Source organism: Bradyrhizobium sp. NBAIM18, from assembly GCF_020193825.1.
In the GTDB taxonomy this organism is placed as follows: domain Bacteria; phylum Pseudomonadota; class Alphaproteobacteria; order Rhizobiales; family Xanthobacteraceae; genus Bradyrhizobium; species Bradyrhizobium yuanmingense.
In genome coordinates this window covers 166334-221712 of the sequence record NZ_JADYVO010000004.1, presented here as the reverse complement: position 1 = coordinate 221712, position 55379 = coordinate 166334, and the positions used below count along the sequence as shown (strand labels likewise).

Annotated in this window: 56 protein-coding genes, 3 tRNA genes and 2 pseudogenes (2 of these 61 running past the window's edge); 28 read left to right on the top strand and 33 right to left on the bottom strand. The window is 64.3% G+C overall.

The genetic code is table 11. The annotated features are described in order from the left end of the window. Window positions 1–461, top strand: partial view of a hypothetical protein gene (locus I6F17_RS11455; RefSeq protein ID WP_225128231.1) — the 3' portion only. 46 nt of this gene lie to the left of the window's left edge; only the last 461 of its 507 coding nucleotides appear in the window; its start codon lies beyond the left edge, outside the window; it ends in the stop codon at window positions 459–461. Between the two features lie 260 nt (window positions 462–721). Here I6F17_RS11455 and rlmB read toward each other — a convergent pair whose 3' ends face one another. Then, window positions 722–1552, bottom strand: coding sequence for a 23S rRNA (guanosine(2251)-2'-O)-methyltransferase RlmB (gene rlmB, locus I6F17_RS11450; RefSeq protein WP_057029595.1), 831 nt, complete (start codon window positions 1550–1552; stop codon window positions 722–724). A 207-nt stretch (window positions 1553–1759) separates the two neighbouring features. Between rlmB and I6F17_RS11445 the strand changes: the two genes are divergently transcribed. Continuing rightward, window positions 1760–1845: transfer RNA gene (locus I6F17_RS11445), tRNA-Tyr, on the top strand. Between the two features lie 108 nt (window positions 1846–1953). On the opposite strand, the gene I6F17_RS11440 is transcribed toward I6F17_RS11445, so the two are convergent. The 3 genes from I6F17_RS11440 to I6F17_RS11430 all read right to left on the bottom strand — a co-directional run bounded on the left by I6F17_RS11440 (window position 1954) and on the right by I6F17_RS11430 (window position 6175). After that, window positions 1954–2985 carry an LLM class flavin-dependent oxidoreductase gene (locus tag I6F17_RS11440; protein ID WP_225128229.1) on the bottom strand — a complete coding sequence of 344 codons (1032 nt, stop codon included), beginning with the start codon at window positions 2983–2985 and terminating at the stop codon, window positions 1954–1956. A gap of 95 nt (window positions 2986–3080) precedes the next feature. Then, a complete protein-coding gene (locus I6F17_RS11435; protein WP_225128227.1) occupies window positions 3081–4061 on the bottom strand; it encodes an NADPH:quinone oxidoreductase family protein in 981 nt (326 codons plus the stop codon). Between the two features lie 56 nt (window positions 4062–4117). Further along, window positions 4118–6175, bottom strand: coding sequence for an ATP-dependent helicase (locus I6F17_RS11430; protein WP_225128225.1), 2058 nt, complete (start codon window positions 6173–6175; stop codon window positions 4118–4120). 122 nt (window positions 6176–6297) lie between these two features. Between I6F17_RS11430 and I6F17_RS11425 the strand changes: the two genes are divergently transcribed. Next, entirely contained in the window at window positions 6298–6891 is a 594-nt protein-coding gene (locus I6F17_RS11425) for a TMEM175 family protein (RefSeq protein WP_036010860.1), read from the top strand. Here the strand turns inward: I6F17_RS11425 and I6F17_RS11420 are convergent. After that, complete coding sequence (locus tag I6F17_RS11420) at window positions 6858–7232, bottom strand: YciI family protein (RefSeq protein ID WP_036010863.1); 375 nt, start codon at window positions 7230–7232, stop codon at window positions 6858–6860. The two genes, I6F17_RS11425 and I6F17_RS11420, sit on opposite strands and share 34 nt — an antisense overlap. A gap of 211 nt (window positions 7233–7443) precedes the next feature. Between I6F17_RS11420 and I6F17_RS11415 the strand changes: the two genes are divergently transcribed. Together I6F17_RS11415 and I6F17_RS11410 are read left to right on the top strand one after the other, a co-directional pair. Further along, complete coding sequence (locus I6F17_RS11415) at window positions 7444–7629, top strand: hypothetical protein (RefSeq protein ID WP_225128223.1); 186 nt, start codon at window positions 7444–7446, stop codon at window positions 7627–7629. A gap of 110 nt (window positions 7630–7739) precedes the next feature. Then, complete coding sequence (locus I6F17_RS11410) at window positions 7740–7901, top strand: hypothetical protein (protein WP_225113254.1); 162 nt, start codon at window positions 7740–7742, stop codon at window positions 7899–7901. Between the two features lie 11 nt (window positions 7902–7912). Here I6F17_RS11410 and I6F17_RS11405 read toward each other — a convergent pair whose 3' ends face one another. Next, a complete protein-coding gene (locus I6F17_RS11405) occupies window positions 7913–8083 on the bottom strand; it encodes a hypothetical protein (RefSeq protein ID WP_225128221.1) in 171 nt (56 codons plus the stop codon). A gap of 411 nt (window positions 8084–8494) precedes the next feature. Here I6F17_RS11405 and I6F17_RS11400 point away from each other — a divergent pair. After that, window positions 8495–10240, top strand: a pseudogene (locus tag I6F17_RS11400) (ATP-binding protein); the annotation flags it as partial. Window positions 10241–10569: 329 nt separating this feature from the next. Continuing rightward, window positions 10570–10643 (top strand) — tRNA-Gly (locus I6F17_RS11395). Window positions 10644–10787: 144 nt separating this feature from the next. Here I6F17_RS11395 and I6F17_RS37740 read toward each other — a convergent pair. Then, entirely contained in the window at window positions 10788–10913 is a 126-nt protein-coding gene (locus tag I6F17_RS37740; protein WP_276573256.1) for a hypothetical protein, read from the bottom strand. Between the two features lie 88 nt (window positions 10914–11001). Continuing rightward, window positions 11002–11865 (bottom strand): formate/nitrite transporter family protein, encoded by an 864-nt coding sequence (locus I6F17_RS11390; RefSeq protein ID WP_036010870.1) that lies wholly within the window; start codon window positions 11863–11865, stop codon window positions 11002–11004. 164 nt (window positions 11866–12029) lie between these two features. Here I6F17_RS11390 and I6F17_RS11385 point away from each other — a divergent pair, with 164 nt between their 5' ends. The 8 genes from I6F17_RS11385 to I6F17_RS11350 all read left to right on the top strand — a co-directional run bounded on the left by I6F17_RS11385 (window position 12030) and on the right by I6F17_RS11350 (window position 18552). Beyond that, window positions 12030–12482 (top strand): DUF2231 domain-containing protein, encoded by a 453-nt coding sequence (locus tag I6F17_RS11385; protein WP_225128219.1) that lies wholly within the window; start codon window positions 12030–12032, stop codon window positions 12480–12482. Further along, entirely contained in the window at window positions 12479–13813 is a 1335-nt protein-coding gene (locus tag I6F17_RS11380; protein WP_225128217.1) for a sorbosone dehydrogenase family protein, read from the top strand. Before I6F17_RS11385 ends, I6F17_RS11380 begins: the two co-directional genes overlap by 4 nt. A gap of 61 nt (window positions 13814–13874) precedes the next feature. Further along, a complete protein-coding gene (locus I6F17_RS11375; RefSeq protein WP_036010879.1) occupies window positions 13875–14090 on the top strand; it encodes a hypothetical protein in 216 nt (71 codons plus the stop codon). Between the two features lie 13 nt (window positions 14091–14103). Continuing rightward, window positions 14104–14274, top strand: coding sequence for a hypothetical protein (locus I6F17_RS11370; RefSeq protein ID WP_167361681.1), 171 nt, complete (start codon window positions 14104–14106; stop codon window positions 14272–14274). A 287-nt stretch (window positions 14275–14561) separates the two neighbouring features. Then, window positions 14562–15389: a 3-keto-5-aminohexanoate cleavage protein gene (locus I6F17_RS11365; protein ID WP_225128215.1), complete on the top strand. Its 828-nt coding sequence runs from the start codon at window positions 14562–14564 to the stop codon at window positions 15387–15389. Between the two features lie 132 nt (window positions 15390–15521). Next, the gene (locus I6F17_RS11360) at window positions 15522–16724 is read left to right on the top strand and encodes an MFS transporter (protein WP_225128203.1); all 1203 of its coding nucleotides are present in this window, start codon (window positions 15522–15524) and stop codon (window positions 16722–16724) included. Window positions 16725–16902: 178 nt separating this feature from the next. Further along, window positions 16903–18132 carry a CaiB/BaiF CoA-transferase family protein gene (locus I6F17_RS11355; RefSeq protein ID WP_225128201.1) on the top strand — a complete coding sequence of 410 codons (1230 nt, stop codon included), beginning with the start codon at window positions 16903–16905 and terminating at the stop codon, window positions 18130–18132. Between the two features lie 204 nt (window positions 18133–18336). After that, window positions 18337–18552, top strand: a complete 216-nt coding sequence (locus tag I6F17_RS11350) for a hypothetical protein (RefSeq protein WP_036010888.1) — start codon at window positions 18337–18339, stop codon at window positions 18550–18552. A 295-nt stretch (window positions 18553–18847) separates the two neighbouring features. Here the strand turns inward: I6F17_RS11350 and I6F17_RS11345 are convergent, their stop codons facing one another. Further along, a complete protein-coding gene (locus I6F17_RS11345; RefSeq protein ID WP_225128199.1) occupies window positions 18848–19510 on the bottom strand; it encodes a TetR/AcrR family transcriptional regulator in 663 nt (220 codons plus the stop codon). A gap of 208 nt (window positions 19511–19718) precedes the next feature. Here I6F17_RS11345 and I6F17_RS11340 point away from each other — a divergent pair, with 208 nt between their 5' ends. The 3 genes from I6F17_RS11340 (at window position 19719) to I6F17_RS11330 (ending at window position 23019) form a co-directional block, all read left to right on the top strand. After that, on the top strand, window positions 19719–20954 hold the full coding sequence (locus tag I6F17_RS11340; protein ID WP_225128197.1) for an acyl-CoA dehydrogenase family protein: 1236 nt from the start codon (window positions 19719–19721) through the stop codon (window positions 20952–20954). 131 nt (window positions 20955–21085) lie between these two features. Then, window positions 21086–22144, top strand: coding sequence for a phosphotransferase family protein (locus I6F17_RS11335; protein ID WP_225128195.1), 1059 nt, complete (start codon window positions 21086–21088; stop codon window positions 22142–22144). Window positions 22145–22392: 248 nt separating this feature from the next. Next, window positions 22393–23019 (top strand): LysE family translocator, encoded by a 627-nt coding sequence (locus I6F17_RS11330; protein ID WP_225128193.1) that lies wholly within the window; start codon window positions 22393–22395, stop codon window positions 23017–23019. A gap of 152 nt (window positions 23020–23171) precedes the next feature. Here I6F17_RS11330 and argE read toward each other — a convergent pair whose 3' ends face one another. Further along, window positions 23172–24344, bottom strand: a complete 1173-nt coding sequence (argE, locus tag I6F17_RS11325; RefSeq protein WP_225128192.1) for an acetylornithine deacetylase — start codon at window positions 24342–24344, stop codon at window positions 23172–23174. A gap of 399 nt (window positions 24345–24743) precedes the next feature. Next, entirely contained in the window at window positions 24744–25529 is a 786-nt protein-coding gene (locus I6F17_RS11320; protein ID WP_109143341.1) for an SDR family oxidoreductase, read from the bottom strand. Between the two features lie 133 nt (window positions 25530–25662). Here I6F17_RS11320 and I6F17_RS11315 point away from each other — a divergent pair, with 133 nt between their 5' ends. Both I6F17_RS11315 and I6F17_RS11310 read left to right on the top strand, forming a co-directional pair. Continuing rightward, on the top strand, window positions 25663–26361 hold the full coding sequence (locus tag I6F17_RS11315; protein WP_057029612.1) for a histidine phosphatase family protein: 699 nt from the start codon (window positions 25663–25665) through the stop codon (window positions 26359–26361). A 34-nt stretch (window positions 26362–26395) separates the two neighbouring features. Beyond that, window positions 26396–27163 carry an SDR family oxidoreductase gene (locus I6F17_RS11310; RefSeq protein WP_036010906.1) on the top strand — a complete coding sequence of 256 codons (768 nt, stop codon included), beginning with the start codon at window positions 26396–26398 and terminating at the stop codon, window positions 27161–27163. A gap of 190 nt (window positions 27164–27353) precedes the next feature. On the opposite strand, the gene I6F17_RS11305 is transcribed toward I6F17_RS11310, so the two are convergent. Next, window positions 27354–28589 carry a serine hydrolase domain-containing protein gene (locus I6F17_RS11305; protein ID WP_225128190.1) on the bottom strand — a complete coding sequence of 412 codons (1236 nt, stop codon included), beginning with the start codon at window positions 28587–28589 and terminating at the stop codon, window positions 27354–27356. Window positions 28590–28737: 148 nt separating this feature from the next. On the opposite strand from I6F17_RS11305, the gene I6F17_RS11300 reads away from it, so the two are divergent. Further along, window positions 28738–28813 (top strand) — tRNA-Trp (locus tag I6F17_RS11300). Between the two features lie 105 nt (window positions 28814–28918). Here the strand turns inward: I6F17_RS11300 and I6F17_RS11295 are convergent. From I6F17_RS11295 to I6F17_RS11195, 21 genes and pseudogenes are all read right to left on the bottom strand, one after another. Then, window positions 28919–29680, bottom strand: coding sequence for a glycosyltransferase family 2 protein (locus tag I6F17_RS11295; RefSeq protein WP_225128188.1), 762 nt, complete (start codon window positions 29678–29680; stop codon window positions 28919–28921). A gap of 139 nt (window positions 29681–29819) precedes the next feature. After that, complete coding sequence (locus I6F17_RS11290; protein WP_225113243.1) at window positions 29820–30326, bottom strand: hypothetical protein; 507 nt, start codon at window positions 30324–30326, stop codon at window positions 29820–29822. 4 nt (window positions 30327–30330) lie between these two features. Then, the gene (locus I6F17_RS11285; RefSeq protein WP_225128186.1) at window positions 30331–30837 is read right to left on the bottom strand and encodes a hypothetical protein; all 507 of its coding nucleotides are present in this window, start codon (window positions 30835–30837) and stop codon (window positions 30331–30333) included. 160 nt (window positions 30838–30997) lie between these two features. Further along, the gene (locus tag I6F17_RS11280) at window positions 30998–32038 is read right to left on the bottom strand and encodes a Gfo/Idh/MocA family oxidoreductase (RefSeq protein WP_036041530.1); all 1041 of its coding nucleotides are present in this window, start codon (window positions 32036–32038) and stop codon (window positions 30998–31000) included. Between the two features lie 3 nt (window positions 32039–32041). Continuing rightward, the gene (locus I6F17_RS11275) at window positions 32042–33247 is read right to left on the bottom strand and encodes a class I SAM-dependent methyltransferase (RefSeq protein WP_036041529.1); all 1206 of its coding nucleotides are present in this window, start codon (window positions 33245–33247) and stop codon (window positions 32042–32044) included. Window positions 33248–33256: 9 nt separating this feature from the next. Further along, window positions 33257–34462, bottom strand: a complete 1206-nt coding sequence (locus I6F17_RS37925; protein WP_036010928.1) for a class I SAM-dependent methyltransferase — start codon at window positions 34460–34462, stop codon at window positions 33257–33259. A gap of 244 nt (window positions 34463–34706) precedes the next feature. Continuing rightward, complete coding sequence (locus tag I6F17_RS11265) at window positions 34707–36680, bottom strand: hypothetical protein (protein ID WP_225128183.1); 1974 nt, start codon at window positions 36678–36680, stop codon at window positions 34707–34709. 240 nt (window positions 36681–36920) lie between these two features. Further along, window positions 36921–38681 (bottom strand): hypothetical protein, encoded by a 1761-nt coding sequence (locus tag I6F17_RS11260; RefSeq protein WP_225128181.1) that lies wholly within the window; start codon window positions 38679–38681, stop codon window positions 36921–36923. 4 nt (window positions 38682–38685) lie between these two features. Next, window positions 38686–39270 carry a WbuC family cupin fold metalloprotein gene (locus tag I6F17_RS11255; RefSeq protein WP_249782463.1) on the bottom strand — a complete coding sequence of 195 codons (585 nt, stop codon included), beginning with the start codon at window positions 39268–39270 and terminating at the stop codon, window positions 38686–38688. Beyond that, a pseudogene (locus I6F17_RS11250) lies at window positions 39248–39911 on the bottom strand (class I SAM-dependent methyltransferase). Before I6F17_RS11250 ends, I6F17_RS11255 begins: the two are co-directional and overlap by 23 nt. A 22-nt stretch (window positions 39912–39933) precedes the next feature. Further along, window positions 39934–40329: an LIC12192 family sporadic carbohydrate cluster protein gene (locus I6F17_RS11245; protein WP_225128171.1), complete on the bottom strand. Its 396-nt coding sequence runs from the start codon at window positions 40327–40329 to the stop codon at window positions 39934–39936. After that, entirely contained in the window at window positions 40322–41128 is an 807-nt protein-coding gene (locus tag I6F17_RS11240) for a sporadic carbohydrate cluster 2OG-Fe(II) oxygenase (protein ID WP_025037016.1), read from the bottom strand. Before I6F17_RS11240 ends, I6F17_RS11245 begins: the two co-directional genes overlap by 8 nt. Then, window positions 41125–42243: a DegT/DnrJ/EryC1/StrS family aminotransferase gene (locus I6F17_RS11235; RefSeq protein WP_225128169.1), complete on the bottom strand. Its 1119-nt coding sequence runs from the start codon at window positions 42241–42243 to the stop codon at window positions 41125–41127. Before I6F17_RS11235 ends, I6F17_RS11240 begins: the two co-directional genes overlap by 4 nt. Continuing rightward, complete coding sequence (locus I6F17_RS11230; RefSeq protein ID WP_036041517.1) at window positions 42233–43339, bottom strand: DegT/DnrJ/EryC1/StrS family aminotransferase; 1107 nt, start codon at window positions 43337–43339, stop codon at window positions 42233–42235. Before I6F17_RS11230 ends, I6F17_RS11235 begins: the two co-directional genes overlap by 11 nt. Before the next feature lie 8 nt (window positions 43340–43347). Beyond that, on the bottom strand, window positions 43348–44307 hold the full coding sequence (locus I6F17_RS11225) for a transketolase C-terminal domain-containing protein (RefSeq protein WP_225128167.1): 960 nt from the start codon (window positions 44305–44307) through the stop codon (window positions 43348–43350). A gap of 10 nt (window positions 44308–44317) precedes the next feature. Continuing rightward, window positions 44318–45166: a transketolase gene (locus I6F17_RS11220; RefSeq protein WP_081493800.1), complete on the bottom strand. Its 849-nt coding sequence runs from the start codon at window positions 45164–45166 to the stop codon at window positions 44318–44320. Then, a complete protein-coding gene (locus tag I6F17_RS11215) occupies window positions 45141–46178 on the bottom strand; it encodes an aminoglycoside phosphotransferase family protein (protein ID WP_225128157.1) in 1038 nt (345 codons plus the stop codon). The genes I6F17_RS11220 and I6F17_RS11215 overlap by 26 nt, the downstream gene beginning before the upstream one ends. After that, window positions 46175–46786 carry a hypothetical protein gene (locus I6F17_RS11210; protein WP_225128155.1) on the bottom strand — a complete coding sequence of 204 codons (612 nt, stop codon included), beginning with the start codon at window positions 46784–46786 and terminating at the stop codon, window positions 46175–46177. The genes I6F17_RS11215 and I6F17_RS11210 overlap by 4 nt, the downstream gene beginning before the upstream one ends. 5 nt (window positions 46787–46791) lie before the next feature. After that, window positions 46792–47793, bottom strand: a complete 1002-nt coding sequence (locus tag I6F17_RS11205; protein ID WP_225128153.1) for an SDR family oxidoreductase — start codon at window positions 47791–47793, stop codon at window positions 46792–46794. Window positions 47794–47820: 27 nt separating this feature from the next. Further along, on the bottom strand, window positions 47821–49386 hold the full coding sequence (locus I6F17_RS11200; protein ID WP_225128152.1) for a PfkB family carbohydrate kinase: 1566 nt from the start codon (window positions 49384–49386) through the stop codon (window positions 47821–47823). 87 nt (window positions 49387–49473) lie between these two features. Continuing rightward, entirely contained in the window at window positions 49474–50490 is a 1017-nt protein-coding gene (locus tag I6F17_RS11195; RefSeq protein WP_225128150.1) for an SDR family oxidoreductase, read from the bottom strand. Between the two features lie 166 nt (window positions 50491–50656). On the opposite strand from I6F17_RS11195, the gene I6F17_RS11190 reads away from it, so the two are divergent. The 7 genes from I6F17_RS11190 to rplA form a co-directional block, all read left to right on the top strand. Continuing rightward, the gene (locus tag I6F17_RS11190) at window positions 50657–51244 is read left to right on the top strand and encodes an SIS domain-containing protein (RefSeq protein ID WP_225113231.1); all 588 of its coding nucleotides are present in this window, start codon (window positions 50657–50659) and stop codon (window positions 51242–51244) included. A gap of 12 nt (window positions 51245–51256) precedes the next feature. Next, window positions 51257–52273 (top strand): lysylphosphatidylglycerol synthase transmembrane domain-containing protein, encoded by a 1017-nt coding sequence (locus tag I6F17_RS11185; protein ID WP_225128148.1) that lies wholly within the window; start codon window positions 51257–51259, stop codon window positions 52271–52273. 82 nt (window positions 52274–52355) lie between these two features. Next, window positions 52356–53624, top strand: coding sequence for a class I SAM-dependent methyltransferase (locus I6F17_RS11180; protein ID WP_036010990.1), 1269 nt, complete (start codon window positions 52356–52358; stop codon window positions 53622–53624). 326 nt (window positions 53625–53950) lie between these two features. Continuing rightward, window positions 53951–54142: a preprotein translocase subunit SecE gene (gene secE / locus I6F17_RS11175; RefSeq protein ID WP_036010992.1), complete on the top strand. Its 192-nt coding sequence runs from the start codon at window positions 53951–53953 to the stop codon at window positions 54140–54142. After that, window positions 54142–54696, top strand: coding sequence for a transcription termination/antitermination protein NusG (nusG, locus tag I6F17_RS11170; protein WP_018647229.1), 555 nt, complete (start codon window positions 54142–54144; stop codon window positions 54694–54696). Before secE ends, nusG begins: the two co-directional genes overlap by 1 nt. A 129-nt stretch (window positions 54697–54825) precedes the next feature. Continuing rightward, window positions 54826–55254 carry a 50S ribosomal protein L11 gene (rplK, locus tag I6F17_RS11165; RefSeq protein ID WP_011088164.1) on the top strand — a complete coding sequence of 143 codons (429 nt, stop codon included), beginning with the start codon at window positions 54826–54828 and terminating at the stop codon, window positions 55252–55254. 6 nt (window positions 55255–55260) lie between these two features. Next, on the top strand, window positions 55261–55379 hold the 5' end (the start) of the coding sequence (gene rplA, locus I6F17_RS11160) for a 50S ribosomal protein L1 (protein WP_025037003.1). 574 nt of this gene lie beyond the right edge of the window; only the first 119 of its 693 coding nucleotides appear in the window; its start codon is at window positions 55261–55263; its stop codon lies off the right edge, out of view.

Genomic DNA, 55379 nt, shown 5'->3' with positions numbered 1-55379 from the left:
TAGCCGCCACCGTGCCGGCCGCGGCCTGCGGCTTCAGCACATGCGCGCCCGTTGCGCCGGTCTATACCGGCTGCAACACCGGATGCGGCGGATATGGTTATGGCTACGGCTACGGCGCCTATGAGCGTCTCGCCGAGCCGACCACGCAGTATTACTACGTCAACCAGGGTCCGACCTATACCGGTCCGGGCGCCTTCGCGCCGTACCCGACCTATCGCGAGGACGCGGTCGTCGCGCCCGCCAATTACGGCTATGGCTATGGCTATCGTGCCGCTGCGGTCGCGCCGCCGGCCGCTTATCCCTATCGCCGCCCGTACTTCCGTCCCTATCGGTTCGGCTACGGCCCCCGCTACGGTTATCTGCCGCGCGTTCACTACGGCCATGCTCACCGCTACGGCTACGCCCACCGCCATGCGCCGCGCTATTATGGCGGTCACCGCGTGCTGCGCCGCTACTACTGATCTCTGATCGGTCGAGTGAAGAGACGCCCGTTCGCGTGATGCGGACGGGCGCTTTGCTTTCTCTTCAAAACAACCCCATGCACAGTAGCCGGCAACAGTGAAATCAAGGACTTGAAGCGCAATGTGCCCGAGATGGGCGAGCATCGCTCATTAGCTCGTTGTTCGCGCCCCAGATTTCGGAAAAACAGAGATCTCGATTGATCCGTCGGGCAAAACAGGCGTAGTCTGGCATCGTCGCGATATGCGCGGTGCCTCAAGCGCTAGCGCTTCATCAGCCCCAGCCGGCTCGCGCCGACATAGAGCGAGAGTACGGCCGCATTCGAGACGTTGAGGCTCTTGATCTCGCCGGGCATGTCGAGCCGCGCCACGACGCTGCAGGTCTCGCGCGTCAATTGCCGCAAGCCTTTGCCTTCGGCGCCGAGCACCAGCGCGAGCGGCTCGCGCAGTGTGACGTTCGAGAGGTCCTCGGTACCTTCGCTGTCGAGACCGACGGTCTGGAAGCCGCGCTCGTTCAACGCCGTTAGGGCGCGGGCGAGGTTTTGCACCGTGACGACAGGCACAAGCTCCAGCGCGCCGGAGGCGGCCTTGGCAAGCACGCCGGTCGCCTCGGGGCTGTGACGCGCGGTGGTCACGATCGCCTTCACCGCGAAGGCCGCTGCAGAGCGCAGAATGGCGCCGACATTGTGCGGATCGGTGATCTGATCCAGCACCAGCACCATGCCTTCCTGCTTGAGCGTCTCGATGTCCGGCGAGGGCAGGGGATCGGCCTCGGCGAGCAGGCCCTGATGCACGGCGTCGGGCGAGAGCAGGCGGTCGATCTCCTGGGGACGTACGATCTCGGGCGCGATGCGGGTCGCGATGTTTTCGTCCGCCAGCCGCCGCGCGGCGTTCTCGGTCAGCGTCAGCTTGCGGATCCGCCGCTGGGGGTTGGCGAGGGCCATGGTGACGGTGTGCCAGCCATAGAGAATGACTGGGCCGTCGCCTTGCGAATCACGGTCGCGCCAAGCCGGCCGGCCGGCCGATTTTCCGGGTCTGTTGAAGGGCTTAGCCCCGCCGCGAGCCCCCTTGGGGCCGAATTTTCGATCCTTCATGGGCTCGCTTCTGTCATGGGTTCCGGAATATGGCAATTTCGGTGCCTGTGAGGTCGATTTTAGCTGCTTGCCTCGGTTGACTTTGCCCCACCGCTTCGCCCATAAACGCGCCCGGTCGCGCCCCGATCCGGGTTGTCGCGGCCTTCACGTTCCATGGCCGTCTTCGGTCCGCCGGCAAGGTCCGGCCCGATTGTGCTGCCGTCGAGCGGGGGAGTGTCCCGAGTGGCAAAGGGAGCTGACTGTAAATCAGCCGCCTCATGGCTTCGCAGGTTCGAGTCCTGCCTCCCCCACCACGCTTCGCCCTTCGGGCTACGCGTGGCGCAGCCGCGTGAGGCCTGAAAGGCGAAGCGTGGGGTCCGGCGAAGCCCGTAGGGCGAAGACGGACTGACGACAGTTCGCAGCTACCCAATCATCTCCCGCACCATCGGCACCACCTTGCGCCCGTAGAGCTCGATGCTTCGCATTAGCTTCTCGTGCGGCAATGGCCCCGCCGAGTACTTCAACTGAAACCGCGAAAGCCCGAGCGCCTTTGCGGTCTTCGCGATCTTGCGCGCCACCGTTTCCGGCGCGCCGACATAGAGCGAGCCGTGCTCGGCCTCATGGGCGAACTCGTCGCGTCCCATCGGCGGCCAGCCGCGCTCCTTGCCGATGCGGTCGCGCATCGCCTTGTAATCGGGCCACAGCTCCTCGCGTGCCTGCGCGTCGGTCTCGGCGACGTAGCCCGGCGAATGCACGCCGATCGGCTGGGCCGGGCGACCGAACTCCCTGAAGGCCCGATGATAGAGCTCGACGTAAGGCGCAAAGCGCGCGGGATCGCCGCCGATGATCGCGAGCATCAGGGGCAGGTCGTAATGCGCGGCGCGCACCACCGATTGCGGACTGCCGCCGACGCCGATCCAGGTTTTCAGCTTGCCGTTCTCGACCGGCGGATAGACCAGTTGATCTTTCAGCGGCGGACGCAGCTTGCCTTGCCAGGTGACCGGCTGCTGCGACAAGAGCGCGGCGAACAGATCGAGCTTCTCCTCGAACAGCTCTTCATATTTGCGCAGGTCGAAGCCGAACAGCGGGAAAGATTCGGTAAACGAGCCGCGACCGAGGATCACCTCGGCGCGTCCGTTCGAGACCGCATCCAGCGTGGCAAAGCGCTGGAACACGCGGATGGGATCGTCCGAAGACAGCACCGTCACGGCCGAGCCGAGATGGATGCGCCTGGTGCGCGACGCGATCGCGGCCAGCACGGTTTCAGGCGAGGAGATCGCGAAATCCGCGCGATGGTGCTCGCCGAGCCCGATGAAATCGAGACCGAGCTCGTCCGCCAGCATCGCTTCGTCGACGACGTTGCGGATCACCTGCGCATGCGGAATCATGTCGCCGGAGGCGTCTCTTGTGACGTCGCCAAAGGTGTCCAGTCCGAATTCGAGCGGTGCGGTCATCGATCAAGTCTCTGTGGGATGATCGGCCAGATCTAAGGGGCAGCGGCCCGATCACAAGCGCACGCGCGGAAATGCTCGGTTTCCGTTTGTGGATTCTATCGCGCGATCCGTACCACCATCTTGCCGAGCGCAGCGCGCGTCTGCATCGTCTTGAATGCCGCGCGGAAATCCTCGAAGGCGAAGACCTGGCCGACCACGGGCTTCAACGGGCCATCGGCAAGCCAGTCCGTCAATTGTGACATCAGGCGCTTCTGCACATCGGGCTCGCGCGTTGGAATCTGCGCAAGATCGACGCCGAGCAGAGCGCCGCCTTTCAGCAGCGGTAGATTGAACGGCAGCGCGGGGATGGTGCCGGCGGCAAACCCGACCACGAGATGACGGCCGCGCCAGGCGATGGAGCGAAAGGCCTGCACCGAGATCTCGCCGCCAACGGGGTCGAAGATCACGTCGGCGCCGTGTCCTCCCGTCAAGTCCTTGAACGTGTCACGCCAGCCGGCCTGCGTATAATCGATCACTGCATCGGCGCCATGCGCCTGCGCGAACTCGCGCTTGTCCGGCGTCGACGCCGCTGCGATCACGCGGGCGCCGAGCAGCTTTCCGATCTGGACGGCTGCGATTCCCGTACCGCCAGCCGCGCCCAAGACCAGCAGCTGTTCGCCTGCGCAGAGCGAGGCGCGTGCACTGAGCGCATAGAGTGCGGTCAGATAATTGGCGCGAAACGAGGCGGCGACCTCGGGCGCGACGCCGCCCGGCAGGGGATGGAGCGCTGCGGGGCTGACGACGATCTCCTCGGCAAGCGCACCCGAGCGCGTCATCCCCATTACGCGCATGCCGGACTGGTAGCCGCCGGGTGCGCCGGGCGCGTCCGTCACCACGCCTGCGAACTCCGTGCCGGGAATGAAGGGCAGGGGGTCCTTGGTCTGGTAGCGTCCCTCGATCTTCAAGCCGTCGACGAAGCCGATCCCGGCAGCTTCCACGCGGATGCGCAACTGGCCCGGCTCGATGGACGGAGCCGGGACGTCCTTCAATTCGATCTGATCGATGGGGGCGTATTGCTCGACGACAACGGCTTTCATGTCGGACCTCTGCTGTTCCAGTCATCCTGACAGGTGCCCCGACCAGCCTCTTGCGTCTACCGCCACATCCCGCGCATTCGCGCCCCGATGTCGATCTTCGGCCCCTGCGCCGCGGTGCGCGCTGCGCCGCTTGCTATCTTCGGCCAGGCGGTGCGCTCGAACAAATGGACCAGCTGCTCCGGGATGAAGCGGGTGCGCGAGGCGTAGACGTGGCGGTCGCCCCTGGCGGCCTGGCCGTGGACGAAGAAGCGCTGCGGCACGACGAGATGCAGATCGTCCTTGGCGCGCGTCATCGCGACATAGAGCAGGCGGCGCTCCTCCTCGATCTCGGCGCTGGTGCCGGCGCCGAGATCGGACGGCATGCAGCCGTCGACGACGTTGAGCACGAACACCGATTTCCACTCCTGGCCCTTGGCGGAGTGGATGGTGGAGAGGATCAGGTAGTCCTCGTCGCGCAGGGGTGGCCCTGATTTGTCGCTGGTTGCATCCGGCGGATCGAGCGTGAGCTCGGTCAGGAATTTCTCGCGAGAGGCATAGCCGCTCGCGATCTGCTCGAGCTGCATCAGATCGGCGCGGCGCGTCTCGGCATCCTCGTGCATGCGATCGAGATGCGGCTCGTACCAGAGCCGCACCCGTTCGAGGTCGACGGGCCATTCTGAATAGCGCAGGTTTTCGACCGTGCGGACGAAACAGGTCCAGTCCTCGCCGGTGCGCGCCGGCCCCGGCAGCCGGCCGAGCGCGGCAAGCGGGTCGGTGCTCTCCGCCATCTGGTCGAGCACGCGCTGTGCAGTCGCAGGCCCGATGCCCGGCACCAGGTGCAGGATGCGAAAGCCGGCGACGCGGTCGCGCGGATTTTCGGCGAAGCGCAACAGGGCCAGCACGTCCTTGACATGCGCGGCATCGAGGAATTTCAGCCCGCCGAACTTGACGAAGGGGATGTTGCGGCGGGTCAGCTCGATCTCCAGCGGACCCGAATGCGAGGAGGTGCGGAACAGCACCGCCTGGTGCTTGAGCAGCGCGCCTTGCTCGCGGTTCGCCAGCACCGCCTCGACGATGTAGCGCGCCTGGTCGGCCTCGTCGTGCACGGTGACGAGCTGCGGCTTCTGACCTGAGGTGCGGTCGGTCCAGAGGTTCTTGGTGAAGCGCTCGCGGGCGAGGCCGATCACGCCGTTCGCCGCCGACAGCACCGCCTGCGTCGAGCGGTAATTGCGGTCGAGCGTGATCATCTCCGCGCGCGGCGAGAAGCTCTGCGGAAAGTCCAGGATGTTGCGCACGGTGGCGGCGCGAAACGAATAGATCGACTGCGCGTCGTCGCCGACCACGGTGAGGCCGCGGCCGTCGGGCTTGAGCGCCAAGAGGATCGAGGATTGCAGACGGTTGGTGTCCTGATATTCGTCGACCAGCACGTGGTCGAAGCGGCCGCCGATCTCCTGAGCGATCAGCGCATCGCCCATCATCTGCGACCAATACAGCAGCAGATCGTCGTAATCGAGCACGTGCTGGGCCTGCTTGGCCTCGACATAGGCGGCGAACAGACCCTTCAGCTCGGCGGCCCAGCCCGCGCACCAGGGAAAATGCTGGGCGAGCACCTTCTCGATCTCCATCTCGGCATTGACGCAGCGGGAATAGATCGACAGGCAGGTGCCCTTGGCCGGAAAGCGGCTCTCGGTCTTCGACAGGCCGCGCTCGTGCCGGACCAGGTTCATCAGGTCGGCAGAATCCTCGCGGTCATGGATGGTGAAGGCGGGATCGACGCCGATCCGCTCGGCATATTCGCGCAGGAGCCGCGCGCCGATGCCGTGGAAGGTGCCGGCCCAGGTCAGCGCATCGCGCATGATTGCGGCGTTGTTCTCGCCCAGCACCTTGCGCGCGATGCGCTCGACCCTTCCGGCCATTTCCGCCGCGGCGCGGCGGGAGAACGTCATCAGCAGGATGCGGCGGGGATCGGCGCCTGCGACGATCAGATGCGCGACGCGGTGGGCGAGCGTGTTGGTCTTGCCGGAGCCGGCACCGGCGATGACGAGCAGGGGGCCGCCCACGGTTGCGCCGTCGGCCACGCCATGCTCGACGGCGCGGCGCTGCTCCGCATTGAGCGTGTCCAGATATGTCGCCACGAATCGCCCCGGTGAAAGGATGAGACTCGGCGATCCCGGCGCGAATCGCAATGCGGCTGGACGGAACTGGAATTAGGATTTAGGGGGATGACGGCCCTTTGGTTCCAGCACCCCATGGCGAGATGACCGAGCTCAAGCCCGAACAATTCGAGATGCGGCGGCTGGAGTCGCTCAGCAACACCATTTTCGGCGTCGCCATGACGCTGCTGGCCTACGACCTGCCGAAGGCGGCAGTGTTCAGTGGCGCACCCGACTGGAACGATCTCGCGCGGGTGTATTCCGGCAAGCTTGCCGGCTTCGCGCTCAGCTTCATCATCGCCGGGGTGTTCTGGATCAGCCATCACCGCCGGCTGGCACGTCAGCCCGTCGGCAGCCGCGGCATGGTGGTCCTCAACCTTTTCTTCCTGCTCTCGATCGTGCTGCTGCCGGTCACCAATGGGCTCTACACCAACTACGCCATGAGCAGCGCGGTGGCGGTGCTCTACGGCCTGCACCTGACCACGATCGGCGGCCTCAATGCCTTGCTGTGGTGGACCATCCTGCGCGGCTGGGGCCGCGAGATCATGGCTTCGCTGTTTCCGGTCGCCGTGTTCATCCCGGGCACCATCGTTGCAGCGTTTGCGCCGCATATCGCGCCCTACATCTGGTGTTTTGCCTTTGGCGGCCTACTGATCCAGCGCTTCTATGTCGCGCCGAATCCATCGGCCGGCACGTAAAGCTTGACCGGGCGGATCTCGTACACCGCCGTCGGATTGACCGCGCGCAGCTTCCGCGCCGCTTCGATCGCTTCCTCCTCGGTGGCGCATTGCATCAAGTGGAAGCCGAGAAGCTGCTCCTTGGTCTCGGCAAACGGCCCGTCCAGCACCATTCCCGCGCCGGGACCCCGCAAGGTGCGGGCCTTCCGGGTCTCATCCAGCCGGGCCGCCGGACCAAACTGCCCGCTGGCCCGCAGCGGCGCCTGAACCTCGATGACCTTGGCGACGACCGCGGCGTCCTGCTCCGCCGTCCAGGACAGGACCTCGTCTTCCACGTGATAGGCCAGGATGGCGTACAGCATCGTCACCTCGTTCTTTTCTGCTTTTGTTTCTGCGCAAGTCCTGAGGACGTGGCACGGCGGCCCGTGCCGACACTTCCGAAGCAAAATATTGCGTGGCCCGCAAGCGGCGAAACCGTCCTGAAACCCGATTGCGTCCTAGCCCATGTGAACGCCGCCGGAACTGGTCGCGACTGATGGACCATAAACAACAAGTTCTTTGCTGGAGGCGGCAATGTCGGGTCATACCATCAAGATCATCTGCGACGCGCGGCGGGCAGGGCAGTCGGAGCCGGCCGATCTGCACGACGAGGCCGGCCATCACCGCTATTACGGCAGCTCGGCCGAGAACGGCGGCGAGCGGATCGTCGAAAGCCGGCGCGGCAAACGGCGGCGCGTGTTCAACATCTTCGGCTTCTGAAGCCTTGCGGGGAGGCCGGCGTTCGAAATCGACGTTCTGCAGATATTTCCTGCTCGCGCTGATGAGCCGGACCTCCAAGGCCATCGTCCCGTGCCTTCTGACCAGAGGTTATGTTTGAGCATGATCTTTTCGGAAAACCGCTACACACTTTTCCGGATCATGCTCTGGTCACGGTGCTGCTCGGCGAGGAGCCGCACCGCGCGGTCATGGCCTGGTGCGTCGGCATGCTGATCGCCGCCGTCGCGCTGCGCGAGCGGCTTCGCGCCGGCTGACGCAGCATTCGTCATTGCCCGCTCAAGACCTGCTTGACCAGGGCCTCGCGTAGCGAGCCCAGCTCGCCGCTCGCCTGCATCCGAGCGATGACCTTGCCAACCTCAGGCACCAGATCGCGATGACGTTCATACAGGTAGTGGTTGCAGGCGATGCGCGCCAGCCGGATCGTGTCCTGCGCCAACGCAGGGTCAGTGGCGAGCAGCGACAGGCAGGCGACGGCTAGCCGCCAAAGTTGGCGCCTGCACACCCGGTCGCAACGATCATTGCGCGCTCGTCCCGCGAGCCATACCGGACTTTCACCGATGACATTTTAGCACGAGCAGTGATAATTTGCCCAGCAGTGCCGCTGCGGGGGCGGAAGACGTGACTTGCCGACTTCGAGCTCGCGGGCCGACGGGACGTCGCTTGCATCGGGTGACGAGACGGGCGCGTCTCAGCCCATGGATTGCTCGAGACTGCAACCGCTCGACCGCAGCAGCGAGCCGCCATTTCGGGAACATGGTGCATGGCCAACGCAGCTGACGAGGACGCCAAGCGCAGCCACGCCATCGCGCCGACGGCGGCGAAGCCTGGTCTGACCGACATCGAGACGCTTGCGGCCATCGCCGAGTACGTCAGCAAATACAGCCTGACCCGGCCCCCACCGCCGTTACGCCTGGAGCGCCGGCCGCCCTCCGATGCCGACGAGCTGGACAAGGTGATCGAGGCTTTCAACGCGATGTGCGCGAACCTCCAGCAGGCCTATGGCGAGCTGCGCGAGGCCAATGCCAATCTCGAGCGCGATTTGACCATCCGCCGGCGCGCCGAAGCGGAGGCGCGGGCGAGCGAAGAGCGTTTCCGCGACTATGCCGAAACCGCGTCCGACTGGTTCTGGGAAACCGGGCCGGACCACTGCTTCACCTATCTCTCTGACCGGGTGATTGCCTTCGGAATGGATCCCAAAGTGCGGATCGGCACGCGTCGCATCGATACTGCGCTCGATCGGGATACCGAGGCCGAGAAATGGCGCGCGCATCTGGCGACGCTGGACCGTCACGAGCCGTTCCGCAAATTCGAGTATCGCGGACGCGACACGCGCGGGCGGATGCATCATTTCAGCGTCAACGGCAAGCCGGTTTTCGACGACGATGGACGCTTCCTCGGCTACCGCGGCTCCGCGACCGACCTCACCGCGCAGCACGAGATCGAGGAGCGGCTGCGTCAGTCCCAGAAGATGGACGCGATCGGCCAGCTCACCGGCGGCGTGGCGCACGATTTCAACAACGTGCTCACGGTTATCACCGGTACGATCGAGATCATCCAGGAGGGGCTTGCGGACAAGCCCGAGCTGGCCGCGATCGCGCAATTGATCGATGATGCGGCCGCGCGCGGAGCGGAGATCACCTCGCAACTCCTGACCTTCGCGCGCCGCCAGCCGCTGGAGCCGCGCGAGATCGACGTCAACGCGCTCGTGGTCGAGACCGCGAAGCTGCTGAGGCCGATGCTCGGCGAGCAAATCGAGATCGAGACGCGGCTCGCCGACGAGGCCTGGTCCGCGATGGTGGATCCGTCGCAGCTGTCCTCCGCGATCGTCAACCTCGCCGTCAATGCGCGCGACGCGATGCCGGGCGGCGGCAAGCTCACCCTCGAAACCGCGAACCGCGAGCTCGACGGCACGGGGACCGCTGGTGAGGGCGTGCGCGGCGCCTTCCTGATGGTTGCAGTCGGCGACACCGGTCACGGCATTCCGGCCGATATCCGCGAGCGTGTTTTCGAGCCGTTCTTCACCACCAAGGGGGTCGGCCGCGGCACCGGTCTGGGGCTGAGCATGGTCTACGGCTTTGCCCGCCAGAGCGGCGGCACTGTTGCGATCGAAAGCGAGGAGGGGCGCGGCACCGTGATGCGGCTGTTCCTACCGCGGGCAAAGGGCGAGGCGGTGGCCAGGACGGCGCCGGTTCAAGCGCCCGCCACGGCGCGCGGGCGGGAGACGATACTCGTGGTGGAGGACGATCCGCTGGTCCAGGGCTATGTCATCGCGCAACTCGGCGGCCTCGGCTACCGCACGCTCGCTGCGAGCGACGGCGCGTCCGCGCTGACGCTGGTCGACCAGGGTGCCCGATTCGATCTGCTGTTCACGGACATCATCATGCCCGGCGGCATGAACGGGCATGAATTGGCCGAAGCCGTCAGGCTCCGCCGGCCGGGCGTGAGGGTGCTCTACACCTCCGGCTATACCGACAACACCATCGTCCACGACGGACATCTCGATCCCGGCGTGGCGCTGCTGTTCAAGCCATACCGCAAGGCGGAGCTGTCGCAAAAGATTCGCGAGGTGCTTGCCGGCGAGCCGCCCGCCTGAGCCGCGGCGACAGACGAAAAAGGCGCGGCGGGGAAGCCCCGTCGCGCCCGATTTCTTGCTCGCTGGTCCAGGGCTGAGAGCGCCCCGATGCCAAGCCCTACTCGAAGCTTAGCGGGCGATCCCAGCGAGGTGACAGCGCTTGAGATAAGACACTGGATCACCTCCTTTCGTTGGTTTCGGAAGTCTTCAATATAGGCGGCGATCCCGCCGCTGTTAAGGGGCGGCGGGTCCGCAGGAACCCGGGTGGTTCGCAAGGCCGCCGAAGACGCCGGAAAGCGACCTCCTGGGCAGTTGAGACCGCAGCCCGGCCGTGTTAGGGAGCCCGTAACGCGGGTGTAGCTCAATGGTAGAGCAGCAGCCTTCCAAGCTGAATACGAGGGTTCGATTCCCTTCACCCGCTCCAGAACCTGTTGGACGCGATATCCCAGCAGGGCATTTCCTCGATAGCCGCCCGTGGCTTGACGGCCGATCAGCTATTCCTCGTCCCGTCGCTCGCGTTCCTTCCGTGCGCGATCGAGCGCGCCGCCTTGAGGCTGTCCGCTGACCTTCACGCCGGGGAGATGATCACCTTGTTCTTATCGGCCTCGTCGCCGCGCTGAAGTTCGCGATCAATGATGTCGCGTGATCCTTCGGCCGGTTCCTTGTCGAATGGGCTCTTGCTCTCGATGCTCATGAATGATCCTGCTTGACCGCGTTGATTGCTAGGGCAAACCCAGCTCGGCGCTATCGTTCCTGTCCAAAGCAGCCGCTTCGTGCAGGCTCTATCCCCTGTGGTTATCGATTTCGGCGGCGACCTGTCCGTAGTTCAGCAGCGCAACCAGGGTCGTTCCGCCGATAATATTGCCGAGTAGCGTGGGTATGAAGAAGTCGGAGGCATATTGGCTGAACGAGGCCAGGCCGCTCTGCACCAGAAAGGCGCACTCGATCGAACCCGCGACGATGTGCAAGAACTGGCCGAGTGCGACCACATAGGTCATCACTACGATGATGTGTGCGCGCGAGCCTTTGGCAGCCGGAAGAAGCCAGGCCATCGAGGCGATCAGCCAGCCGGCGAAGATGGCCCTGACGAAGGTGCTTGAGAACGTCCCCTCGATCGTCGGCCGGCTGAGATCGATGAAGGCGTCCACGATGCGAGGTTCGAAGATGCTGGTGCGAGCGAGCACGGAGGCGGCCGCCCAGGTCCCTGCGATATTCGAGGCGAGAACCAGGATCCAGAGCTTGAGCACGCTTGCCAAGGTGCCGAGATCCCTGTTGTGCAACAGCGGCAGGATTGGTGTCAGCGTGTTCTCGGTGAAGAGCTGTTGTCGTCCCAGCACGACGACCAGGAAGCCGACGGTGTAGCCGAGCGGAGCAACCAGGCGGCGGGTCGCCTCATCCGAGATCAGCGCATGCAACTCGCCCTGAACGATTAGCGACAGGCTTATCGAAAGGCCGGCGGCAAAACCGGACAGCACGATGGCCCACCATCGCCGCTCCAGCTCCTGCTCGCCTTCGGCGCGGATCGTCTCATGGATCAGCGCGGCGCTTGGCCTGCTCTGGGATTCGATCTGCCTGGTCTGGCGCCGCGACACGCCGTCGAGCTTGGATGCTGGGTTGAATGAGGCGCCGTCGCCAGACTGATCCACGCTGCGGTCTCCGAAAGGCTGATCCAGTCAAGACTTCCGGATATCCCATTCAGTTCCCCTTGCGCGGTGCAGCCTCGCTCCAGGCGCGGTGCAGCACGCGGAGGAACCTTCGTCATGAGCGGGAGTTCGCCGTACGGGCAAGGCTAAAAGTCACGAGGCCAACCGTGCAAGACGACGTGCGCGTGCGTTCCACCGCGCAGATCGCGGGTCCTTCGATTCATCCGATGCTGGTGCCGATCCCGATCACGTGTTTCGTCGGGGCGCTGCTGACCGACATCGCCTATGTCGCCAGTGCCGAGATCATGTGGGCGAATTTTTCGGCCTGGCTGCTGCTCGCCGGAATCGTCTTCGGCGTGCTGGCGGCGATCGCGGGCCTGATCGACTTCCTCGGCAATCGGCTGGTGCGGGCGCAGGCGCCGGCCTGGCCGCTTCTGATCGGCAATGCCGTGGTGCTGATCCTTTCGATCGTCAATCTGATGATCCACATGCGCGATGGCTGGACTTCGGTGTGGCCGAGCGGGCTCGCCTTGTCCGCGCTCACAGTGCTGATCCTGCCGATCACGGGTTGGCTCGGCTGGGCTCTTGTCTATCGCCACGGCGTGGGAGTTGCACGATGACATCTGCGATGATCCGCGCGCTGTTGTGCGCGTCGCTGCTCTGTCTGGCGGGCTGCAATGACGGCAGCGGCGATCCCAACGCGCAGGTCGGCGCCAATCCGGCACTTCCCGAAATCCAGCAATATCTGCTGCCGCCGGTCCACATTGCCCGCATCGTCGGCTGGAGGAAGGACGAGACGCCGACGGTTGCGCAAGGCCTGCAGGCCAAGGCCTTCGCCACGGGCCTGCAGCACCCGCGCTCGCTCTACGTTCTCCCCAATGGCGACGTGCTGGTGGTGGAATCCAAGGCGCCGAAAGGCGCCCCGATCAAGCGGCCCAAGGAGATCGTGATGGGCTTCATCGAGTCCTGGGCGACCTCCGGCGGCGACAGCGGCGCGAGCAACCGCATCACGCTGCTGCGCGACAGCAACGGGGACGGCGTGCCGGAGACGCAAAGCGTCTTCCTCGACCATCTCAACTCGCCGTTCGGCGTCGCGCTGGTCGGCAACGATCTCTATGTCGCCAACACCGACGCCATCGTCAGATATCCCTACACCGAAGGGGACACGAAGATCACCGCGCCGGGCACGGTGCTGACGCCGCTGCCGGGCGGTCCGATCAACCATCACTGGACCAAGAGCCTGGTCGCCAGCCCCGACGGCGCGAAGCTTTACGCCGGCGTCGGCTCCAACAGCAACGCCGCCGAGAGGGGCATGGAGGCCGAGCACAATCGCGCCGCCATCCTCGAGGTCGATCGCGCCAGCGGCCGCTGGCGCGTGTTCGCAAGCGGCCTGCGCAATCCCAACGGCCTCAGCTTCGAGCCGCAGACCGGCGCCTTGTGGACGGTGGTCAACGAGCGCGACGAGCTCGGTCCTGATCTCGTGCCCGATTACATGACCTCGGTGAAGGACGGCGGCTTCTACGGCTGGCCCTACAGCTATTTCGGCCAGCACGTCGATCCCCGTGTCAAGCCGGAGCGGCCGGATCTCGTCGCCAGGGCGATCGTGCCCGACTACGCGCTGAGCTCGCATGTCGCCCCGCTCGGGCTCGCCTTCAACACCGGCACCAGCCTGCCGGCCGCCTATCGCGGCGGCGCCTTCGTTGGCGAGCACGGCAGTTGGAACAGGCAGGTGTTGAGCGGCTACAAGGTCGTGTTCGTGCCGTTCACAGACGGCAGACCGAGCGGCCCGCCGCAGGACGTCGTCACCGGGTTCCTCAACAGCGACAATAAGGCGCGCGGCCGCCCCGTTGGTGTTGCCATCGACAAGACCGGCGCGCTTCTGGTTGCGGACGACAGCGGCAACACGGTCTGGCGAGTGAGCGCGACCCATCCGCAGCTGACGCAACGTTAAGCGCGCAGGCGCGTTGTCGTGCAGACCTTTTTTCTGAAATCTAGAGCCAGGAGTTTGGACAATGGGCCTTGCGCAATATGCCATCGTGCCGGTGCGGGACGAATGGGGCGTGCTGCACGACGGCGACGTCAAGAACACCTACGCCACCAAGGAAGCCGCGTTCGAGTCCGCAGTCGCCGCCGCATCCCTCGCGCTGCGTGAGGGACATGAAGTTCAGGTCAGCGTGCCCGGCCGCGAGGCGGGAGGCAACGCGCTCGGCGTCCGGGACAACGCTTGAGAAGGAAGACGCGATGACCAAGCCCCGTGAGCCCAACGGCGTCGAGCCATCCCGCTCCGAGGACGACATCCAGCGCGACCAGCTCGGCCCGCGCGGCGTGCCGGGCGCGCCCGATCCGGCCAAGATGACGCCGCAGCGCGAGAAGAAGACGCCGAAGCACGTGGATCCCGGCCACACCGCGTGAGGGGGCTCCGCTGCGGCCAACCGACCAGACGATCAATCGCACGCGGCGGGCGGCACTCCTCCGTCATTTCCGTATCGGCCTTTGAATCGAGGTAGTCGCCTCGAGGTCATCGCGCGCGCCGCCGCCAGCCGCACGGCTACAGCAGGCCGGGCGACCGCAGTTCCGACCTGATTCGGACGAAAAGGCCCTGTCGCTGCGATCGACGAATGTTGCGGCGACAGGGTTTCACTTGTAGCAAGACTGGCCGAACGTTATGCGCGCGAGCGCAAAGATCATGAGGTCGCTGGATGAACCCCGCTGTCATTGCCGTCGCCATCACCGGCTCCGTTCCGCGCAAGAAGGACAATCCGGCGGTGCCGATCCTGCCCTCGGAGCAGATCGAATCGACGCACCAGGCCTTCGAGGCGGGCGCCACGCTTGCGCATATCCACGTCCGCAACGACGACGAGACGCCGTCCTCCGATCCCGAGCGTTTTGCCCAGGTGCAGGAGGGGATCAAAAAGCATTGTCCTGATATGATCGTCCAGTTCTCGACCGGCGGGCGTGGCCGCGATCCCTCGGCGCGCGGATCGGCGCTCTACCTCAAGCCCGACATGGCCTCGCTCTCCACGGGATCGGTGAACTTTCCGACCATCGTCTACGAGAACAGCGCCGCGCTGGTCGAGACGCTCGCCACTAGCATGAAGACGAACGGCATCCGGCCGGAAATCGAGATCTTCGATCTGTCGCATCTGCATGGCGCCCGCCGCCTGATCGATGCGGGCCTCATCGACGCGCGTCCGCACGTGCAGTTCGTCATGGGCGTTAAGAACGCGATGCCGGCGGACGAGCATGTGCTCGACATTCTCCTGGGCGAGCTCAGGCGGCTGATCCCGAAGGCAACCTGGACCGCAGCCGGAATCGGCCGCCATCAGGCCGAGGTCATGGGGTGGGCGCTCGCCCGAGGGGCGGACGCGGTCCGCACAGGGCTCGAGGACAATATCCGCGTCGACAAGACGCGCCTTGCTGCCAGCAACGCCGAGCTCGTGACCTTGGCCTGCGAGGCGGTCGCGCGCCACGGCCGGCGCGTTGCGACCGCGACTGAGGCGCGATCGCTGCTCGCCATGGCAGGGTAGGGCGACTTCCTCGTCCTCACATGCTCCCGGCTGCCGCCTGCCATTCGGCGGCCGGCGTTCCCGTGCGCGGAGTCTCCGAGTAGACAGGTGCTACAGGCGCAATCTGCGCCTGCCGGGCAGGCGACGTTTGGAATGCAGCTCTTGAAATATGACGGCAGGCTCATCGGGGTCCTGCTGATGCTCGCCACCACGCAGCTGGTCGGATGGGGCACGATCGGGCTTCCCGCCATCGTCGGGCGCGATCTCGCCGCCGATCTCGGCATGAGCCTGCCGGGAGTGTTCGCCGGCACGTCCGTTCTCTACGTCTCGATGGGGCTGTGTGGCCCGTTGCTCGCCAAGTCGTTTGCGCGGCATGGCGCGCGGACGGTCATGATGGTCGGCACGATCGTCACGGCGCCGGGCTTCGTGCTGCTGTCGCTCGCGCGCGAGCCGATGCTCTATTTCGCCGCGTGGATCGTGCTCGGCATCGCCGGCAGCGCCACGCTGTCGACCGGCGCCTATATCATGCTGAACGAGATCGCAGGAAGGCAGGCCAAGAACGCGATCGGCGCGCTAATGCTGGTGACGGGCCTGTCCAGCAGCATCTTCTGGCCGACGACCTCATTCCTGAGCGGTCACCTCGGCTGGCGGGGGACGTGCCTGGTCTACGCCGCAATGATGCTCCTCGTCAGCCTCCCGCTCTATGCGTTCGGCGCGCCGCGCCGGAAGATCACAAAGGACGAGGGCGCCGCGCCGGTCAAGCGGTCGCCGCCGCCCGCGATTGCACAGAGCACGTTCGGCCTCGTCGTCGCCGCGATCACGCTGAACGCCTTCGTCAATTTCGGCATCGGCGCGATCCTGATCGAACTGTTGCGGGCGGAGGGGCTGGCGCCGGCTCAGGCGCTGGTGTTCGGCTCGATGCTGGGCGTGATCCAGGTCACCGCCCGCGGGCTGGATTTTCTCGGCGGCGGACGATGGGACGGCATCACGACCGGGCTCGTCGCGGGCAGCGCATTGCCGGTCGCCATGCTGCTGCTGATGTCGAGCGAGGGCGCCACCTGGGCGGTCGCGGTCTTCATCCTGCTCTATGGCGCCGGCAGCGGCGCAATGGCGGTGGCGCGGGCGACCATCCCGCTGGTGTTCTATGACCAGGCCGAGTTCGCCAAGGCGATGTCGATGATCTCGCTACCGCTCAACCTCGCCTCCGCGATCTCGCCGCCGCTGCTCGCGGGCCTGCTGACGGAGTTCGGCAGCCGTGCCGCGCTCGGTCTCACGCTGGTGTTCTCCTGCGCGACGGTGCTGATCCTCGTTCTGCTCGCTCGCCGCCGGCCGCGACAGCCGGCGGTCGTGACCTGAGCCGATCACGCAATATTCGCGGCGCGGAAAGTTTGCGGACGGCGATCACCTCCGGCCCGGCAGGAGATAGCCGTATGCCGCCAGTGCAGTGCTCAGCGTGCGAAAATGGTGGTATCGGCAGGGAGCGCAGCCTGCGATCCGCCGCCGCGCCAAGGTTAGTTCCCCGGAGGAAATCGACATGTCGGCCCTGCCGCTCTCAGGCATCAAGATCCTTGACCTCACCCGCGTGCTGGCCGGGCCGCTGTCGGCCCAGATGCTGGGCGATCTCGGCGCCGAGGTGATCAAGATCGAGCGGCCGGGCACCGGCGACGACGCGCGCGCTTTCGGTCCGCCTTACCTCGCCGACCCCGAGGGCAAGGCCAACAACAACAATTCGTTCTACCTCTGTGCCAACCGCAACAAGAAGTCGGTCACCGTCAACATCGCCAAGCCCGAAGGGCAGGCGATCGTCCGCGAGCTCGCCAAGGACGCCGACGTCTTCATGGAGAACTACAAGGTCGGCGATCTCAAGCGCTACGGTCTCGACTACGAGACCATCAAGGCGATCAATCCCCGCATCATCTATTGCTCGGTGACCGGCTTCGGCCAGACCGGACCTTACGCGCCGCGCGCCGGCTACGACGCCATCCTGCAGGCGATGGGCGGCCTGATGAGCGTCACCGGCCATATCGACGGCGAGCCCGGCGAAGGCCCGATGAAGGTCGGCCCCTCGATCGTCGACTACATGACCGGCATGAACGCCTCGATCGGCATTCTCTCGGCGCTCTACCATCGCGATGCCAATGGCGGGCAGGGACAGCACATCGACGTCTGCCTGTTCGATACCGTGATCGCATCGCTGTCGCACTGGCTCCAAATTTACCTTGTCAACGGCAAGACGCCGCCGCGCCGCGGCACCTGGGGCAATGGCGGCATGCCCGCCGGCGTGTTCCGCTGCGCCGACGGCGAGCTGATGCTGGTGGTCGGCAATGACGGCCAGTTTCAGCGCACCTGCGCCGTGCTCGGCGAGCCCGAGCTCGCGAACGATCCGCGCTTCGTCAAGAACAACGACCGCGTCGTGCACGGCAAGGAGATCATGGCGATCTTCGCCGGCCTGTTCCTGAAGCAAAAGGTAGCCTACTGGCTGGAGAAGCTGGAGGAGGCGGGGGTGCCCTCAGGGCCGATCAACAATTTCGAGCAGGTGTTTTCCGATCCGCACGTCCAGTCGCGCGGCATGCGGGTGAAGGTGAATCATCCCTTCGAGCCTGATCTGTCGCTGGTCCGCAACGCGCTCACCTTGTCGGAGACGCCAATCAAGGAGTACCGCGCCCCGCCGCTGCTCGGGGAGCACACCCAGGAGGTGCTCGGCGGCAAGCTCGGCTATGATGCCGGCAAGATCGAGCAGCTGAAGGCGCAGGGCATCGTCTGACGCTCTCTTCCGCGCCGGGGGCCGAGAGGCCGGGATTCAAGCGCAGCGCGACTATTGCGACACACATGGCCGCGCGCGCCATGCCGGGGCTTGCGTGAAGCTTGCCTGCAATCCCCAGCTAATCCCGGTCCGTAGTCGCACAGGCTTCCGCTTTGCCCCCGACTCTGATTCGATCTCTCCACTTGAGTTCGGGGAGGGAAGTGAATGTCCTACACGATCGGGTTCCAGGCCAAGGACCAGAAGGCCATTCTGGCGACCGAGGCGGCCACCGCCAATCAGGCCGTCGCCATCATTGCCGCGCTGCGGCAGAGCGCTGACGAGATCAAGTTCATCCGCTCGCCGCAGGAAGGCGAGATGGGCATCGAGATGCTGCTGCTGCTCGCCAAGGAAGAGGCCGAGGAGATGCCGCAGCGGGCGTGATCCCGCCCAGCAAACGCTTTTCCATCAGGTCGACTGCATCACCTGATGTGAGGCGCTTACTTCACCTCTCCCCGCTTGCGGGGAGAGGTCGGATCGCCTCGGCGATGCGAAAGCATCGTCCGGTGCGATCCAGGTGAGGGGGTACAGGTCTCCCGAAGACCGCACGTGTGGAGAGAGGCCCCTCACCCCAACCCCTCTCAGCGCGAGCAAAGCTCGTCGCGGCCCCGTAAGAACGGGGCGAGGGAGCGCACCGCGTATGCGGCTTCCAGCTCCGTACCTTCAGCGCCCATCCGCGCTAACGCGCCGCCACCTTTGAAGAGACCTTCGGCTCCATCCGCCCCGCCGTCAGCGCCATCGTCGCCACGCTGACGACGCGCGCGACCACGTCCTCGACGTTGTCGAGGTCGCATTTGCCCTCCGACAGCTTGGTCAGCCGCTCGCTCTCACGGATGGTGTGATGCGCCATGGCGAGCGCGAAGTTGAGGCCCCAATAGATATCGACGTCACTGCGGTCGGGCAGGGACCGCCGCATCGCGCCGACGAATTTGCGCAAATGGTCGATCTCGCGGTTCTTGATGCGCCGGATCGGCGGCACGGATTCGATCGAGGCGCGGATCATGAAGCGCGCCGCGGTCGAGCGCTGGTTCTCCGGTCCCAGGCAGCCGCGCAAGGTCGGCCCGACCAACGCGCGCAGGATGACCTCGATCGGCGCGCGGCCGCCGCCTTGCTCCTCCGCCGCCTTCAACTCGTGCAGGCGCTCGCGGTTGGTGGCGATCGACCGCGTGACAAACAGTTCCGCGATCAGCTCGTCCTTTGAGCCGAAATGATAGTTCACCGCGGCGAGATTGACGCCCGCCTCCGCGACGATGTCGCGCAGCGTCACGTCGCCGAAGCCGCGATCGGCATAGAGCCGCTCGGCGGCGGCGAGAATGGCAGACCTCGTATGATCGCTGGCCATGAATGCCCTCGGGGAGGGGAGTTGCAATTCAAACAGTTGTATGAAACTATCGTTTGAAGGTCGGGAAAAGTCAATCCGCAATCGGGACTCGTTCGCAACTGCAGCCGGGTTTCGACAGGTCCGCAAGGACGCGCATTCGCGCTTGCGGGCCGCGCAAAGCGGGAGGACAGTCCGGCGCAAAAGGACCAGTGAGAGAGAGGAGCGTCGCATGGACTTCGATATGTCGCCCAAGCAAAAGGAATGGCTCGACCGCGTGCGGTCCTTCATGGCCAAGCACGTGCGCCCGGCGGTGCCGATCTACGATCAGCAGGACAAGAGCGGCGACCGCTGGAAGGTGATCCCTGTTCTCGAGGAGCTCAAGAAGAAGGCGAAGGCCGAAGGCCTCTGGAACATGTTCATGCCGCCGTCCGAGCACGAGGACGACGAATTCCGTGGCGCGGGACTGACCAATCTCGAATACGCGCTGCTGTCGGAAGAGATGGGCCGCATCACCTGGGCCTCGGAAGTGTTCAATTGTTCCGCGCCCGACACCGGCAACATGGAAGTGTTCATCCGCTACGGCACCAAGGAGCAGAAGCGGAAATGGCTGCGCCCGCTGATGGACGGTGAGATCCGCTCCGCCTTCCTGATGACGGAGCCGGCGGTCGCCTCGTCGGACGCCACCAACATCGAGACCCGCATCGAGCGCGACGGCGACCATTACGTCATCAACGGCCGTAAATGGTGGTCGTCCGGCGTCGGCGATCCCCGCTGCAAGATCGCGATCCTGATGGGCAAGACCGATTTCAAGGCCGCCAAGCACCAGCAGCAGTCGCAGATCCTGGTTCCGCTCGACACGCCAGGCATCAAGGTCGAGAAGATGCTGCCGGTGTTCGGCTTCGACGACGCCCCGCACGGCCATGCCCAGGTACTGCTCGAGAACGTGCGCGTGCCGAAGGAGAACATCCTGCTCGGCGAAGGCCGCGGCTTCGAGATCGCGCAGGGCCGCCTCGGTCCGGGCCGTATCCATCACTGCATGCGCACCATCGGCAAGGCCGAGGAGGCGCTGGAGAAGATGGTGAAACGGCTCGCCTCGCGCACCGCGTTCGGCAAGAAGATCGTCGAGCACAGCGTGTGGGAGCAGCGCATCGGCGAGGCGCGCACCAACATCGAGATGACGCGACTTCTGTGTCTCAAGGCCGCCGACATGATGGACAAGGTCGGCAACAAGACCGCGCAGGCCGAGATCGCCATGATCAAGGTCGCCGCGCCCAACATGGCGCTGAAGATCATCGACGAGGCGATCCAGGCCTTCGGCGGTGCGGGCGTCTCGGACGAAGCCGGCCTTGCCAAGGACTATGCCCACATCCGCACGCTCCGCCTCGCCGACGGTCCGGACGAGGTGCACAACCGCGCCATTGCCAGGCTCGAACTTCGGAAGTATGCCAACTCTCCCAATCACTAAGCGGGGGAGCCCTGCGGCGCTCCCGACTTGAAGAACCGACGGGACATGATCCAATTGCGGTAACCGCTTGACGCAAGTGCGTCAGCGGTTACCGATTAGGATCATGTTCGGAGCGAAGAGGGAGCGTCACCGTGGCTGACGGCGTCAGGAAAGACGAGGAGTTTTCGGGCACCAAGCCGGTCGAGGAGCGGCATCGCTTCGACGAGATGCGGCTCGAGGCCTGGATGCGCGAGCACGTCGAAGGCTTCGAAGGCCCGCTTGTGGTGCTCCAGTTCAAGGGCGGCCAGTCCAACCCGACCTATCGCCTCGATACGCCGAACCGTTCCTACGTGATGCGCCGCAAGCCGTTCGGCAAACTGCTGCCCTCGGCGCATGCGGTCGACCGCGAATATCGCGTCATCGCGGCCCTCGGGAAACAAGGTTTCCCGGTCGCGCGCGCCTATGCGCTGTGCCAGGACGACGGCGTCATCGGCGCGGCCTTCTACATCATGTCGATGGAGGAGGGCCGCGTGTTCTGGGATCCGACGCTGCCGAGCCAGGACAACGATGCGCGCCGAAAGATCTTCACCAGCAAGATCGAGACGCTGGCGAAACTCCACATGTTCGACCCTGTTACCATCGGGCTCGGCGACTTCGGCAAGCCCGGCAACTATTTTGCGCGCCAGATCGACCGCTGGACCAAGCAATATCGCGCCTCCGAGACCCAGCACATTCCGGAGTTCGAGAAGGTCGCCGAATGGCTGCCGAAGACGGTGCCGGAGCAGGCGCGCGTCTCCATCGTCCATGGCGACTATCGCCTCGACAACATGATTTTCCACGCGACGGAACCGCGCGTGCAGGCGGTGCTGGACTGGGAGCTGTCGACGCTCGGCGATCCCATGGCCGATTTCACCTATCTGTTGATGCAATGGATCATGCCGGGCCTCGACGGTGCCGACCTCAAGGCGCTCAATATCCCGAGCCTCGAAGAGGCCGCGCAGATCTATTGCAACGTCACAGAGATGACGGTGCCCGATCTCAACTGGTACTTCGCCTACAATTTGTTCCGTCTCGCCGGCATCACCCAGGGCATCGCCGGCCGCGTCCGCGACGGCACTGCCGCCAACGCCAAGGCGCTCGAATCCGCCAAGCGCACCGTGCCGCTGTCGAAGGCTTCCTGGGAATACGCGCAGAAGGCGGGGGCGGTGTAGGAAGAACAAAGGCGCGGCTGATGGCCGCGCCCTTTTTTGTTTTGGTAAGGCGCTGCTCCACACGCGCCGTCATTGCGAGCGCAGCGAAGCAATCCAGATTCTTTCCGCGGTGGCCCCTGGATTGCTTCGCTGCGCTCGCAATGACGAGGAGGCGGAATCCAAGACTCGCAATTCACACCGCGCAAGTGCCTTTCGCAGCGACCGAGTCCTTGTATCCCTTTGCCCAATCCGCCCCGGGAGACCCGCGCATGATCGACCACACTACCCTCATCACCTACGTCCTCATCGTGCTCGGTTTCGTCTTCATCCCGGGACCAGCGACGCTGCTCACGATGGCGCGGGCGGCAAGCTCGGGAACGAAGGTCGGCATCGCCACGGGTGCGGGAATCGCCGCTGGAGACCTGGTACATACGGGGATGGCGATTGTCGGACTCTCGGCGATCATCGCGACCTCGGCGCTGCTGTTCAGCATCGTCAAATATGCCGGCGCTGGCTTCCTGATCTATCTCGGCATTCGGGCCATGCTGGACAAGGCGCCGATCGCGCTGAACGGCAGCGCCCCTCCGATCGGCGCAGGTCGCGCATTCCGCGAGGCCGTGCTGACCGAGGTGCTCAATCCCAAGACCGCACTGTTCTTCCTGGCGTTCCTGCCGCAATTCGTGAAGCCGGAGCACGGCGCGCCTGCACTTCAGCTTGCCATTCTCGGTGTCGTCTTCGTGCTGCTCGGTCTCGTCAGCACTGTCGTGTTCGCCGTCGGCGCCGGTCGTCTCGGCAACCTACTGCGCCGCCATCCGGCGGTGGTGAAGTGGCAGGGCAAGGTGGTCGGCGCCATCTACTGCGCCGTCGGCGTGCGGCTGGCCCTGCAGGAGCGCTGAGGCGCGGTGAGGCCGTAGCGGCAATGAGTGCGACGATATCCGGACAGGTGGTTCCCCGCGCTCCGTCATTGCGAGCGAAGCGAAGCAAGCCAGAGTCGTTCCGCGGTGACAGCTGGATTGCTTCGTCGCTTCGCTCCTCGCAAAGACGCGGACTACCCTTTCGCACAATGCGCGATCAGCCGCTCCACGAACCCCGCGCATTTCTCCAGCTCCGCCATCTCCACGAACTCATCGGGCGTATGCGCTTGTGCGATCGAGCCCGGGCCGATCACCACGGAGGGAATGTCGGCGATGTCGGCGAACAAGCTCGCCTCTGTGCCGAACGCGACCTTGGCGTGGTCGTTGCGTCCTGCGAGGCTCTTGGCCAGCGTGACGATGGCGGCGTCGGCGGCGGTGTCGAGCGCGGGATAGTCGAGGATCTCCTCGAAATCGATGCCGCAATCGGGATGTCTCGCCTTCATCGCCGGCTCAATCTCGGCCTTGGCCCAGGCGACGATCGCATCGGTCACCTCCTTGGACTCGGTGATCCCGATGCCGCGGCATTCGAAATCCACGGTGCAGGTATCAGGCACGATGTTCAGCGCTGCGCCGCCGTGCACGATGCTGGTGAGCAGCGTCGAATGCGGGACGTCGTAGAGGCTGTCCGTCGACCGCACGGCCGCCAGCGCCACTGCGCGGCGGCGGATTTCGACGATCAGCTCGGCGGCATATTCGATCGCATTGACGCCGTCGGGCGCGATCGAGGAATGACGCGCGAGCCCATGGAACGTGGCGCGCACGCCGTGCTTGCCCTTGTGGCCGATGATGACCTGCATCTGGGTCGGCTCGCCGATGAATGCGCCGAGCGGCCGAACCCTCTTCTTCGCGACCTCGTGCAGCATCGGCCGCACGCCGACGCAGCCGATCTCCTCGTCATAGGAGATCGCCAGATGAATCGGCGTCTTGAGTCTCGCCTCCACCATCTCAGGGACCATGGCGAGGCACACCGCCACATAGCCCTTCATGTCCGTGGTGCCGCGGCCGTAGAGCTTGCCGTCACGCTCCACCAGCTTGAACGGATCATAGCTCCAGTCCTGGCCCACGACAGGCACCACATCGGTATGGCCCGACAGCACGAAGCCCGGCCGGTCCTCCGGCCCGATCGTAACCCAGAGCGAAGCCTTCTCGCCGGTCTCGTCGACGATGCGCTCGCCCTTGATGCCGAACGCGGCGAGATAGCTCTCGATATGGGCAATCAGGGGCAGGTTGGTGCGGTCGCTGACGGTGTCGAACGAGACGAGGTCGGCGAGGAGTTTGCGGATACGGTCGGGTCTTGAGCTTGGCATTGTCTCGGTCTTGTCAGGGAATGGAGGCTGAGTTGCCTGCAGGAACCATACCAACGTGAGCCCCGGTCGAGCAAATCAACACAGTCCCGCAGCCCGGATGCTGCCCACCACACGACCGTCATTGCGAGCGCAGCGAAGCAATCCAGAGTCTTTCCGCGGAGGGATTCTGGATTGCTTCGCTGCGCTCGCAATGACGGGTTGAGGCAGCTGTGTACCTGAAACTCACGTCTCGTGCCCCGGACGCTGCGCAGCGTCTCCCCGGCGATGCGAAGCATCGTCCGGTTCGACGATGCGCTGCAGAGCCGGGGCCCGTGCAGCAGCGAGCGACGTAGCCTGCTGGGTCCCGGCTCTGCACCGCACCGCTTACGCGCTGCGTCGCGTCCGGGACCGAGACCAGTGCTAAACCGGCTTGCCCGTATACGGCATCGATGCCGTCAAGCCGCCGTCGACCGGGAACGCCTGACCGTTCACATACGAAGCCTCGTCGCTCGCCAGGAACAGCCCCATCGCCGCGAGCTCGTGCGGCTGTCCCGGCCGCTTGAGCGGGTTGAGCTGGCCGATCTTGTCTTGGGTGCCGCGCTCCTTGGCGCGGTCGAAGATCGGCTTGGTCATGCCGGTCTCGATCAGGCCGGGGCAGACCGCATTGATGCGTACGCCGGTGCCGGTGAGCGAATAAGCTGTCGTTTGCACCAGGCTGATCACGCCGGCCTTGCTCGCGGCATAGGGATGCCCGCTCGCGCCGGCCTTGAGGCCCGCGACAGAGGCGGTCAGCACGATTGCGCCGGACTGCTGCTTGACCATGTGCGGCATCGCGTATTTCACCGCGAGAAACGGCCCGATCAGGTTGACGCGCAGGATTTCCTGCCAATGCTCGACGGTCTGCTCGGCGAGCGGAACGAGTCCGCCGGAGACGCCGGCATTGGCCCAGATCACGTCGAGCCGGCCGTGCGTCTTCACCGCCTTGTCGATCACCGCGATGACGTCTTGTTCGGAGCCGGCATCCGCAACCATCGCTTCCGCGACGCCGCCGGCCTTCTTGATCTCCTCGACCGTCTCCTTCACCGCCTCGGTGCGATCGACCGCGATCAGCTTGCCGCCCTCCTTGGTGAACAGCAGCGCAGCCGCGCGACCGATGCCGCTGCCGGCGCCGGTGATGATGACGGATTTGCCTTGCAGGCGACCCATGCGTTTCTCCCTTTTGCTCGTGCGCGACTCTTGCCGCGCGACGGAATTTCAAACAAGATTTCAAACGGCAAAGTGTCTTGAGACGCGTTCACTACTCACGTACAGCGACAATAGACGGGATGGAAGGGTTTCGATGGCAGGTGCAGACAAGCCGAACGTGGTCATCACGCGGTGGTGGTGGGTCCGTCACGCGCCGGTGCGCAACGACGGCGGCAACATCTACGGGCAGAGCGACATCGCCTGCGATACCAGCGATACCTACGTGTTCAACGCTGTTGCCAAGGTGCTGCCACGCCAGGCGGTCTGGTATTCGAGCAATCTGATGCGCACCCATCAAACTGCCGAGGCGATCTGGGCCGCGGGTTTTCCAAGGCCGGCAGCGCTGAAATGGGAGGCGGATCTCGCCGAGCAGAACCTCGGCCGCTGGCAGGGCATGAACCGCGCCCAGTTCATTGCCAGCCGCCCCGTCGGTGCGAGCTGGTTCGCCGACATCAACGAGCCCGCGCCCGGCGGTGAAAGCTTCATGGACCTGTACAACCGCACGCGCCGCACCATCGAGCGGATCAACGCCGAGGCGGCCGGGAAGGACATCATCGCAGTCGCGCATGGCGGCACTATCAGGGCGGCAGTGGGGTTCGCGCTCGGCGGGCAGCCGGAACGCGGGCTGTCGTTCGACATCGACAATTGCTCGGTGACGCGGCTGGATTATTTTGCGAGTCCCGATCGCACGGTCTGGCGGCTGCCGATGGTCAATCAGCAGCCTTGGATCGCCGATCCAGCGCACGCGGCGATGCATCAGCCGGCGGGACCGGAAGTCAAGAAGCTGGCCTGATACTGAATACGAAAATCAAATCTGGGAGAGAAACATGACCTTGTTCGACATGAAGGGGAAAGTCGCCGTCATCACGGGCTCGACGCGCGGCATCGGGCTTGCGATCGCCGAGCGCATGGCCGAGCACGGCGCCAAGGTGGTGATCTCCTCGCGCAAGGCCGACGTGTGCGAGCAGGTGGCGAAAGGCATCAACGACAGATTCGGCAAGGGCACCGCGGTCGCGGTCGCCGCCAACATCTCCTCGAAAGAGAATCTGCAGAACCTCGTCGACGAGAGCAACCGCGCCTTCGGCAAGATCGACGTGCTGGTCTGCAACGCCGCATCGAATCCGTATTACGGCCCGCTCGCCGGCATCTCCGACGATCAGTTCAGGAAGATCCTCGACAACAACATCGTCGCCAACAATTGGCTGATCTCGATGGTGGTGCCCCAGATGATCGAGCGCAAGGACGGATCGATCATCATCGTCTCCTCGATCGGCGGCCTCAAGGGCTCGACCATCCTCGGTGCCTATGCCATCTCGAAGGCCGCCGACATGCAGCTCGCGCGCAATCTCGCCTGCGAATACGGCCAGCACAACATTCGCGTGAACTGCATCGCGCCGGGCCTGATCAAGACCGATTTCGCCAAGGCGCTGTGGGACAATCCGGAGAACCTGAAAGCCTCGACCTCGCGCTCGCCGCTCTTGCGCATCGGCATCCCCGACGAGATCGCCGGCGCGGCCGTGTTCCTGGGCTCGAAGGCCGGCGACTTCATGACCGGCCAGACCATGGTGATCGACGGCGGCGCGACGATCAGTTGAGGTGCGAGATCAGGTCGAGGTGTGGCCGCGAAGAACAGTGCGCTCCCTCTCCCGTTTGCGGGAGAGGGTATATCCGCAGAGAGGCTCCCAACGAGGAGAAAGCCCTCACACGGCGCTATGCGCCGACCTCTGCCGCAAGCGGGAGAGGTTGCACCGAGCTCGCCGCCCGATCATTCGATTCAACCAGCAGTCACTCCACCGCCGCGTAAACCAGATCCCGCACCAGGGTCCGCGTGTAGTCGCGCTGTCCCGGCCCCTGGCTCATGAACACTGCGAACAGATCCTCCTTCGGATCGATCCAGAAGAACGTGCCGGCAATGCCGCTCCAGAAATACTGGCCGACGCTGCCTGGGAAGGGCGCGATGCCGGCCTCGCGGCGCACGGCAAAGCCGAGGCCGAAGCCATGGCCCGGCGATAGCAGCGTGCCGTTGGTCGGCACGCCTGGCCCGAGGTGATCGGAGGCCATCAGCTCCAGCGTCTTGCGGCCGATGATCCTGTTGCCGTCAAGCGTGCCGCCATTGCGCAGCATGAGGCAGAAGCGGGCGTAGTCCATCGTGGTCGAGACCAGGCCGCCGCCGCCGGACTCCATCACGGGCTGCTCGAGCATGTTGAACAGGGCGACCTTGTCGCCGGTCCACGGGTCGGCCGCGAACGGCTCGGCAAGGCGGCCGGCATTGGGCTGGCTTGTCGAGAAGCCGGTTTCGGCCATCTGGAGCGGCGCAAGCACGCGCTCGGTGAGGAACGCGCCGAGCGATTTGCCGCTGACGACTTCGATGATGCGGCCAAGGATGTCGGTGGAGCGGCTGTAGTTGAACTCCGCGCCGGGCTGGCAGACCAGCGGGAAGCTCGCCACCAACGCGGCATGTTCGGCGTTGGTGATCTTGCGGCTGCGGACGCGGGACTCCTGGTAGAGCTTGTGCACGGGGCCGTCGCCCTGGTGCTCGTAAGTGAGGCCGGAGGTGTGGCGGAGCAGGTCCTGCACGGTCATGGGCCGCGCCGGCGGTACCAGCTCCAACCGGCCGTCCTTGACGACGCCGACCTGCTGGCTCGCGAACTCCGGGATGAACTTTGCGACGGCATCGCTGAGCAGGAGCTGTCCGTCCTCGACCAGCGCCATGATGCCGACCGAGACGATCGGCTTGGTCATCGAGAAGATGCGGAAGATCGAATCGCGCGCCATCGGCGCCGCGCCTGCCGGGCTCTGCTTGCCGAGCGCCTCGAACCAGCCGATTTGGCCGCGCCTCGCCACCAGCACGGTGACCCCGGGAACGGTTCCCTTGTCGATTTCGCGCTTGAAGGCGTCCGACATGGCCTGGAGCCGCGGCCGCGACAGCCCGAGCGTCTCTGGGCGCGCTTCCGGTAAAGCTGGCGTGTGGGGCGCGTTTGCGGCCTGCGGGGCGGCAGTGGCGGTCGCTGTAGCGGTCATGGGCACTCCCGATTGTTTTTCGTTATGGCCGATGGACTGTGGCCCAGAACCCCCAGCACAAACAAGCGAAGCCGGCGCGGTTCACCCTTGCAAACCGGCCGCTCTCTGTGCTTGAAAGCGCCCCTGATCCGCGGCGACGCGGGTTCGTAGGAGTGTAGCTCAATTGGTAGAGCACCGGTCTCCAAAACCGGGGGTCGCAGGTTCGAGCCCTGCCACTCCTGCCAGCCAAATCAATCACTTAGACTAGATTTCGGCGGGAGGGCGTCCCGCGCGCGCCCGTGCTCTCGCAGCCGCTGTGCTGGAGGTGCCGTGTCCTGGTCCGGCGAGGCCTAGCGCGCCGGCGTCCGTTCCGCGTCGGCGGGAGTCTGCCTGAGGTTGACGTTCCGGATGGGAACGCGGCGCAGCAGGGAGAGGATGGTCCCGCCGAGCTCGAGATAGGTGCGCAGCCGCAGCGCGCGCGACGAGCCCTTCAGCTCCGCGTTCAGGCTCACCGGAACCTGGACGTAGGTGAGGCCGAGCTGGAGCAGGGAGATCAGCGCACAGATCTGGTAGCCGTAGCCGTCGGCCTTGACCGCGATCTGGCGCAGCCATTTCACGGGATAGACGATCATGCTGTGATAGTCGGACAGCCAGAAGCCGAACAGGCAGTTCAGGATGAAGCGCAACGAATGCGACTGCAGCGAGCGGTTGACGGAGCGGTCCGACTGGTTATCGCGATAAGTAATGACGAGGTCGGCGGCGCCCGCCGCCTTGAACATCCGGGCAACACCTTCGTTTTGGAAGGCGTGATCGCCGGGGATGAGCGTGATGGCATCGAATTTCGCGCGCGACAGCGCATATTCGAAGCCGGCACCGACACCCCGCGGTTCGGCATTGTGATGCACGATGATGCGCGGCTCGCCGGCTGCGAACTCGTCCATGATCGCGCCGGTGGCGTCGGTGCTGCCGTCGTCGATCAGGAAGATCTCGAAATCGTCGAGCAGGTCGCGGGCGAGCGGCAGCACGCCGTCGATCGTGTCGGCGATCTTGTCCTGCTCGTTCAGTGCAGGAATGACGATCGTAAGCCTTTTTGCCGCCCTAGAAGGTGTCATTGTATGCGCCCGTTGGCGGGGCCACTCTGTCCCGGTGACCCCATGCAAGTCTAGGTCATCTGAACCGGGCGAACAATGCGGCTCGCCGGTATGCCCGCAAGACCGGCGCGAAACCTATTGATGTGTGTGTTCCGCGCAACTAGTCGGAAAAATCATAGAGGCTGGTGTCGCCAATGCCGAAGGCGCGGCGCAGCCGTCCGACGTGGCCTGCCATATTCCGGCCCGCCGCCGTCGCCGCGAAGTGCGAATCGGACCGTTCCACCAGGCCGCCGTCGACCAAGTTCCCAATTCGTCCGCGGAACAGATCTGGAACCTGCCCGTCAGCGATCTCCGATAGCGGTGCCCTGCGATCGGGACGATCGACGAGGCTGAGCAGGATGCCCAGCGAAACCGATTTATACACGGCGCCAAAGGCGAACACATAAGCCATGACGCAAAATCCGAAAATCGATGCGGCGTCCCAGTACTGAAGCTGCGGGACGAAGAGAATTCCGAGCATCACCCCGAGACCGTGCGAGACAACCGTGGCAATCGCCAGCAGGGTCACGGGTCCGAGCGGCCATGCGCGTGCGCGGGCCATGAATTGCAGGGCAGGTGCCAGCAGGGCGAACACGGCGACGGCGGCAAGTCCGACAGCAAAGGACATCGACTCACCCAAGGCCTGTCGACAGACGAACGAGCTTGACGAGATACGCTACCGCAACCCCCTTGGAGGTGGGGGCAAGCCGGCCGTCCGCCGTGATGACCATCCCGGCCCCGATCAGGAGCTTCAGGCGGTTGTGCGTGAAGGTGCCGAGATCTCCACCTTGCATGTAGGCTGTCGCCCATTGCTCCAGGGTGAGAGGATGTCCAGCCTGAACGAGTGCGGTGAGCAGCGTCAGCGTGAAGCCCCAGGCCAGCAGGCTGAACAGGATGTAGCAGAGCATCATTGCGGTCCCGAGCAGGAAGAGACCGCCAAGCACATCGCCGACGTGGCGCTGACCTGGAAGGGCGATACAGGCGACGGCGTAAAGGATGACGACGCTGATGCAGCCCAGCCGGAAGCGACGGCCGGCTCCGCCGGTGGCGGCGATGCGCGCGTAAAGCAGCAACAACAGTGGAAAGGCGAGGCTGATACCAATCGCAGCAGCTTGCGCCGGGCCCGGTAGCAGGTTCATTGCGGAAAAATCGTCCCGGACGCCTCTCAGGCCAGTCAGAGCGAAAGTCTATAGGGGGTCGTATTTTTCAGGTCAAGGCAGCCCGGCGCCTTTGACTGGCGATTGTCACGCGGACTCGCGTGTGTCGCGATGGAAACGGCTGGCTGCGCAAACTTCCGCATCACGCGATGCCGTCAGCCCGCCGCTTGTAGACCATCTCCGCCAGTGAGATGTCGGTCACCGAGTCCGCGCCGGAGGCCAGGGGGGGGCGTCCCTCGGCGATATCGGAAACGAAGGCGTCGGCCTGGCGCCGAAATGCCCAGCTCTTTTCACCCGTCAGATGCGTGCTTTGACCATCGTGCTCGACGATGACCTCCGCCTCTTGCTCGGCAAAGGGCGGGGGCAGTTTCAAGGTCACCGCGCCGCGCTCGAAATCGATCGTCAGACCCTCGCGCCAGGCTCCCTCGGACCCGTTCACGAGATCCAGCGTACAAGCGATGCCGTCGAAGTCGAGGGTAATGCGCGCGGCTCCCGAAGTTTCGACGGAGCTGTCGGCGACCGTTGGCGATGATCCGAGCAGGTAGCGCGTCAGATTGATGATATGACTGAAGACGTTCAGAAAGTTGTCGTAGCCGGCCCGCATCGTGCTCGGCATCCAGTCGGGACCGTCCTTCCAGAGTTCGATCCCGTCCGGCCGTGTTTCGCCGGTCATCACGAAATTGTCGCGCGACCGGCCGGTGTCGCCGCCGAAGCACCAGCCCTTGGCGCGGACCACGCGTCCGAGCGATCGGTCGTTGCGCAAGCGCGTCAGCACATCGAGCGCGCGCGCCACACCGGCATCGTGACGCTTCATGTAGCCGACGCTGTAGACGAGGTTTCGCTGCCGCGCCGCTTCGACCAGCAACGTCGCCTGAGCCGTCGTATAGGCCATCGGTTTCTCCGACAGCACGTGGCGGCCGCTGTTCAACGCGTCCAGCACGATCGGACCGGTGGCTCGCCGCTTTGTCACGACCACGACAGCGGACACCGCAGCGTCCGCGAGCAGCTCCCGATGCGTGCCGTAGACCTGCGAGATGCCGAACTTCTGCGCTGCGGCGGCAGCGAGATCCGGCCGGAGATCGGCGATGGCGACGACGCGGCAGGCGGGATTGGCGACGAAATTGGCGAGGTGGCACATCTGGCCGACCATCCCCGTTCCGATGATGCCAATGCCTGGCCTCACTGGCTATGATCCCTTGAAGCGCTTCCGGATGACGAGGAAATGCGCCGGCTGTCCCCAGGTGTTGATGAATGCCGGATCTGTCTGGGTCAGGGCCGTGACCGCAGGCGCATCGCGTCGCCCGATCGCGGCGAAGATGCGGTGGAAACTGTCGAGCGTCGCAACGATGGTTTCGATGTCGGAAGCATCGTCCGCGAGAATGTCCGTCGTTCGGATCGCCTCGCGTAAGGACGCAAGGCTTGCGATCACGCGCGGCAGGCTCTCGCCGAAGGGGGCGTCGATCATCGCGTCGACGTCGAGAACCAGCGTCTCGATCGATGCCGAAATCGCCGCCACGGCATCGGCCTTGCCGACCAGGTAGAGCTTGCGTCCGCCGAGGAAGCTGAGGCGGCTGCGGTGGAGATGGCGCGCCGCACGCCGCAGCTTCTCGTCGGCGGAGAGAACCTTCTTGTGCCAGTAGACGTCCAGGCTGTCGCGATAGGCTGGCCACGCCGAATGGATGTCGAATCCCTGCTCATGCGCTGCCGTGCACAAGGCGGCTGCGTCGAGGAAGTACCGATGCCGGACGAACGGATTCTCGAGCACGTCCATCAGCCAGGATTCGAAGCTGCGGGTGTGCGGAATGCTGTTCCATTTCGCGTCGAAAAGCGTCTTCGCGGTTTCGAGTGCGGGACGGCCCGACAAAGCCTTGCCGGCGGCATGGATTGCCTTGAGCGCGAGCTCGAAGAAGCCGCCATAGCGCTCGTAATAGGACACGACGGCGAAACCGTCCGGATTGAGCAGCCGATGGAAGACGCCGAGCCAATTTTCGGTCGGCTGCACGGTGTAAATGAAACCTTCGGCATCGATGATGTCGTAGCGGCGCTCGCTGCGAAATCCCTCGACATCGGCCAACGCGAGTTCGCGCAGGCGTTCGCTCAGGCCAAAATGCGCGAAATAGGCCTCAATTTTCGGATGCGCATGCCGGTTCGGTTCGGCGAGCGCCATGTTCGCGCCCCAGCCGGCAAACACCAGCGCATTCTCACCGGAATCTGGACCGAATTCGAGCACCTCCGCATCGCGGAACAGCCGCGGCGGCAGCACGAGCTTGTCTGAAAACAGCTCGCGCCGCTGGCTGGCATATGCATCGAGTTCGGCGGCCGATTTGAAATTCCCGAACGTCGGTAGGACGTCCTGACGTTCGTAGTAATTGAAGAGCTTCTCGTCAGCCATGCCGCGTCCCTAACCCAAGGCCGCCTCGAGCCGGTCGAGCTCGCTCCAGATGTCGGAGGGCGCGAAAATCGAAACGATGTGCAGCGGCCGCTTCACGTTCTCGCGCAGCCGGCTGCTGACCTTGGCTTCGTTTTCCTGGTTCACGGCGAGAAGGCAGACGAGCGGCTCCGACTTGCCGGCGAGTTCGTCCGGCGAACGGATCGGTATGCCGGTGCCGGGCAGGAACAGCCCCTGGCGCTCCTTCTGGTCGTCGACGGAGAGATCGACGAGCTCCGCCAGCTCATGCGCGTTGGTGAAGGTGCAGGCGCGGCAGCCCGCGCCGTAGATGGCAATCTCGGCGCCGTTCGCACGGGCCTTGGCGAGGATCGGCCGCAGGCGCGCGCCGTACTCCCTTGCGCGCTGGCCGAATTTCTCGCCGACGCCGGAGGGCGCAGGCGGCGGCGTCACGTCGCGGGTTGCACGACGGGCGGCGATCGCGAGGCTGCCGCCGCTGAAATTGTATTTCTTCACCGAGACGGCCTCGAAGCCGTGGCGGACCAAGAGCGCGAGTAGCGTCGGCTCGGTGAAGTAGCTGACGTGCTCCTCCCACAGCACGGAGAGGTCGCCCGCCGTCGAACCGGGATCAAAGTCGGGCACGTCGATGAACAGCAGTCCGTCGTCGCTGAGCGCGATCTTCACGCAGTCGAAGAAGTTCTCGAAATCGACGATGTGCTCCAGCACCTGGCGCGAGACCACAAGATCGAACTTGCCGGACTGGGCGACCGCGTCGTGACACAGGGCCGGGCTGATCATGTCGGAATAGACCTTGATGCCGCGTTCGCGGGCAATCTTGCCCGACACGGGGTTGGGCTCCACACCCACCAAGACCTTCGCGCCGCGTTCGCGCAACTTGTCCATGAACAGGCCGTCGTTGCATCCAATCTCGAACACGGATTGGTGCTTCGAGAATTTCGCGATGGTGTCGAGCTCGTCGACCTGGTGCGGCTCCGGCTTCCAGCTGCTGAAATTGTAGTTGAACTGGCGATAGAGGATGTCTGGATCAATCGGCTTGACGATCTGCGGCAGGCCGCAGTCGCCGCAGGCGAGCACCTCGAACGGATACCGCTCCTCCTGCTCGTTCCGGCTGCGCCGAAGTCGATGCGCGATTGGCATTTGCCCGAGGTCGATGACCGGTCGCAGGTTGGTCGAATGGCAGAGGCGGCAATGATCGGTCACTGATTATTCTCGCATTTAGGCAGGTCTGACGAGGCGACCTTCAATGAAAACCGGCGCGGCCGGCAACGAGACGATCCCGGACACATCATATCCGGCTTACGCGGAGCATTCCTCCGGCCTATGCGTCCTCGGCCGAAGCAGGTAGCAGCCGTCGATAGCTCTTGCAAGACGTGCCGCCGTCCCTCAATTGGAGGTGGATGCGGCCGGCCATGTACGCGCGCGACGGCTGCGAGCACGGTCGACGTCAAGGCCGCCGCCGCTCGTAGAGTGTCAAATTACCCCGGGTCTCCACGGCCACGAAATCTTGCTTGATCCGCTTCATGACCTCTCGAACGTGGTGGTACTCCGGCCTGCGCTCAACCATGCTATCATAAAACAGCCGGTCCGCCGGGTTGATGGAGCGATCCAGGAACCGCGCGTCAAAGGACACCAGGAACGGCATGAAATAGGCCATGGGTGCCCGATGGGCCTGCGCCAGATAGGCCCAATCCCTGAGGGCGATGACCAGGACCCTCTCGTCTGGCCTGGTTTTATCCTGGATGAACTTCGCATCGGCCTCGGTGATCTGCTCAAGGTCCTCCTGCCACGTGACCGGCGGGTTCGAGACGAACGGCCACCGCAGAAGGCTGGGATAAGTTGCATAAGATCTCAGGCCGTAGAGGTGGGGATTGTTCTTGTCCTGCACGAACAGCAGCGCAAGAATCGTCGCAGCGGCCGCTATGGCGCCGGCGGTTCTTCGGAACGACGGTTGCCACCCCGTCGAAAACTGGCGGATCCACCAAGCCGAGACCATCACCAGCGGCAACGCGTTCTGGTGCCAGACAGCGTCCAGCGTCCGGTTGACCCATTTGATCATCAGCGCCATGCCAATCATCGACAGCGTCAGCAGCAGCCCGGTCACGAACCGGTCATGCCAGGAATCGGACGGCCGTGACAGCCGGATCGCGGCCCAGCCGACGGTGATGCATCCGACGATCTGGAGCGGCAGATTATAGATGATGCCCCAGCCCAAGTTCCATTTGATGGGCGTGCTTCCCCATCCGGTCCCGTAGAGTACGAGCGGGCGAAAGCATTCGATCAGAAACTCCAGGGAGAAGGCTCTCGTGCCGAACAGCACCAGGCACATCAGGATTGCGGCACCTATCGATGTGACTGCGAACACGAGGGCATTGCGATAGTTCGGAAACCCTCCGGCGATCGCCGCGACGAAGGTACCCGTCACAAGGAAGAACAGCCCGATCTCGGTCTGCCAGAGCAGCGAGACGGCGCACATGATGGCCGATAGGATTAGCCATGTCAGGCGCCCGGGAGCGGTGCAGTGCAGGCTGATCGCGAGCGCAAAGACGATCAAGAGCGGAAATCGCGTCGGGTAGGCAGATGGCGAGTAGAACTGGCCAGTCGTAGAGAAAGCCAGCACGGCGAGCGCCGTGATGACGGCGATTGCGGCAAGCTTCGAGCGGATCAAGTAATACAGAAGAAAGTAGGCCTGGACGTAGGTCGCGAGCGTGACCGCGATGTTCAATCCGACCGCTCGCATCGCCGCCGATTTCCAGCCATCTCCCATGATGAGATGAAAGAACCAGCCGAGCGCAGGGCCGTAATGCGAATGGAAGTCCAATCCGGGAACGAGCCCGGGGGCGTAGCCATAAAGCGCGGGACCGATGAAGTAACTTACCTTGTGCGCTTCGTCCCTCACGGCCGCGGTCAGGCCTTCGAGGTCGGAGGGGATCAGCAGCAGAGCGAGGAATATGATCGCGAGCAGATCGCCGGCCCCCACGCTGAACCGGGTGTCGGTCGAGGGTTTTGCAGCAGGAAGGTAATTGTTGGCGCCTCGATTGAGGGCGACGGTGATGGCCGCGGCCGCCAGCAGGGCGATCGCGATTCCGGGGCTCCTCCATTCATTGGCGGCGTCGAGGGCAAGATAGACGAAGCTCGCCGTGATGGCGCTCAGCGCAAGCGAGCCCGATGATCGATACGTCGCGTACAATGCCGCTGCCGCCGCAATCGGCCCAGAAAGGAAGAACGAGCCGTAGAACGCCTTCTTGCAGAAATCGCAATTCCTGTCGGCCAAGGCCATATCGAAGCCTTCGACGAAGTTCGATCGAAACGACGGAAGGTGATTTTTCACCAGCAGCAGCACCAAGTAGGCGACGGCGCATCCCAGCAGGGCGGCCACAACAGCTCTGGCGGCGATCGAGAATTCCCTTGTGTACTCCACTAGGAGGTCTCGAGGCTAGCTACGATCGAAGTCGGGGAGGAGGCTGCGTCGAACACAGCGGAAAATCTAACTTTCTCTGAAATCACGTCCAGTCCCCAATTGCCTGAACTTCCCGTTGCGAGGCGCTTCTACCACCACAGCGTTCCCTGAACAATCCCGCGAAGCCCGTGGTTGCCTCCGGCATGGCAATGTTTGTGTCTGGATGACGGGCGCTGGAACCCTCCATGGCTGACGCATGCTCTAGCGAACTCCAGAGGCAGCACCGTCACATGCCGGGGCCGGCAGCGCCAGCAACCAGGCTGCGCCTCGGACGCCAGGCCGATTGCAAGGCGGCCGATACTCGGCTCTCGCCACAGGGGCCGGCTCTCCATCCTTCAACTGCATCAGTTCACCGCGGCCCTCCGTGGCCGAGGTGTTATTTCCGAGGGTCGCCGTCAGAAGCTCGATGAATCCAATGTCGTCGGGTCGTGGAATTCCCGGGGCGGCGCGATAGCGCCAGGTCTCGCGACGGGGTGGGCAAGGAAAGGTCTCGAGGTAGGAAACCGGGCAGTTGCCGTTCACAACGAAATGAGGATCAGTAAAATCCCCGCAGTAGTCCGTGTAGATAAACGACCGCTCTCGATTTTCATCCCGCAGGATCGTCTGTGCCACGTTCATGTCATTGCCGCCGAGGCATCGTGAGCGGAACGAGAAGACGTGCGAGTTCTCGAATTGGAGCTTAACGACCTTTGGCTCGGGGTCCGCGAGCAAGGCTGCTCGGACTTGCCGCAGCATGTCGCTGCTGAGCAACCCGTCGTAGAGCAGCCATTTGGAATCGTGAGCCGACGACAAGGCGAAGATCGCGACCAACCCCCCCGCGACTGCTGCGCGGACGCGCGATCCCGGAATCGCCTGTACAACGGTCGCCATCAGGATCAAAACGCCGAACTGCGAGGGAAAGAGTAGCCTGGACTCGCCCCGCGTCACGTCGCCATAAACTCCGGTAAGAGCGTAGGGCAGCGCGCCGATGAGGGCAATCGTGGCTCCCAGCACCAGCAGCAGAAGCATCGCATTCGTGGTCGAGCGGCCGTTCAGCAGCCAGGGCGTCCACAATGCTGTCGATGAGAACCGGGCAAAGACGGCGATCGTGGCCAATGTCACTGCCGCGGAAACAGGAAGCCCCAGCAGCGCAACCCCGTGAGAATATGCGTAGCTCAGGCCGCTCGGGAAGGCCATGAGGTGCGCATAGAGCGCATTGGCTATGATCGAGAAATCGTTCGCGAAACTGTATTGTCCGGCGTAGTGGCCGCTCTTCCCCAGAATTGTCAGTCGCAGAACGATCATGGCTGCAACGGCCAGCCAGAACGGTACAAGACGCGCGAGTTTCTGCCTCCACCGCTCGGGACCAGACCAGGCGAGCACGACGCGAACCGGTTCGAGGGCGATCAGAGTCTCGAGGGACAACGCGAATAACAGACAAAAAGGTGCGCTCCATCGAAGCGCCCGCACCTTCGAATAGGACAGCTCGTAGGACAGCAGATAGAAGAGCAGGAAGAAGTCGTAGACCGCGTTGAGTGTCAGGCGAATTGCATAGAACGGGCTGAGCAGGAACAGAGCCGTGACAAGATCGGCGATCCGTCTCGTATAGGATGATCGCGACAGGACGGAGTGAAGCAACACGCCGTTGACCAGATGGCAGGCTAGTCCCGCGAGCCGCGCAGAGACATCGGGAGTATCGTTCAAAAGCGTCACAAATAGCGTCATCGGGATTGCGAAGCCGGCGTGTGCCGACTCCCACAGCACGCGAGCGACGCCAGCGGCACCTTGAGTCCAATAGATGTAGTACACAGTCCAATCGTCGCCGAAGACCTCACGCGCGAACAGCGCGGGCACGGCCGTAACAAAGGCGAGAACCAGAGCGACGTAGACGTATCCAATGCCCGCCCGCTCCCGTTGTCGGAGAGCCGCAGCTTTCGGATCTACATTCGTGCGAGCATCGTCGAAACCGACGGGGGTGACCATGGTCCTAGGCTTTGCCTCGTTTGTTCAGATGCTCCGCGGCGAGCGTACCAATTCTTGTGACGTAGTCCTGCACCGCGGCAGCGTCGCTGCCATCAGGCGCCCAGTCGGGAAATGCCGTGCGCGAAGGATCGAACGGGCCGGCGGTGGTTTCGTGAAATACCAGCCATTCCGAGGTGATCAGGATCGAGTGGAAGACCTGTTCCGGCATGCGATAATAGCAGCGCTTGCCCTGACCGTAGGGCGCCATCTCGAGCACCTCGCGAATGCCGCCGTCGTCCTCGAAGATCACGACCTGCGCGGTCCCCTCGATCACGTGGAACGATTCAGGTTTGCCAAGGTGCTTGTGCGGCCGCACATAGGCTTCGCGATGGTGCACGATCAGCATCTCGTGCAGTCCGGACGAGGGATCGGGATGCGTGCACAGCCGACTGCGCAGGCGCGGGTTGCCGGCGGCGATGCGCTTCAGCTCCGCGATCGTGGCATCGTCCGCGGTGACGATGGCATCGTCCGAATAGTACACTTCCGGATTTTGCGCGCGCAACGAGGTCGGCCGGTGCAGGCCTGCCTCATTCGAAGAAGATGAACCCATGGTCGCCCCGATACCCGCATTTGTCGTAGATCCAGGCCCATGTTTGCGGGCCGTGGAAGCTCAGGCAGGTGAGCTGCCAGTAAAGCAGATTGGCCTTCTCGCGCTCGTTGCGGAAGGATTCGACCATCAAATATTTCGAGGTGCCGCGTCCGACGCGCTCGATCTCGGGCACCGCGCGGAAGACCTCCTCGAGCGGGAGATTGCAGTACGCCGAGCGACACCACGAGATCGAAGCTGTGATCGGGATAGGGGAGTTCGACGGCGCTGCCGACCTTCAGATGCGGCCGCACCTCCTCCTTGGCATTGGCGATGCCGTACTCGGAGATGTCGATGCCGGCGATCTGCAGGTCCGGAACGAGCTGGGTGAACTCGTAGAGCAGGTAGCCCTTGCCGCAGCCGACATCCAGCACGCTCATGCCCGGCTTGATGCCGTAGCGATCGATCAGGGTCTGGGCCAGCGGTCGCCATCGTCCGTCATAGCGGTAGCCGCCATAGCCGTAGCGTCGGTCGCCATCCCAATAGTCACGGCCCCATTGCCGTGCGACGGAGGCGGATTCCGCCTTGTCGTGCTCGACCACGCGCTGGACGTAATTCCGCTTTGTCGATGCATGCATCGGCTGGAGCAGGTTGATCTCGGTCATGGGGGCCAACCGGTCCGCGGCATCATCGCAGGATAGTCGCGAACCTGTTGACGAGCAGGATGTCCTCGATGGCCTGGATGTCCTTCTGAGACGCCAGCGTGATCTCCTCGACCGCTGCATGGAGATCGCAGCCCTCGCGCAGCACGCGGTCGTAGATCTGCCGCCGCCGAGCCTCGTCGGGCGGCAGCATAAAAATGCTGTAGAGGATCAGCCCACGCAGCTGCGGCAGCTCGTCCAGAATGTCTTCCAGCACCATGTAGCTGCCGGGCATGGTGTGCTCGGCGGCGCTCAACAGATAGTGCAGGTTCTTGCGCCGCGCATAGTCGCGGATCACGATGTTCTGGACGTGCTGCGGGGTGCGGCTGCCGTTCAGCGGCCTGGCGCCGATATAGCCGCGATGACCGGCTCGCTCAGCCATGGAAGCCTCCCGGCAGCTTGTACTGCATCCCGACCCGGGTTGCGGGGCGCAGCAGGATCGGCTCGAAGAACTCGCCGAAGCGCTTGTCCGCGTAGGGCGACATGATGCTCTTGAAGCGGCAGTTCATGCTCCAGCGCGTGCCGGCTTCCTCGTTGACGCGATTGCCGTGCATCAGGGTCTGGTTGAACAGCATGACGTGACCGTAGGGAATCTCGATGAAGGTCGCGTGCGGCTTGATGGTCTTGTAGAGCTCTTCGGCGCTGCGCAAGGCCGCCATCCGGTCCTGCATCTCGCCGTTCAGGGACGGCGGCAGCAGATACATCGACTTGGTGCGGTGGACATCGACCAGCGGCACCCACACCACGACCTCGAACGGCGAGTCGCCCGACCAGACGTCGGAATGGGTGGCGAGCAGCGAGGAGCTGTCGCCGGGAAGCTGGATGCTGAGATTGACGCGGCGCTGCATGCAGAGCTCGTTGCCGACGATGGTCTCGATCGTCGAGCGCGCCAGGCGGAAATAGGTCGGCCGGAACCAGGGCTCGGCGTTGAGGCCGTTGAAGACGTGCAGCCGCAGGCCGTTGAGATCATCCACGCTCACCCGCGTGTGGATGGTGTCGAGCATCGCATAGGGATCGTTGCTGTGCGGCAGCTTCAGATAGTCCGCCGCGAGCTCGGCAGCACGGCGCTGGATCCGGTCGAGCCCGGCGCGATCGTCGGCCGGGGTGGTGACGAAGCCATCGTCGATGAAACGCTGCGCCAGCGCCTGCTCGTCGGCGTGCAGGAAGTCCGTGTCCGTCATGCAAAATACTCCCGGGCGGTCGCGCAAATATAGCTGATGTCGGCGGCCGACAGGAACTGGTTGATGGGAAGCGTGAGGATCTGGTCCGCCTGCCGTTCCGTCACCGGGAACGCGCCGTGGCCATGGCCGAGATGCGCCGCTGCCGGCTGCAGGTGGATCGGGACGGGATAATGGATCGCAGTCTCGATGCCCTTGTCGGCAAGATATTTCTGGAAATCGTTGCGACGCTCGGTCTGCACCACGAAGGTGTGGAAGGTGTTGAACTCGATGTTCCGGCAGGGCGGAATGAACAGGGGCAGCCCTGCGAGCTCGGCGCGGTATTGCGCGGCGTTGCGCCGCCGGCGTTCGATCACGGAAGGAAGGTGGCGCAGGCGGATGCGCAGCACCTCGGCCTGGAGCGTGTCGAGCCGCGACACGATCCCCCATTCCTGGACGTCGCTGCGGTTGATCAGGCCGTGATTGCGCAGCCGGCGGATTCTTGCGGCAAGCTCGGCGTCGGCAGTGACGAGGAAGCCGGCATCTCCGGCGGCATTGAGATTCTTCAAGGGGTGGGCGGAGAAGCAGCCGAAGGTGCCGATGGTGCCGCTCATCCGGCCATCATAGGTCGAACCGACCGCCTGGGCGCTGTCCTCGATCACGGCGAGCGCGTGCTTGGCAGCGATCGCCATCAGCGGAGCCATGTCGGCCATGCGTCCGGTCAGATGCACCGGCATGATCGCCTTGGTCCGCGGTGTGACGGCGGCCTCGACCGCGGCCGGATCGATGTTCTGGTCCGGCAGCACGTCCGCAAACACCGGCGTGGCGCCGACCGCGATGATCGCGGCGGTCGATGCTACGAACGAATTCGGCGGCGTGATCACCTCGTCGCCGGGACCGATGTCGAGCGCCCGCATGGCGAGGATCAGCGCGTCGGTGCCCGAATTCAGCGTCACCACATGCGGCGAGCCGAGATAGGCGGACAATTCCTCCTCGAGCCTTCCGACCGCCGCCCCGCCGATGAAGTCGCCGCGCTGGAACACGCCCTCGACCGCCTGCATGATCTCGGCGCGCTCTTCCTCGAACTGCGCGGGAAGATTGACGTAGCCGATACGCCGGCGGCCGGTGTCAGCGTCCATGGCAGAACTTCCTGACGGTCTCAATGACGCGGTCCTGCTGGGCGCGCGTCAGGTGCTGGTCGACCGGGAAGCTGATGACTTCCTTGGCGTGGCGGTCGGTGACCGGGAACGTGCCCGGCGCGTAGCCGAGATGCTTCAGGCCTTCCTGCTGATACAGCGGGATCGGATAGTGGATCTTGGCCTCGATGCCGTTGTCCAGGCAATATTTGTAGAGCTCGTCGCGACGTTCGGCGAACACCATGTAGAGATGGTAGACGTGCTTCACGTTGGGACGGCGCGGCGGGACGCGCAGGCCGGGCAGGCCGGCGAGACCCGCATCGTAATAGGCCGCATTCTCGATTCTGCGGCGCGTGATCTCGCTGGTCTGGCCGATCAGCCAGTTGCCGACCACGGCCTGCAACGAATCGAGCCGCGAGTTGCAGCCGAGGATCGCGATCTCGTCGCGGTTCTTCATGCCGTGGTTGCGGATCAGGCGGAGCTTTTCGTTCATGCCGTCGTCATTGGTGACGACGACGCCGGCATCGCCCCAGACGTTGAGGTTCTTGAGCGGATGCAGCGAGAAGCCGGCCGCGATGCCGTGGGTGCCGGAGCGTTTTCCCGCGAACTCCGACAGGATGCCCTGGCAGGCGTCCTCGACCACAGGCAGGTTGTGGCGCTGCGCGATCGGCATCAGCTTGCCCATGTCGGTGACCTCGCCGGTCAACTGGACCGGCATGATCGCCTTGGTCTTCCCGGTGATGGCAGCCTCGACCTGGTCCACGTTCATGCAGAAGGAATCGTCGCAATCGACAAGAACCGGCGTCGCGCCGGTTTCCGCGATCGCGCCGACCGTGGCGATGAAGGTGTTCGCGGCGGTGATGACCTCGTCGCCATGACCGATGCCGAGCGCCTTGAGCGGCAGCTTGAGCGCGTCGGTGCCCGATCCGACGCCGATGGCGTGCCGGACCCCGATCAGCTCGGCAAAGCGCTTTTCGAATTCGGCGACGGGCTTGCCAAGGGTGAAGTCGCCGGTCGCCACCAGCCGGCCGATCTCGGCCAGGATCGGAGCGGGGTCGGCGAACTGCTCGAGCAGATAGGAATAGCGAACGTCGTACATGGGACCCGTCAGGTGGAATGAAGTTGAGGGGAGGAAGTGCGCGACGCCGCGAGCGCATGCTCGATCGAGGTCGCAATCGCGTTGGCGGAGAGCCCGTGCTTCTTCAGCAGCGAGTCCTGCGAACCGTAATTGTGCATGAAGCGGTCCGGCAGCGACAGCCGCAGCATCGCAGGGAAACCGGAGCCGAGCTTGTCGATCAGTGCCTCCGCGACCGCGCTGCCGAGGCCGCCGGAGGGCACGTGCTCCTCCAGCGTTGCCACGAGCCTGGTGCCGCGGATAGCCTGCAGCAGCGCTGCGGTATCGAGCGGTTTCACGGTATGCATGTGCAGGATGCCGGCGCGAATGCCTTGCGCGGCCAGCAGGTCGGCTGCGGCGAGGGCGCGCTGGAGCATGATGCCGGTGGTCACCATGAGGACGTCGCCGGGCGGGCGCATCAGGATGGCCTTGCCGATCTCAAAGCCGTGCTCGGCCTTGGACACGATGGCATCGCCGCCCTTGCCGAGCCGGATGTAGATCGGGCCCTTCCAATCCAGCGTCTGCTCCATCATGCGCGCGGCCTCGTCGGCGTCGCACGGGCAGATCACCGTCATGTTGGGCAGCGCCCGCATGATGGCGATGTCCTCGATCGCCTGGTGCGTGGGACCGAGCGGCGCGTAGACAAGGCCGCCGCCATTGGCGATCAGCCGTACCGGCAGATTGTGCAGGCAGAGATCGACCGCGACCTGCTCGTAGCAGCGGCGGGTGAGGAAGGTCGCGATGGTGTTGACGTAAGGCACGAAGCCCTCCATCGCGAGACCGGCCGACATGCCGATGATATGCGCTTCCGAGATGCCCTCGATCAGGTGGCGCTTGGGAAACTCCTTGCTCATCGCGCGCAGCGTGCCGGCACCCGGATCGGAGCCGATGTAAAGCACACGCTCGTCGCGCGCGGCGAGCTTGTGGACCATGTTCATCGCGGTGTTGCGCATGGGGAGCCGATCAAAAATCGCCGACGGCGACGCGAATGGCGTCGAGCTCGCTGTCGGTCAGCTTGTTCTTGTGATGCCAATCGGCATTGGATTCCGCAGCCGGAAGACCCTTGCCCTTGACGGTATGGCAGATGATGGCGGTGGGCTTGCCGGCAACGGCCGGGAGCTGCTTCAGGACCGTGCGCAGTGCGCCGACGTCGTGGCCGTTGACCTCCTGCACCGCGAAGCCGAAGCTGCGCCACTTGTCCGCGAGCGGCTCCAGCGGCAGCACGTAGTCGGTGGGGCCGTAGCTCTGCAGCTTGTTGTAGTCGATCAGCGCGACGAGGTTGTCGAGGCCGTGCTTGGTCGCGCCCATCGCCGCTTCCCACACCGATCCCTCGTTGATCTCGCCGTCGCCGAGCAGCACGAAGGTGCGGTAGCTGCGCTCGCGCATGCGGGCGGCGAGCGCAAGGCCGACGCCGATCGAGAGGCCATGTCCGAGCGCGCCGGTCGAGGCCTCGACGCCGGGCACCATGCCGTATTCGGGATGTCCGCCCAGAATGCTGTCGGGACCGCAAAAGCCGTCCAGCTCCGACAGCGGGAAGAAGCCGCGGTCGGCCAATAGCGCATAGAGCGCCAGACATCCGTGTCCCTTGCTGAGGATGGCGCGGTCGCGATCGGGATCGCCCGGGTTCTTCGGGTCGATCCGCAGCACGTCGTCGTAGAGCACGCGGACCATCTCGATCAGCGACAGGGCAGGCCCGACATGGCCGCGTCCTGCGGACCGGACAGAACCGAGGACCAGGCGGCGCAAATAGAGGCTCCGCTCGTCCAGCGTGCAGGTGAGAGCAGCTTCAGCGTGGGGTGAGATCTGGATCACGTTGGCAAATCGTTTGGTGGAGCCGACGGGCTTTGTCGAGCTGGCCGGCAAGGCGGACCGTCAGATCGCCACCTTGCGCAGCCAGGGCACGCCGGGAGCGGCTTTCCGGCAAATAGGCATTCAGGACAATCAGGCACCAAATCGCCCCGAACACAGGATACAGTACGTCAAGGCGGACCGCAAACGCGTCATCCCCAGTCGCGAAAGCGCGCGAGAGCCGCTCGATCAATCGGTTCGCATCGGCCACGGGCAGACCGCTGCCGGGGTGAATCGCGGTATCGGACACGAGCTTGACCGGGTCGTCCCAGCCGAAATACTCGAAGTCGATGAAGCGCAGTGTGCCGTCGTCGGTGCGCAGTGCGTTGTGCAGTCCGCAATCCGACGGGCTCAATGCACGTTGGGCGGGCGCAAGGTCCGCGGCGGGATCCAGGCCCCGTTCCGCATAGCGCCGCCGGAGTTGCCGGATCGCGACGGCAGCGGTGGGAACAAGGCTGCCGTCCATGAACGCACGCAGGTCCGGATGATCATCCGAGGCCTGCCTCAGGTCGTCGAGGCGTTGCTCGTACTGGGCGATGGCCGCCTCGGCCGAGAAGATGCTGGCTGAGGCATTCCGCAGAGTCTGCGCGCCTTCAGCGTTGTGCAGCTTTTGCAGCTCGATCAGGAAATCGGCCAACTGGTCGGCGTCGTCGGGCTGCGGATGCAGGACCGCTGGTTCACCGTCTAACCATTGATACAGCGCACAGAACGCGGCCGGATCTTTTGCGATCGGCCGCGGCGTCGCATTGATGCCGTGGCGCGAGAGAAACGAGAGCGCGTCATATTCCTGTCCCAGCCGATCGCGCCCGTCGGACGGATAGTGCTTGAGGGCGAGGGGCGGGCCTTCCGCCATCTCCAGCCGAAACACCCGGTTGTTGCCGCCGGCCCGCGCCGGTTGCGCCGCCGCGACCCGCGCCCCGGAGAGGCGGCTGCCGATCGAGACCGCATCCTGTACGCTGAGGTCCGGCTGGCTCATGCCCCGAATACTCCGCGGTGGATATCGGCCCAGGTCGCGAGCGGCTCGCAATGCGCGGGATGCGGCGGCCGCGACTGCGTGAACAGGATCGATCGCGTCGCCTTCGGAAAATGCGGCTGCTCGAAGACGTCGACGAGATCGTCAATGAAGATGTCGAGCTGCAGGCTTGCCAACCGCTCGACCTTGGCCGCCAGCGTGTCCTCGAAATAGACATTGCCCGCCGAGATCGCCGCGTCGGCGGTGTCGACGAGGCCCACGCTCTTCAGCCAGCCACGCGCAGCCTCGCGCAAGTCGACCCGATCGGGATCCTGATGGCCGAACTGCGTCTTGTGGCTGACGATATGGACACTCGCGCCGGCCTTGCGGCACGCGGCAAGGAACTCGCGGACGCCAGGGTTGATCTCGGCGCCGCCGATTCCCTTGCCGTAGACGAAGCCCTGCAGCCCCTGCCAGGCAAGCTCGCCGCCGGCGCGGGATCGCAAGAAATCCCGCACGTCGGTCTTCAGCCCGTCCCAGCCCTCCGGCACCAGCCCGCGCTGGCGCGCGGCCGCGGCAAAGACCTTGTCGTAGCAGATGATCGTGTTGTCGAAATCGATGCCGATCCGCACGCCGCTCACTTCAGGCTGATGTTCTGCATCATCTTGATGTTGAAATACCTGGGATCGTTGAGCGAGTTCGGCAGGCGGCCCGCCCTGAAGGCGTCCACGAGTCCGGACACGGCCTGCTCGATCGTGTGCGTCGGCGCAAAGCCGAGCTCGCGGCGGATCTTCTCCGACGAGACGTGGTAGGAGCGGAGATCGTCGGTCGGCTCGACGGCCACGTCGACATTGTTGCCGACCACCGATTTGACGATGTCGGCGATCTTCATCAGCGAGTGGTTTTCGTAGCCGATGTTGTAGGTCTTGCCGTCGATCTTCGCATCGTCCTGCTGCAGCAGGAACAGATAGGCCGCCGTCATGTCCTGGATGTGCAGATTGGGCCGCTTCTGCGTTCCGCCGAACACGCGGATGCGGCCGGTGTTGACGGCCAGATTGGTCAGGATGTTGACGACGACGTCGAGCCGCTGCCGCGGAGCGTAGCCGCAGACGGTGGCAGGGCGAACCGTGCAGGTGACGAAGCCGGACGCGGCCTCGTCGGCAAGATCGGTCTCGCACATCGCCTTGAACTTGGAGTAGTCGGTGAGCGGCTCGCAGGACAGCTCCTCGGTCACCTCGGCCTCGTCCTTGATGCCGTAGACGCTCGAGGAGGAGGCGTAGATGAAGCGCTTGATACCCGCCTTCTTCGCGGCGCGCACCATCGGACGGAAGCAGTCGTAGTTGATGGACTTGCCGAGTGCCGGGTCTAGCTCGAACGAGGGATCGTTGGAGATGCAGGCGAGGTGGATCACCGCGTTGTTGCCGCGCAGGGCCTCGTTGACCGCGGCCTCATCGCGGATGTCGCCCTTGATCAGGCGGAGGTTCGGATTGTCACGAACGGCGTCGAAGACGTCCTCGCCATACATGAACAAGTCGAGCACGGTGACCGTGTGGCCCGCGGCAAGCAATTGCGGAACCAGCACGCTGCCGACATAGCCGGCGCCACCGGTGACCATCACATTCCATTTCCGATCAATCACTGTCGTTCTCCGGATTCTTCGATCGCGCTACTTCAACAACGCGGTGACGAACTTGACCAGCGGCGCCTTCTCGACCGAGTTGCGGTGACCGACGATGCCGACCTTGATCGCGCCCGCCGCATTGCCGATGAAGGCGACGTCCTCGATGTTGCCGCCGGCCGCCACCAGCGGCGCCGTGATTGTCAGGAAGGCATCGCCCGCACCGACGGTGTCGACGACGGTCTTGGTGAAAGCAGGGACGCGCGCAACGCCGGTCTTCGACGAGAAGGGGTAGCAGCCGAAGGAGCCGTGCGTGATGATCATGTTGTCGCAATCGATCTTGCGATGCAGGCCGCCCTCGATCACCGATGCGATGTCGTTGAACTTGTCGGTGGCGGCCAGGCGCGCTTCCGGTGCGTCGATGCAGATGTAATCGGCCCGCGGATACTTCGTGATCAGGTTGTAGCCGTGGTTGCCGCTGTTGCTCTGGGCGTTGACGGCCAGGAACTTGGAATTCGCGATCAAGGCGTCGATCGTGCTGGATGCGATCATGCCGTGACCGAAATCGGTGACGATGACGACGTCGGCCCCGCGGACGCGCTCGGCGGTGACGCGGTCGATCTCCGTGCGCGCGGCCTCATCGAGCGGCGTATCGTCCATCGTGTAGACTTCGAACAGCTTGTGCAGATAGCCCATCTCGACGTACCGCAGCTTGCGGGTGGTCGGACGGCCCTGAATGCGGATCGGCGTGAGCTTTACGTTCGGGCGGACATGCGCCCGAATGAACTCTTCGGGGTAGTCGTTGCCACCCAGCGTCGTGACGATCTCGACCGACTTGCAGAAGCTCGCGACGTGATTGGCCGCGGCAATGACGCCGCCAGCAAACTGCTCGCCGTTCTTGAGCAGGGTCGCGACGATGTTCTCCTTGGAGGCCTTCCCGAGCGCCGTGACGTATTGGTATTCGTCGATGATGGTGTCGCCGACCAGCACGACGTGCATGTCCTGGATCTTGTCGATCAGCTTCAGCAGGCGTTCGGCGCCGCCGCCATCGCGCACCTTCTGGAGGTAGTCGCGCAGCGGCGGATCGTAGATGTCGAAATAACGGTTCAGCAGCGACGACGAGCTGAACGTCACGTCCCGCGTGAAGACGATGCGCCCGCCGTGACGCTCGACCGCCTCGCGCTCCACTGCGATCTTGCCGGTCACGTCATCCTCGGGATTCTCGTAGTCCGAGCCCTTCACGTAGATGTCGGGGCGCACGGTATCGAGGACCGGCTCGGCGCTGGAGGTCTGATTGATGCCGACCCAGTCGACCGTGCCGAGCGCGGCCAGCATCTCGGCGCGCATGTTCTCCGGAAAGATCGGCCGTCCCGGGCCCTTGTTGACGTAACGGTCCGCGGTGATGGTCACCACGACGACGTCGGCCTCGTTGCGGGCTGCCAGGATGTGCCGGACGTGACCGAGATGCACCAGATCGAACACGCCGTGGCAGAGCGCAACGGTCAGGCCCTCAGCCTGCGCGGCGCGCGCAATCTCGCCGAGCTCCTCGATCGTCTTGATCTTCTCGTGCGGTGCCGGATGGCCGGCCGGCCTGTCTGTCGCAGCATTACCCATGTGAATGACCCAAGGCGCCGGTCGGTCTCAGTTGGCCGGCCCGGACGTGATCGGCTGGCGGCAAAATTGGGGAGTGAACGAATCTGCTCAACGGCTTGCCTTCTGCGGGGTGATCTTGTCGTCACCGAGATATTTGAACCAGTCCTTGGTGGCGTCGGCGATCTTGTCCACCGTCCAGAGCGGAGCGTCCTTGTACTGGTCCATTGACCTCAACATCGTCGCAACGCCGTCCTCGAACTTCACCTTCGGCCACCATTTCAGGACCCGCTTGATCTTGCTGATGTCGGCGTAGGTGCAGTCGGGCTCGCCCGGGCGCTTGGGAATGTGGACCTTGTCGCCGCCGAGGAGCTCGACCAGGCGGTTCACGCTGTAGGTGTTGTCCGAGCCGACATTGAAGATCTCGTGCGAGACGTCGGAGCGCGCGGCGGTCACGAAGGCATCGGCGACGTCGCTGACGAAGGTGAAGTCGCGCGTCTGCTCGCCGTCGCCGACCACCGTGAAGGGCTTGCCCGCCAGCTTCTGTGCCATGAACACGCCGAACACGGCGCCGTAGGTGCCGGTGGTGCGATGGCGCGGTCCGAACACGTTGAACAGGCGCAGCGCCACGGCGGGCAGCTTGTAGACCTGGCACCAGTGCATGACGCATTGCTCACCGAGATTCTTGGTGAGCGCGTAGGGATACATCGGCCGGATCTCGGCACTCTCCGGCGTGGGATAGAAATCCGGAATGCCGTAGCAGGAGGAGGAAGCCGCATAGATGAAGCGGCTGGCGCCCGCGTGCCGCGCCGCTTCGAGAACGTTGACCGTGCCATCGACATTAGCGCGATGATAGGGGATCGGCGATTCGATCGAGGGTACGATGTCCGCCAGCGCGGCGAGATGGAAGACCCAATCCACCCCGTGGAAATACGGTTTGATCGCGTCGAGGTCGGTGACGTCAGCCCGCACGACCTTCAACTGGCTCGAACCGGCGCGTGCGGCGAGGTTTTCAGCGCGTCCGATCACGAAATTATCGAGCGCAATGACCTCATGGCCGTCATCGAGCAGGCGATCGACGAGGTGACTTCCAATGAACCCGGCGCCGCCAGTAACAATGCATTTCATAGGGAACATCCGTGACGCGAATGCCCAGCGAAATAGGCTCGCCAATGTTGAGTGAAACCCGAAAAGCCGACTATCAGCCGCCCGCAAACTTTGCAAGTATTATACCTTTGCAATCCTTGGTAATAGCCGGTATCACCCGGTAATGTTGCAATCGAGCCGTCAGCCCATGCCTGCCGAATCCGTCGATCCCGACCACAAGGCTTTCCTCGACGATTACGTGGGGCGCCTGCATCGCGCGACGGCGGTCGACGACGGTATTTTTGCGAGGATCTCCGCGACGCGCGCGTCCTGGTTACGCACGCGCGAGCAGGGCGGTCGCGTCATCTTCATCGGCAACGGCGGGTCGGCCGGCATCGCTTCGCATTTGGCGATCGATCTGGCGAAGAATGCGTCGGTGCCCGCTCTCTGCTTCAGCGATGCGAGCATGATGTCGTGCCTTGCCAACGATTACGGGTTCGAGGACTGGATCGCGCACGCCGTGCGGCTGAATGCGCGCGCCGGCGATTGCCTCGTCGCGATCAGCTCGTCGGGGCGTTCGAAGAACATCCTCAACGCGGTCACGCAGGCGCGCAAGATGAAGCTCGACGTGATCACGTTGTCGGGCATGAACGCGGACAATCCGCTGCGCAATCTCGGCGACGTCAATTTCTGGGTCGACAGCCGCAGCTACAACATTGTCGAGACCACGCACCAGTTCTGGATGATGGCCGCAATCGACCTCGTCATCGGTCGTGCGGAATATCCGGCGTCCTGAGGCGGGCATCCGATGCAGTCGCGATTCAAGCATGCGGCCCTGTTTTCGGTGAAGCTGCTGCTGTCGATCGCCGTGCTGGTCTACATCGCGCGCGGTCTCGACCTGCGCCAGCTGCGCGACCATCTCGTCTCGGTCGATCCGGTCCTGTTCGTCGTCGCGCTTGCGCTGATCTTCGTCCAGACCTTCGTGCTCAACGGCCGGTGGGAGCTGATCATGCGCGCGCTCGGCGTGTCGCTGGATTGGCTCGCCGGCTGGCGGATACTGATGACCAGCCTCTGGTTCAATCAGGTGTTGCCGTCATCGGTCGGCGGTGACGCGGTGCGGATCTGGCTGCTGCGCCAACGCGGCGTGCAGTGGCCGGAGGCGGTCAAGGGCGTTGCAGCCGACCGCTTCACGGCATTGATCGGACTCGTCGTGCTGATGGTGGCCGGATTGCCGTTTCTGCTGTCGCGCGTGTCGAATCACGCTGCGATCCTGGCGATCGGCGGACTGACGGTGGCCGGCGTCGCCGGTACGCTGGTCCTGTTGACGCTCGACCGTCTGCCGAAACGCTTCATCGCGCTTCCCGCGATCGCGAGCTTCGTGCGGTTCGGAACGCTGGTCAGGTTTTTGCTCCTGCAGTCCGAGCGCCGTGCGCTGCTGTTCGGATCGGCGCTCCTCATCCATCTCGTCACCGCCGCGGCCTGCTACACCTTGGCGCGCGGCGTCGGAGCGCAGCTCTCTGTCCTCGACGCCGGCATCCTGATTCCGCCGGTGGTGCTGTTGACGGCGGTCCCCATCTCGATCAGCGGCTGGGGCGTTCGCGAGGGAGCGATGGTCGCCTGCCTGGGTCTGGCGGGTGTGTCGTCCGAGGAGGCGCTGTCGGTATCGCTCCTGCTGGGCGCCATCAGCGTGATCATCGGGCTCGTCGGTGGCGTAATCTGGCTGGCAAGTCCGGAGCGCGGCTCGTATTCGGCCGACAAGGTGGCCAAGGCAGCGGAGGACGCGCCCAGCTACGGGCTGGGCAACGAGGCCTCGAGCCACCCATGACCCGCTTGAGCCCGTTGCCGATCTGGTCTTCACAGGGTGGGACTATCCCACTCGCGCGCGTATCTCATTCTTCGGTTGCACGATGAAAAACCTGTTCTACGTCCGCAATACTTGCCGCCTCTGTCATTCCGACAAGCAGGAGCTGGTCGTCCCGATGGCAGGCATGCCGATCGGCACGCCGAACTTCCAGGTGCCGAACGCCAGCGTCGACGATCCCGTGTTCCGCGCTGCGGTGCCGATGGCGCTGCATCTGTGCCGGGACTGCGGCCACCTCCAGATCCTCCATGTCGGCAATCCGGAGATCCAGTACCGAAACTATGTCTATACCACCTCGCTCTCGCTCGGCCTGCGCGAGCATTTCGCTACCTATGCCGACGACGTCGTCAGCCGTTTCGGCATTGCGCCGGGTTCGCTGGTGGTCGAGCTCGGCAGCAATGACGGATCGCTGCTCGGCTTCTTCAAGGAGCGGGGGATGCGGGTGCTGGGTGTTGATCCCGCCGTCGACATCGCGCGGCGCGCCACGGAGGCGGGCATCGAGACCATCGGCGATTTCTTCACCGATGCCGTCGGTCGCCGCATCCTGCAGAGCCATGGCGCGGCGAGCGTCGTGATCGCCAACAACATGATCGCCAATGTCGACAATCTGGATCCGCTGGTGATCGGGGTTCGCGACGTGCTCGCGCCGGACGGATTGTTCGTCTTCGAAACGCAATACGGCGTCGACGTCACCGAGAAGAACCTGCTCGATACCGTCTATCACGAGCATCTGTCGTATTTTAACATCAAGCCGCTGATCCGTTTCTTCGCCCGGCTGGGCATGGAGCTGATCGACGTCCAGCACATCTGGACCAAGGGCGGCTCGATCCGCGTGACCGTGCAGCGCGCCGGCGGCGCCAAGAAACCGTCGGCCGAGGTCGCGCGTTTCGTTGCCGAGGAAGACCGGCTCGGCGTCGATCAGCCGGCCTATTATGTGCCGTACGTGAAGAGGATCGCCGCCATCCGTGACGAATTGGTCGCGATGGCCGATGCCGCCCATGCGCGCGGTGAGCTGGTCGCCGGCTATGGCGTCTCGGTGGGCACCACGACGCTGCTGCCGCAGTTCGGCCTGGAGAACAAGATCGACTTCCTGGTGGACGACGATCCCAACAAGGGGAAGGTGATGGCGGGCCCCGGCTATGACATCCCGATCCTGCCGCCTGCCGCTCTCTACGAGCGCAAACCCGCGTTCGTCGTGGTCTTCGCCTGGCGCTATGTCGACCCGATCCGGGCCAAGCACGCCCGCTATTTCGCCGAAGGCGGGAAGTTCGTGGTGCCGCTGCCGGGGATTTCCATGGTCGACCGGGCCGACTGACGGCTCCCGATAGCCTTGCCGGGGATGGGATGGCGCGTTCCGGCGGTCGACAAGTCCTTGATCCACATGGCCTCTGCACGACCCTCGGGGGGAGGGCGGCCTGCCCGGGCGAACTCTCTCTACCTTGACCTTTGGCCGCATCCGCAGTAGATACCCGGCACTCGCAGCCGGCCCGTTAGACGCGGATCTCCGGCGCGGCCTTGAAATCCCCGAACAATCGAGCCCGGTTTCCGGCTCATCCTTCGAGACAGAGGGCTGGGCCAACGGCGGCTGTTCGGATCCCTGAAATTCATTTGCGTCTGTCGACGGACGCTGGACCTCAATCGATGGCAGTCAGCCCGTTCAAGTTCTTGCAGGAAGTGCGCTCGGAGACTGCCAAGGTCACCTGGCCGACCCGCCGTGAGACCACGATCACCACCATCATGGTGTTCGTCATGGTCGCGGTGGCCTCGATCTTCTTCTTCGCCGCCGACCTGATCATTCGCTACCTCGTCACCTTCCTCCTGGGCATTCAATGATGGCAACAGCAACCGCTCAAGTGTCCGACAAGCGCTGGTACATCGTCCACGCCTATTCGAACTTCGAGAAGAAGGTCGCCGAATCGATCCGCGAGCAGGCCAAGCAGCGCGGGCTCGAGGAGCTGTTCGAGCTGGTGCTGGTTCCAACCGAGAAGGTCACGGAAGTGCGCCGCGGCCGCAAGATCGACGCCGAGCGCAAGTTCTTCCCCGGCTACGTGCTGGTGAAGATGAAGCTGACCGACGAGGCGTTCCATCTGATCAAGAACACGCCGAAGGTCACGGGCTTCCTCGGCGCCGAGAACAAGCCGATGCCGATCTCGGAAGCCGAGGCCATGCGCATCCTGCACCAGGTGCAGGAGGGCGTGGAACGGCCGAAGGCGTCGGTGTCGTTCGAGATCGGCGAGAACGTGCGCGTGGCCGATGGCCCGTTCGCCTCGTTCTCGGGTGTGGTCGAGGAAATCGACGAGGCGCGCTCGCGTGTGAAGGTCGCCGTGTCGATCTTCGGCCGCGCGACGCCGGTCGAGCTGGAATTCGGTCAGGTCGAGAAGGTCTGATCGGGTAACGCGGGAGGCTTCGGTCTCGCGCAACAAGAGGCCGTGGGAGGGAGGGGTGGTTGCCAGCCGCATCCGACCCAGACCACGAACCTGAAACCGCCGGTCCTGCCGGCACAACAGGAGTGATACATGGCAAAGAAAGTGACCGGATACCTGAAGCTTCAGGTCCCGGCCGGTGCGGCGAATCCCTCGCCCCCGATCGGTCCCGCGCTCGGTCAGCGCGGTCTCAACATCATGGAGTTCTGCAAGGCGTTCAACGCCCAGACCCAGAAGGAAGAGAAGAACACCCCGATCCCGGTGATCATCACCATCTATGCGGACCGTTCCTTCACCTTCGAGATGAAGACGCCGCCGATGTCCTACTTCCTCAAGCAGGCTGCAAAAATCCAGTCCGGCTCGAAGGCGCCGGGCCGTGACAAGGCCGGCAAGGTGACCAAGGCGCAGGTGCGCGAGATCGCCGAGAAGAAGATGAAGGACTTGAATTGCGACACCATCGAATCGGCCATGAAGATGGTCGAGGGCTCGGCCCGTTCGATGGGTCTGGAAGTTGCGGGGTAAGCGGCCATGGCAATCGGAAAGCGTTTGAACAAAGCCCGCGAAGGCATTGACCGCGAAAAGCTTTACCCGCTCGCGGACGCCATCAAGATGGTCAAGGAACGCGCGAAAGCGAAGTTCGACGAGAC

Excerpts from the sequence above, each read along its gene's own strand:
- rlmB (WP_057029595.1), bottom strand. The coding sequence starts at position 1,552 with ATGAAGGATCGAAAATTCGGCCCCAAGGGGGCTCGCGGCGGGGCTAAG.
- I6F17_RS11440 (WP_225128229.1), bottom strand. The coding sequence starts at position 2,985 with ATGACCGCACCGCTCGAATTCGGACTGGACACCTTTGGCGACGTCACA.
- I6F17_RS11435 (WP_225128227.1), bottom strand. The coding sequence starts at position 4,061 with ATGAAAGCCGTTGTCGTCGAGCAATACGCCCCCATCGATCAGATCGAA.
- I6F17_RS11425 (WP_036010860.1), top strand. The coding sequence starts at position 6,298 with ATGACCGAGCTCAAGCCCGAACAATTCGAGATGCGGCGGCTGGAGTCG.
- I6F17_RS11420 (WP_036010863.1), bottom strand. The coding sequence starts at position 7,232 with ATGCTGTACGCCATCCTGGCCTATCACGTGGAAGACGAGGTCCTGTCC.
- I6F17_RS11415 (WP_225128223.1), top strand. The coding sequence starts at position 7,444 with ATGTCGGGTCATACCATCAAGATCATCTGCGACGCGCGGCGGGCAGGG.
- I6F17_RS11410 (WP_225113254.1), top strand. The coding sequence starts at position 7,740 with ATGTTTGAGCATGATCTTTTCGGAAAACCGCTACACACTTTTCCGGAT.
- I6F17_RS37740 (WP_276573256.1), bottom strand. The coding sequence starts at position 10,913 with ATGAGCATCGAGAGCAAGAGCCCATTCGACAAGGAACCGGCCGAAGGA.
- I6F17_RS11380 (WP_225128217.1), top strand. The coding sequence starts at position 12,479 with ATGACATCTGCGATGATCCGCGCGCTGTTGTGCGCGTCGCTGCTCTGT.
- I6F17_RS11375 (WP_036010879.1), top strand. The coding sequence starts at position 13,875 with ATGGGCCTTGCGCAATATGCCATCGTGCCGGTGCGGGACGAATGGGGC.
- I6F17_RS11370 (WP_167361681.1), top strand. The coding sequence starts at position 14,104 with ATGACCAAGCCCCGTGAGCCCAACGGCGTCGAGCCATCCCGCTCCGAG.
- I6F17_RS11365 (WP_225128215.1), top strand. The coding sequence starts at position 14,562 with ATGAACCCCGCTGTCATTGCCGTCGCCATCACCGGCTCCGTTCCGCGC.
- I6F17_RS11360 (WP_225128203.1), top strand. The coding sequence starts at position 15,522 with ATGCAGCTCTTGAAATATGACGGCAGGCTCATCGGGGTCCTGCTGATG.
- I6F17_RS11355 (WP_225128201.1), top strand. The coding sequence starts at position 16,903 with ATGTCGGCCCTGCCGCTCTCAGGCATCAAGATCCTTGACCTCACCCGC.
- I6F17_RS11350 (WP_036010888.1), top strand. The coding sequence starts at position 18,337 with ATGTCCTACACGATCGGGTTCCAGGCCAAGGACCAGAAGGCCATTCTG.
- I6F17_RS11345 (WP_225128199.1), bottom strand. The coding sequence starts at position 19,510 with ATGGCCAGCGATCATACGAGGTCTGCCATTCTCGCCGCCGCCGAGCGG.
- I6F17_RS11340 (WP_225128197.1), top strand. The coding sequence starts at position 19,719 with ATGGACTTCGATATGTCGCCCAAGCAAAAGGAATGGCTCGACCGCGTG.
- I6F17_RS11330 (WP_225128193.1), top strand. The coding sequence starts at position 22,393 with ATGATCGACCACACTACCCTCATCACCTACGTCCTCATCGTGCTCGGT.
- argE (WP_225128192.1), bottom strand. The coding sequence starts at position 24,344 with ATGCCAAGCTCAAGACCCGACCGTATCCGCAAACTCCTCGCCGACCTC.
- I6F17_RS11320 (WP_109143341.1), bottom strand. The coding sequence starts at position 25,529 with ATGGGTCGCCTGCAAGGCAAATCCGTCATCATCACCGGCGCCGGCAGC.
- I6F17_RS11315 (WP_057029612.1), top strand. The coding sequence starts at position 25,663 with ATGGCAGGTGCAGACAAGCCGAACGTGGTCATCACGCGGTGGTGGTGG.
- I6F17_RS11310 (WP_036010906.1), top strand. The coding sequence starts at position 26,396 with ATGACCTTGTTCGACATGAAGGGGAAAGTCGCCGTCATCACGGGCTCG.
- I6F17_RS11305 (WP_225128190.1), bottom strand. The coding sequence starts at position 28,589 with ATGACCGCTACAGCGACCGCCACTGCCGCCCCGCAGGCCGCAAACGCG.
- I6F17_RS11295 (WP_225128188.1), bottom strand. The coding sequence starts at position 29,680 with ATGACACCTTCTAGGGCGGCAAAAAGGCTTACGATCGTCATTCCTGCA.
- I6F17_RS11290 (WP_225113243.1), bottom strand. The coding sequence starts at position 30,326 with ATGTCCTTTGCTGTCGGACTTGCCGCCGTCGCCGTGTTCGCCCTGCTG.
- I6F17_RS11285 (WP_225128186.1), bottom strand. The coding sequence starts at position 30,837 with ATGAACCTGCTACCGGGCCCGGCGCAAGCTGCTGCGATTGGTATCAGC.
- I6F17_RS11275 (WP_036041529.1), bottom strand. The coding sequence starts at position 33,247 with ATGGCTGACGAGAAGCTCTTCAATTACTACGAACGTCAGGACGTCCTA.
- I6F17_RS11260 (WP_225128181.1), bottom strand. The coding sequence starts at position 38,681 with ATGGTCACCCCCGTCGGTTTCGACGATGCTCGCACGAATGTAGATCCG.
- I6F17_RS11255 (WP_249782463.1), bottom strand. The coding sequence starts at position 39,270 with ATGGGTTCATCTTCTTCGAATGAGGCAGGCCTGCACCGGCCGACCTCG.
- I6F17_RS11245 (WP_225128171.1), bottom strand. The coding sequence starts at position 40,329 with ATGGCTGAGCGAGCCGGTCATCGCGGCTATATCGGCGCCAGGCCGCTG.
- I6F17_RS11240 (WP_025037016.1), bottom strand. The coding sequence starts at position 41,128 with ATGACGGACACGGACTTCCTGCACGCCGACGAGCAGGCGCTGGCGCAG.
- I6F17_RS11235 (WP_225128169.1), bottom strand. The coding sequence starts at position 42,243 with ATGGACGCTGACACCGGCCGCCGGCGTATCGGCTACGTCAATCTTCCC.
- I6F17_RS11230 (WP_036041517.1), bottom strand. The coding sequence starts at position 43,339 with ATGTACGACGTTCGCTATTCCTATCTGCTCGAGCAGTTCGCCGACCCC.
- I6F17_RS11225 (WP_225128167.1), bottom strand. The coding sequence starts at position 44,307 with ATGCGCAACACCGCGATGAACATGGTCCACAAGCTCGCCGCGCGCGAC.
- I6F17_RS11215 (WP_225128157.1), bottom strand. The coding sequence starts at position 46,178 with ATGAGCCAGCCGGACCTCAGCGTACAGGATGCGGTCTCGATCGGCAGC.
- I6F17_RS11200 (WP_225128152.1), bottom strand. The coding sequence starts at position 49,386 with ATGGGTAATGCTGCGACAGACAGGCCGGCCGGCCATCCGGCACCGCAC.
- I6F17_RS11195 (WP_225128150.1), bottom strand. The coding sequence starts at position 50,490 with ATGAAATGCATTGTTACTGGCGGCGCCGGGTTCATTGGAAGTCACCTC.
- I6F17_RS11190 (WP_225113231.1), top strand. The coding sequence starts at position 50,657 with ATGCCTGCCGAATCCGTCGATCCCGACCACAAGGCTTTCCTCGACGAT.
- I6F17_RS11185 (WP_225128148.1), top strand. The coding sequence starts at position 51,257 with ATGCAGTCGCGATTCAAGCATGCGGCCCTGTTTTCGGTGAAGCTGCTG.
- I6F17_RS11180 (WP_036010990.1), top strand. The coding sequence starts at position 52,356 with ATGAAAAACCTGTTCTACGTCCGCAATACTTGCCGCCTCTGTCATTCC.
- secE (WP_036010992.1), top strand. The coding sequence starts at position 53,951 with ATGGCAGTCAGCCCGTTCAAGTTCTTGCAGGAAGTGCGCTCGGAGACT.
- nusG (WP_018647229.1), top strand. The coding sequence starts at position 54,142 with ATGGCAACAGCAACCGCTCAAGTGTCCGACAAGCGCTGGTACATCGTC.
- rplK (WP_011088164.1), top strand. The coding sequence starts at position 54,826 with ATGGCAAAGAAAGTGACCGGATACCTGAAGCTTCAGGTCCCGGCCGGT.